Below are 55235 nucleotides of genomic sequence, written 5' to 3'. Positions count from 1 at the left end.
CGAGGCCCAGCGGATGGCTGGCGCAGCGCTGCTCCACCAGCGCGATGAACAGATCCGTCAGGGCCAGCGACTTGCGCCGGATGGCTTCCATGCTTGTTTGCGCAAAGATATCGAGGCCGCATTCGACGAGGGCCAGCGAGAGTATCGGCTGCGTGCCGCACAGGGCGCGGGCGATGCCGTCTGCCGGCGCGAAGCCCGGGTCCATGGCGAACGGCGTGGCGTGGCCCCACCAGCCGGACAAGGGCTGGCGGAAGCGCGCCTGGTGTTTTTCCGGCACCCAGATGAAGGCGGGCGCACCAGGACCGCCATTCAGGTATTTATAGGTGCAGCCGACGGCCAGGTCGGCGCCGGCGCCGTTCAGGTCCAGCGGCACGGCGCCGGCCGAATGAGCCAGGTCCCATAGCGCCAGCGCGCCCTGCGCATGGCAATGGCTGCTGATGGCGGCCATGTCGTGCTGGTAGCCGGTGCGGTAGTTCACGTGCGTGAGCATGGCGACGGCGCAATCGGCAGCGATGGCTTGCGCCAGTTCTTCGGGGCTGTCGACCAGACGCAGCTGGTAGCCGCGGTCGAGCCAGGCGGCCAGGCCTTGTGCCATGTACAGGTCGGTGGGGAAATTGCTGCGTTCGCTGACGATGATGCGCCGCGCCGCATGCGCGGGATCGCTGGCCTGCATCTGCAGGGCGGCGGCCAGGGCCTTGAACAGGTTGACGGAGGTGGTGTCGGTGATCGCCACTTCGCCCGTGCCGGCCCCCAGCAGCGGCGCCAGGCGGTCGCCCAGGCGCTTGGGCAGGTCGAACCAGCCGGCCGTATTCCAGCTGCGGATCAGGTCCGTGCCCCATTCAGCCGTGATGACGTGCTGGGCGCGGGCCAGGGCCGCTGTCGGCCGCGCGCCCAGGGAATTGCCGTCGAGGTAAATCACGCCTTGCGGCAAGTCGAATTGCTGGCGCAATGGCGCCAGGGGATCGTCGAGGTCGCGCGCGTTGCAGTCATGTCGAGAAATCATGGTGGCTTTCATGTTGATACTTATCTCAATGGCACGATATTGCTTGAAGCTTAAAGTATTGTGCGGAAGCAGGCAGTGTAGCAAATCCATGCCGAAAAGCGGAATTTCCGCGCTGGATGAAGCGCGGAAAGTGCCGTCCTGCGGGGCGTCAACGAAAAAAATCACGATTTTTAAAAATATTTTCAAATAACCCTAAAGTTTTCCCGAGGGCCGCCGTCAACGATTACATGAACGGTGTCAAACCGGCCGAAAAAGAATGCGGGTTTTTGAAATATTTTTCAAAAAAGCCCTAAAGTTCCTGCCAAGGCAGCCGTTATCTAGGTAGACAGGCTTGATTCCAATCAAGTTGTTGTAAAAAAGTGATATTTTTTACAGGCCAAAAGTTGGCTAAATCCGGCATGGAGCCACCCACCCACATCCGCGCCGTTACTGGCGTGCGACCATGATCGAGCAGTGTTTGTCAGACAAACACCTACGGTCCTATCCGCTATTCCCCGACCAAAAATACAGCGCTGCGCCTCTGTTGCGTTTAATGTTGCTCCTGCAGAATGTATCTCACTGGCAACAAACAATGCCAGCTGAATTCAACGGATTGAGGAGATGGAAATGACTGCTAACGACATGATGGCTGAGATTCGCGACGCTAACCTGAGCTACCTGATGCTGGCCCAGCAAATGATTCGTGCGGACAAGGTAACGGCCATCTTCCGTTTGGGCATTGCCGCCGACATCGCCGAACTGATCGAAGGCATGAGCAATGCGCAGATCCTCAAGCTCGCTGGCGGCAACATGATGCTGGCCCGCTTCCGCTTCGACGACAGCGCCATCCTGGGCATGTTGACGAACTACAATAAAGACCGTTCGCTGGCCCAGTCGCACGCTGCCATTCTCATGGCAGGCCAGGGCGTCGAAGAAATCGCTTGATTCGGCAAGCTTTCAGTCAGTAGCAGTTAGTTAGTATCAGTCAGTCGCGGAGTACACAGCATGGCCAAGAAAAGTGTCGTATCGGAAGCGCAGGAAATCCAGCTGGCCATCGAATTGATACAGCTGGGTGCGCGTTTGCAACTGCTGGAGACGGAAGTCTCGCTGTCGCGCGAACGCCTGCTGAATCTGTACAAGGAATTGAAGGGCGTCTCGCCGCCCAAGGGCATGCTGCCGTTTTCCACCGACTGGTTCCTCACCTGGCAACCGAATATCCATTCCTCGCTGTTCATCAATATCCACAAATTCCTCGTCGAGCACGCCGGCGCCACGGGCATCGAAGCCGTGATGAAGGCCTATAAACTGTATCTGGAACAGATGCCGCCCGAAGCGGGCGAAGAGCCGCTGCTGTCGCTGACGCGGGCCTGGACCTTGGTGCGCTTTTTCAGCAGCAAGATGCTGGATATGGCGCCCTGCGGCAAGTGCGGCGGCAAGTTCGTCGTCAACTGCCTCGACCTGAACGCCGATTATGTGTGCGGCCTGTGCCACATGCCTTCGCGGGCCGGCAAGACCAAGAAGGCGCGCGATGAAGCGGCCGCTGGTGCATCGCCGGGTGTCGCCGCCTGATACTGTCCCCTATAAATAGCCTCAGTAAAAACCGGAGCGGTCGCCAGACCGGACTCCGGTTTTTTCATGGTGCTTTCGCTTACACTGGCGTTTTCCTCCTTTAACTTGCCCATGCTGCAGCAAATCCTGCGCGCGCCCGCGCTCAAGGCCATCCTGATCCAGGTGTTGGCCTTTCCGTTGATGTTGCTATTGGTATATGGCCTGGCGCGCGCCGGCGTGGCCATGTCGCTGCCTGCCGTGGCGCTGGTGCAGGGCGTGCTGGCGGCGTTTATTACCTGGCGGGCGGGATTGGCGCGCTGGTGGTGCGCCATCGGCCTGCTGTTTGCGCCTGCCTTGCTGGCGGCCAGCCTGCTCGATTTGCCCCCGGCCGTATTCCTGGCGGCTTTTGTTTTCCTGCTGAGCCTGTATTGGTCCACGTTTCGCACGCAAGTGCCGTTTTATCCTTCGGGGCCGAAGGTGTGGCAGGCCGTGGCCGAGCTGATCGCGGACCGTCCCGGCGTGCGGCTGGTCGATATCGGCAGCGGCCTGGGCGGCCTGGTGCTGGACCTGGCGCGGCGCCGGCCCGACGGGCGGTTTTCCGGCATCGAACTGGCGCCGCTGCCGTGGCTGGCAAGCCGCCTGCGGGCGAAGCTGGCGGGCAGCCGCGCGCGCTTCCTGCGCGGCGACTACGAAGCGCTCGACTTCGGCCGCTACGATGCCGTGTTCGCTTACCTGTCTCCGGCGGCGATGGCGGCCCTGTGGAGCAAGGCGGAAAGGGAAATGTTGCCCGGTAGCATGCTTCTTAGTTACGAATTCCAGATCGCGGCACGCGAGCCCGATAAGACCATCGCCGCCACAGAGGGTGGTCCTTTGCTTTACATATGGTGCTTTTAAGCAATTGTCTGCGTTATTTGCTTGCCCGTGGGGCAATCTCACGTTATTGTAGTTCCACACGGCATTTTCTCGGAATTGCATTGAAAATCAACACATTTCAATTAACTTCCGGTTGCTTTTTTGCCGCAGTCTCCGCCGGCGGCGCAGCCGCCAGAAGACAGGAACAGGTTTGAACATGCCGGGCACACAGCCCCGGCCATTATTGGGAGTCAGGGCACTTGTTAGTCATAATTGGATACATCATCGTCTGCGCCTCGGTCTTTGGCGGCTTCGCAATGGCCGGCGGCCATCTGGCGGCGCTGTTCCAGCCGCTGGAGTTGCTGATGATCGGCGGCGCCGCCCTGGGCGCCTTCCTTGTTGGTAACAATAACAAGGCCATCAAGGCGACGATCGCCGCCTTGCCGAGCCTGTTCAAGGGTTCGCGCTATACCAAAGAGCTGTACATGGAACTGATGTCCTTGCTGTTCGAAGTGCTCAGCAAGGTGCGCAAGGAAGGCTTGATGTCGATCGAAGGCGATATCGACAAGCCCGAGGAAAGCCCCCTGTTTTCGAAATACCCGGCCGTGCTGGCCGATCACCACATCGTCGAATTCATGACCGACTACCTGCGCCTGATGGTGTCGGGCAATATGGATGCGTTCCAGATCGAAAATCTGATGGACAATGAAATCGAGACGCACCATCACGAAGGCGCCGTGCCGGCCCACGTGATCGCCAAGGTGGGCGATGGCTTGCCCGCGTTCGGTATCGTCGCCGCCGTGATGGGCGTGGTGCATACGATGGAGTCGGTGGGCATTCCGCCGGCCGAGCTGGGCATGCTGATCGCGCACGCGCTGGTCGGCACCTTCCTCGGCATCTTGCTGGCCTACGGTTTCGTCGGTCCGCTGGCCAGCCTGCTCGAGCAAAAGCTGGAAGAGTCGAGCAAGATGTTCCAGTGCGTGAAAGTGACCCTGCTGGCCAGCCTGAACGGCTATGCGCCGGCGCTGGCCGTGGAGTTCGGCCGCAAGGTGCTGTTCTCGACCGAGCGCCCGACGTTCAACGAGCTGGAAGACCACATCAAGAAATCGAAAACGAAGTAAGCAGTGAATACACGCTTGGACACCATGAGTCATTTGCAGCACACGGAAGGGGGACGCCATGGCCGATGAAGGCATGCGCCCGATTATCGTCAAGCGTATCAAGAAGACGGCTGGCGGGCACCATGGCGGGGCGTGGAAGATCGCCTACGCCGACTTTGTCACGGCCATGATGGCCTTCTTCCTGCTGATGTGGCTGCTGGGCTCCACCTCGAAGGGCGACTTGAACGGCATTTCCGAATTCTTCAAGACGCCCTTGAAAGTGGCGATGGCGGGCGGCTCCGGCAGCGGCGAGAGCAATTCCGTGATCCAGGGCGGCGGCCAGGATCTGTCGCGCCAGGATGGGCAGGTGCGCAAGGCGCAGGAAGAGCAGCAGCGCAAATCGTTCGACCTCAATTCCGCCAAGGCCGCGCTCGAACGCGAGGAAGGCAAGCGCCTGCAGGCGCTCAAGGCGCGCATCGAAGCGACCATCGATGCCAATCCCCTGCTGAAAAAATACAAGAACCAGTTGCTGCTCGATATCACCAGCGAAGGCTTGCGCATCCAGATCGTCGACGAGCAGAACCGTCCGATGTTTGCGCTCGCCAATGCGAATCTGCAACCGTACACCAAGGAAATCCTGCACGCCATCGGCTCCGTGCTCAATGAAGTGCCGAATCGCATCGGCCTGTCCGGCCATACGGATTCGACGCCCTACATGAGCGATGCCGGTTACAGCAACTGGGAATTGTCGGCCGACCGCGCGAATGCGTCGCGGCGCGAACTGGTGATCGGCGGCATGAAGGAAGAAAAAGTCTTGCGCGTGGTGGGGCTGGGTTCGGCCGCCCACCTGGACAAGCTCGACCCCTTCAATCCGATCAACCGGCGCATCAGCATCATCGTCATGAACAAGCGCACGGAAGAAAATGTCCTGCGCGATGGTTCGGCGATCGAGCTGCCGGTGACCGATGCCGCTTCCGCCGCTGTCGCTTCAGGGCTGGCGGCCGGTGCGCCGCCCGCGGCGGCGCCAGTCCCCGCCCCGGCAGCGGCGAAAAAATAACACGCAAGTCTGTCGACGCGTGGTGTATTGAAACAATGAGACCTTTATGACAAGAAAGAAAATACTTGGCTCGCATGTAAAGCGCCTGCTGTCTGGCGTGTCGGACCATGGCCGCAAGCACTTGACGGAGGTGGAAACCGACCTGGTGCAGACCGGCATCTTGCTGGAAGAGGCGATCGAGAAGCTGTCCTTCAATTTCATGGCGATACACGCAGCCGTCGCTGCGCAGCAAGACACCATCGCGCTGCTGCTCGACGGCGGTATTCCGGCCGAGCAGCAACGGGAAAAACTGCTGGCGTTGCAGGATGAGGTGGGGGGCTATGTGAATGCCGCCATCACCAGCCTGCAGTTCCAGGACATGACCAGCCAGCTGATCGAGCGCACCTTGAAGCGCGTGACGGGCTTGCGCGAGTTCCTCGGGACCCTGGGCGAGCATGGCGCTGAGATGTTGCCGGAGAGCGACAATGAAGAAATTGTCGCCTTGCTGGGTCGGGTCAGCATGGCGCTGGCGATTCAAAGCCTGGAGTTGCGCAGCGTGCTGCGCAAGGCTGTCAGTCAACAGCATTTGGAAAGTGGCGACATCGAGCTGTTCTAGCATGCCAATGCGGAGCGCTTGTGGTTGCATGGATTGATTAATCAAATACTCGGGCAGGGTGCCCGGAATAAGTGGGAGCAAAGATGGCCAAAACGATACTTGCAGTGGACGATTCCAGCTCATTGCGCCAGATGGTGGCGTTCAGCCTGAAAGCCGCCGGTTACCAGGTGGTGGAGGCCGTCGACGGCCAGGACGGACTGGAAAAAGCCAAGCTGCAAACCGTGGACCTGGTATTGACGGACCAGAACATGCCGCGCATGGATGGCCTGGAACTGATCAAGCTGCTGCGCGAGCTGCCGACCTACCAGAAGGTGCCCATCCTGATGCTGACGACGGAGTCGTCGGACGAGATGAAGTCGAAGGGACGTGCCGCCGGCGCCAATGGCTGGCTGGTCAAGCCGTTCGATCCGCAACGCCTGATCGAAGTGGTCAAGAAGGTGATCGGCTGATGCCAGCCGCGCAGTGCAATGATGCAATTGACGGAGTCACCCTATGACCATCGATATTAGCCAGTTTTTTCAGGTCTTTTTCGATGAGGCCGAAGAACTGCTGGCTGAAAAAGAACGGCTGCTGCTGGCCGTCGATATTGCGGCGCCCGACGCCGAAGACCTGAACGCCATTTTCCGTACCGCCCATTCGATCAAGGGCGGCGCATCGACGTTCGGTCTCTCCGACATGAGCGAGGTGACGCACATCCTCGAGTCGCTGCTCGACCGCATCCGCCAGGGCCAGATGGCCCTGACGGCGGAACACGTCGACGCCTTCTTGGCGGCCAAGGATATCCTCAAGATGCAGCTTGACGGCCATCGCCTCGGCAGCGCCGTCGACCAGGATGCCGTGGCCAATGTGCGCATGATGCTGCAGTCGTTCTCGCATGACGTGCCCGTGGCTGCGCTCACGCCCGTCGCACCAGCCTTCCATACGGCGGAAAAGGCGGCCGTCAGCCATGCCGGCGGCCATCGCATCCGCCTGGAACTGCCAGCCATGGAGTCGCGCGAAGTCGATGCGCTGGCGGCCGAACTGGGCTTGCTGGGCGACGTCGCCGTCTCCGCCTTGCCCGACGCGCGCAAGGTGCTGGAAGTGACGACGCATGAAAGCCTGGACGATATCCTGGCCATCTGCTCGTTCGTGCTCAATCCGGACGACATGGTGATCACGCAGGCGCCGCCGCTGGCGCCAGGCGAAGCCGAAGCGGCCCGCGCGGCGCAGGAAAAGGCGCAGGGCTACGGTTTCTTCGACCCGCTGCCAGGCGCGCCTGCCGCGCAGGGCGCGACGGACCCCGGCTATGGCTTCTTCCAGCCGCTCGAGGACATCCGCGCCGCCGCCGGCGTGCAGAGCGACGCCGAACAGGGCTACGGTTTCTTCCAGCCCATTGAGCAGATTCGCGCCGACGCGGCCAAGGCTGGCAACGCCAGCGCTGCCGCCGCGCCTGCCGTGGCCAGCGCCGTGGCCGAAGCGGAGCAGGAAAAGAAACCGGCCAAGAAAGAAGGCGACAAGGCCGGCGCCGAATCGTCGTCGATCCGCGTCTCGATCGAGAAAGTCGACCAGCTGATCAACCTGGTGGGCGAACTGGTGATCACGCAGGCGATGATCGAGCAGCGCGCCAGCGCGCTCGACCCGATGCTGCATGAAAAGCTGCTCGACAGCGTCAGCCATTTGACGCGCAATACGCGCGACTTGCAGGAAGCGGTGATGTCGATCCGCATGATGCCGATGGATTTCGTCTTTTCGCGCTTCCCGCGCATGGTGCGCGACCTGGCCACCAAGTTGGGCAAGAAGGTCGATTTCATCACCAATGGCGCCGCCACGGAACTGGACAAGGGCCTCATCGAGCGCATCGTCGATCCGCTCACGCACCTGGTGCGCAACAGCATCGACCATGGCGTGGAAATGCCGGCCGCCCGGGTGGCCGCCGGCAAGACCGAGGCCGGCCGGCTGTTCCTCTCGGCCAGCCACCAGGGCGGCAACATCATCATCGAGGTATCCGATGACGGCGCGGGCTTGAACCGCGAGCGCATCCTGGCCAAGGCCGCGCAGCAGGGCCTGGACGTATCCGAGACGATGAGCGACGCCGACGTGTGGCAGCTGATTTTCGCGCCCGGCTTTTCCACCGCCGAAGCCGTTACCGACGTGTCGGGCCGCGGCGTGGGCATGGATGTCGTCAAGCGCAATATCAGCGCCATGGGCGGCGTCGTCGACATCCGCTCGGCCAAGGGCTTCGGCACGACGATTTCCATCTCGCTGCCGCTGACCCTGGCCATCCTGGACGGCATGTCGATCAGGGTCGGCGACGAAGTGTATATTTTACCGCTGGGCTTTGTCATCGAATCCTTGCAGCCAGCCGTTGAAGACATCAAGGACATCAGTGGCAAGGGGCAGGTGGTGAAAGTGCGCGGCGAATACCTGCCATTGATTCCGCTGTACCAGATGTTCGACATCGCGCCGCGCTTTACCAGCCCGTCGGAAGGCATCTGCGTGATCCTCGAGACGGAAGGGCGCAAGGCGGCCCTGTTTGTCGACGACCTGGTGGGACAGCAGCAAGTCGTGGTGAAAAACCTCGAATCGAATTACCGCAAGGTGGTGGGCATTTCCGGCGCCACCATCCTGGGCGATGGCGGCGTGTCGCTGATTCTCGATGTCGCCGCCCTGATCCGTTCCTCGCGCCAGCTGGCCGACGAGTCCATTTTTTCGTAATACCGATAGATAAAGATAGGAAAACGCACCATGTCAGATACTCAACAAACATCCGGAAGCAATGCGGGCGACGGCAAGGACATCGCCGGCCGTGAATTCCTGGCCTTCACCCTGGGCTCCGAAGAGTACGGCATCGATATCCTGAAGGTCCAGGAAATCCGTGGTTATGAAGCGGTCACCCGCATCGCCAACGCGCCTGAATTCATCAAGGGCGTGATCAACCTGCGCGGCATCATTATTCCCGTGGTCGACATGCGCATCAAGTTCAACCTGGGCACGCCCGTGTACGACCAGTTCACGGTGGTGATCATCCTGAACATCGGCGGCCGTATCGTCGGCATGGTGGTCGACAGCGTTTCCGACGTCACCACCCTGACGCCGGAGCAGGTGAAACCGGCGCCGGAAATGGGCACCGCCTTCTCGACCGACTACATGATCGGCCTGGGCACCATCGACGAGCGCATGCTGATCCTGGTCGACATCGACAAGCTGATGTCGAGCAGCGAGATGGGCCTGATCGACAAGCTGGCGGCGTAAGCCTCCGCATGGCAGCAAGGCGGCGCCCGGTGCGCCGCCGTTTTAGCACGCAAAGAATCACTACAGATATGCATGTACCGGCGCGAGCAGTATTGAGAGGCGCCGGCAGGCTGCAAGGTCCGACAGAGACCAGGCCACAACACGGCGCCGTCCGGTTGAACGGGCGCCGTTCACATAAATATTGGAGACTGTAATGAGTTTGCGCGATTTCAAGATAGGCACCCGGCTGGGGATAGGTTTTGGCAGCATCCTCGCCATCCTGGTGGTGGTGATCGTTTCGGCGAATGCACTGAATTACCGTAACAAGGCCCAGCTGCTGACGGGCCTGGAGCTGGCAAGCGAAAAGAATACGCAGGCGTCGCTGATGAAAAGCGCGATGCTGGAAACCGGTATCGCCATGCGCAATATCGGCCTGCAGGGCGATGTGAGCCTGATGCAGGCGGAAGAGGGCAAGGTGCGCGCGCAGCGCAAGCTGTACGACGGCGCGCGCGGCAAGCTGGCCACCCTGGGCCTGTCCGATGGCGAGAAGGCGCTGCTGGCCAATATCGCCAAGGTCGACGGCGAAGTCGATGCCGCCTTCAAGGAAGCGATGGGGCAGGTGCTGGCGTTTAACAGCGAGGGCGCGGCGAAGGTGATCGCCACCCGCATCGATCCCTTGAACAAGACGACCCTGGCCGATATCAACAAGCTGCTCGACTTGCAGCACGTGGCGCAGCAAAGCTTCATGGACGACTCGCTGGCGGCCGATGCGCGCCTGATGACGGTACTGTTCATCCTGGGCGGCGCGGCAGTGGCGATCGGCGCCTGGTGCGCCATCTTCATCACTCGCTCGATCACGGTGCCATTGTCCGGCGCCCTGGCCGTGGCGCAGAAGGTGGCTGCCGGCGAACTGACGTCGCGCGTGGTGGTCCAAGGCAAGGATGAAACGAGCGCGCTGCAGCAGGCATTGAAGGACATGAACGAGAGCCTCGTGCAGACCGTCAGCGACGTGCGCAAGGGCACGGAAACGATCACCGTGGCATCGCGCGAGATCGCCAGCGGCAATGCGGACCTGTCGGCGCGCACGGAAACGCAGGCCAGTTCGCTCGAAGAGACGGCGTCGTCGATGGAAGAGCTGACGTCGACCGTGAAGCAGAACGCGGACAACGCGCGCCAGGCCAACCAGCTGGCCGTGTCGGCATCGTCGGTGGCGGAGCAGGGCGGCAAGGTGGTGGCGCAAGTGGTCGATACGATGGGTTCCATCAAGGACAGCTCGCGCAAGATCGTCGACATCATCGGCGTCATCGACGGCATTGCGTTCCAGACGAATATCCTGGCGTTGAATGCGGCCGTCGAAGCGGCGCGCGCAGGCGAGCAGGGACGCGGTTTTGCCGTGGTGGCGTCGGAAGTGCGCAATCTGGCGCAACGATCGGCTGGCGCAGCCAAGGAAATCAAGGGCCTGATCGGCGACTCGGTCAACAAGGTTGATGCGGGCAGCCGCCTGGTGGACGAGGCGGGGCAGACCATGGGCCTGATCGTCACGTCGATCCGGCAGGTGGCCGACATCATGGGCGAGATCACGGCGGCAACGCAGGAACAGAGCCACGGCATCGAGGAAGTGAACCAGGCCATCGCGCAGATGGACCAGATGACGCAGCAAAATGCGGCGCTGGTCGAGGAAGCGGCGGCGGCGGCCGAAAGCATGCAGGAGCAGGCACAGAATCTGGGCGCCGCCGTCAGCATCTTCAAGCTCGACGGCGAGAGCGCGGCGCAGGCGGCCATGCCCGCGCCCGCGCCGGTAGTCAAGGCGGCGGCACGGCCGGCGCCGAATGTGGCGGCAAATACACGGCGGTTGGCAAAGACGGCGCAAGCCGGCTCGCCACCGCCCGCGAAAAAGCTGGCGGCGGCCGGCGGCGACGATTGGGAAGAGTTCTGACGGCAACCCGGTCCCGCTAGTTATACTTGCAAAGGCATTGGTCAGAGTAGTCATAGAGAGGTAAAAAACAAATGCCGCAAACTAAAACGGATTCGGTCAAGGAATTTGATTTCACTGGCAAGGACTTCGAACGGGTCCGCGCCATGATTTACAAGCGGGCCGGCATCGCGCTGGCCGACAGCAAGCAGGAAATGGTCTACAGCCGCCTGGCCAGGCGATTGCGCGCGACCGGCATCTCCTCGTTCGTCCGCTACCTGGACGACCTGGAAGCGGGCCGCATGGGCGACGAGTGGGAGGCGTTCACGAATGCGCTGACGACCAACCTGACGTCGTTCTTCCGCGAGGCGCATCACTTCCCGCTGCTGGCCGAGCATGTGAAAAAGCTGAGCGGGCCGATCACCATCTGGTGTTCGGCCAGTTCCACCGGCGAAGAGCCGTACTCGATCGCCATGACGGTGTGCGAGGCGTTCAATACGCTCACGCCGCCCGTCACCATCATCGCCACGGACATCGACACGAACGTGCTGGCCACGGCCGCCAATGGCGTCTACAACCTGGACCGGCTCGACAAGATGCCGGCCGACCGTGCGCGGCGCTTTTTCTTGCGCGGCAAGGGCGACCGCGAAGGACAGGTGCGGGTGCGCCCGGAACTGCGCCAGATGATCACCTTCAAGCCGCTCAACCTGCTGGCCGACGGCTGGCCATTGACGGGGCAGTTCGACGTCATCTTTTGCCGCAACGTGATGATTTATTTTGACAAGGCGACGCAGCGCAAGATCCTGTCGCGCTTTGTGCCATTGATGAAGCCGGATGCCCTGCTGTTTGCGGGCCATTCGGAGAATTTTCTGTACGTGTCGGATTCATTGAAGCTGCGCGGTAAAACAGTCTATGAGCTCGACCAGCCCCGGGGCACCGCGCCCAAGGCACCGTCGCATCGTACATGAGAGTGAAATATGAGCCTGGAATCCAAAGAGCAATTCGCCACTAACGTCTATTACGACAGGACGTTCAACTGTGACGCCGCCAAGATCTTGCCTGGTGAGTATTACTTTACCAACAAGGACATGCTGATCGTCACCGTACTCGGCTCCTGCGTCTCGGCCTGCATCCGCGACCGCGTCACGGGCCTGGGCGGCATGAATCATTTCATGCTGCCCGATGGCGGCAGCGATCCGAACAGCCCGATTTCCGCGTCGATGCGCTATGGCACCTACGCCATGGAAATCCTGATCAACGATTTGCTGAAGGCGGGCGCGCGGCGCGAGAACATGGAAGCGAAAGTGTTCGGCGGCGGCGCCGTGCTGCGCGGCTTCACGGCGATCAACGTGGGCGAACGCAATGCGGCCTTCGTCATCAATTACCTGAAGGCGGAAAAGATGCGCGTGGTGGCCGAAGACCTGAACGACATCCACCCGCGCAAGGTGTACTTCTTCCCCCGCAGCGGCAAGGTGCTGGTGAAAAAACTGATGCAGACGCATAACGACACTTTGGTGCGCCGCGAACTCGATTACGCCAGCCGCCTCAAGGTCGCGCCGGTGGGCGGCGAAGTCGAACTGTTCTGACAAACACCAGACCAAACCTGCTGCGCGTCGAGCTGTGCGGCTTGCGGCGGTTTGTCCGGTGTACTAATTTAATAAGGAATACGGGCCGCAAGGCCTGGAAGGATAACTATGAAGATCAAGGTATTGATCGTGGATGACTCGGCGCTGATCCGCAGCGTCATGACGGAAATCGTAAACAGCCAGCCCGACATGGAAGTGGTGGGCGCGGCGCCCGATCCGCTGGTGGCGCGCGAGATGATCAAGCAGACCAACCCCGACGTGCTGACCCTCGACGTCGAGATGCCGAAGATGGATGGCCTGGATTTCCTGGAAAAGCTGATGCGCTTGCGCCCGATGCCGGTATTGATGGTGTCGTCCTTGACCGAGCGCGGTTCGGAAATCACCATGCGCGCGCTGGAACTGGGCGCCGTCGATTTCGTCACCAAGCCGAAGATTTCCATCCAGAGCGGCATGCGCGAGTACACGGACATGATCGCCGACAAGATCCGCGCCGCTTCGAAGGCGCGCATCCGTGCGCGCACCCTGCCGTCGGCCGGCGACAAGGTGGCCGCGCCGCTGCCTGCGCTGCGCAGCCCGCTGACGTCGAGCGAAAAGCTGATCATCGTGGGCGCCTCGACGGGCGGCACGGAAGCGATCCGCGAATTCCTCATGCAGATGCCGTCCGATTGCCCCGGCATCCTGATCACGCAGCACATGCCGGAAGGCTTTACGCGCTCGTTCGCGCGCCGCCTCGATTCCCTGTGCAAGATTTCGGTGCAGGAGGCGGCAGGCGGCGAACGGGTGCTGCCCGGCCACGCCTACATCGCGCCCGGCCATTCGCACCTGACCCTGACGCGCAGCGGCGCCAACTACATGACCAAGATCGACCAGGGCGAACCGGTGAACCGCCACCGCCCGTCCGTCGATGTGCTGTTCCGTTCGGCCGCGCAATCGGCCGGTAAAAATGCCGTCGGCGTGATCCTCACCGGCATGGGCAAGGATGGCGCACAAGGCATGTTGGAGATGAAGGCCGCAGGAGCGTATAATTTTGCGCAGGATGAAGCCAGTTGCGTGGTGTTCGGCATGCCGCGCGAGGCGATCGCCGTCGGTGCTACGCATGAGGTCGGCGCTCTGACGGCGCTGCCTGGCATGGTGTTGGGACACCTGGCCGCGCATGGCATGCGTGCTTTGCGCGTGTAAGCCACGTTTTATATGATCTGAGGCAAGTTTGTTCGCCTAAAAGCAACGAAAATGCTATCCTACAACTTGCTGCCGTAGTGTCGACCATAATGTCGGCATTCATGTCGATATTATTAACAAACCGCTACAGAAACAACGGAGTTATTCATGGCTGATCCAAAGATGAAATTTTTAGTCGTTGACGATTTTTCGACGATGCGCCGCATTGTCCGGAATCTGTTGAAGGAACTGGGTTATGCCAACGTCGATGAGGCGGAAGATGGCGTGATGGGCCTGGCCAAGCTGCGCGCGGAATCGTATGATTTCGTCGTCTCGGACTGGAACATGCCAAACATGGATGGCCTGACGATGCTGCAGCATATCCGCGCCGATCCCGCACTGGCCAAGCTGCCCGTGCTGATGGTCACCGCCGAAGCGAAAAAAGAAAACATCATCGCCGCCGCGCAAGCTGGCGCCAGCGGTTATGTCGTCAAGCCGTTCACGGCCGCGACCCTCGATGAAAAGCTGAACAAGATTTTCGAGAAGCTGGAAAAAGCCGGCGCCTGATCACGGCTTGATACCAATCAAGAAAAACGCTGCCCGTGCAAACCGGCAGCGTTTTTTTTCGTCGGCTTGCGTCTTGCTTACACCAGGCCGCCATTCGCGCGCAGGGTTTGCCCGTTGATCCAGCGGCCATCCGGCCCTGCCAAAAAGGCCACGGCGGCGGCGATGTCGCCCGGCGTGCCCAGGCGTTCCAAGGGCGCCATCTTGCCCATGCGCAGTATCGTTTCTTCCGTCTTGCCATTCAAGAACAGGGCCGTCGCCGTAGGGCCGGGGGCGACGGCGTTGACCGTGATGTTCTTGCCGCGCAGCTCCTTGGCGAAGATATTCGTCATCGTCTCGATGGCCGCCTTGGTGGCGCCGTAGATGGAGTAGCCGGGCAGGGCCAGGCCAATCACGCTGGTCGAGAAATTGATGACGCTGCCGCCGTGGCGCAAACGCGTCGCCGCCTGGCGCATGCTGTTGAAGCTGCCCTTGACGTTGATGGCGAACAGGCTGTCGAAGGTGGCGTCGTCCGTGTCGGCCAGGGCAGGCAGTGCGGGCGGCATGATGCCGGCGTTGTTGACCAGCACGTCGACGCCGCCGTAGGCTGCCTCGGCCGCATCGAACAGTGCTTGCACGTCGCTTGCCTCGACCACGTTGGCCTTGACGGCGATGGCGGCGCCCCCGTCGGCCACGATGGCCGCCACCAGTTGCTCCGCCTCCACGTTAGCGCTGGCGTAATTGACGACGACCTGCATGCCGTCGCGCGCCAGGCGGCGGGCGATGGCCGCGCCGATGCCGCGCGAAGCGCCCGTGACGATGGCGACCTTGGCGGGGCTGGATGTTGTGTTCATGGCTGTTCTCCTGTCGTGGTGGGAAGCCCGCATGCTGTCGCTGCGAGCCGGTGCAGCCATTGTGATCTTTATCGATCTGTGGATAAAGATGGCATTGATGGTTTCAGCGTGCAAATTACATCAACAATGGTTGCTGGCTTGTCCGGTATGGGCAGGCCAGATCACAGTGCCTGCAAGTAATTGCGCAAAGGAATGAAATATTTCCTAAAGTTAACTTTACACGTCAAATAATTTGGCCCATGATCGCTGCAGTATTCCACCTTTGTCCCCGACCCCGACAAGAAGGAGCGCACGATGCGCCGAGCACCCGTATTATTTTTCGCCCTGAGCACGGCCCTGTTGGCGGCCTGTGGCGTGAGCCTTGAACAAACCGCCGTGGCGCCTGTCGCGTCTGTCGAGATGCAGGAGCCGGCCGCGCAGCCGCCTGCCGAAGCGGATGGTCGACATGCCTATCTGCACCGCGTGGGTGGCCAGGATTATGTCAGCCTGAGCCAGAATGGTCCCGAGGGCGGCTTGCCTATCCTCACGGGCACGCAGCGCCATGCGCGCGCCATCCGCCTGCTGGCGGCCGATCCGGCCCAGGTACGGGCCATCCTGCGCAGCCTGAGGCTGCCCGCGAACCAGCGCAAGCTGTGGGCGGGGGAGGAAATCGTGCTTGATGCGGCCAGCTACGACATGCTGCAAGCGGCCCGCGGCAGCAACAAGCCGCTGTTTGCCGAACTCAAGTTGGTGGGGATGGAGAAGTAGAGAAAGAAACGGGGCCGAATGACCCCGCTGTGACTGCGCTTAGATTTCCAGATTGTCGATCAATCTGGTCTGTCCCAGCTTGGCGGCGGCCAGCACCACCAGCGGTTCGCCTGCGGCCAGTTCGGCGGCGCTAGGCGCTTGCAGGTTGGCGCGCTTGCGCACGGCGATGTAGTCCGATTTCCAGCCCCGGCTGTTCAACAGCCGCATGCTGGCCTGTTCCAGTTCGCCCACGGCCAGGTTGCCCTTGCGCACTTCCTCGGCGACGAAATTGAGACCCTTGTACAGTTCCGGCGCTTCCGCGCGTTCGCTTTCCGACAAATACATATTGCGCGACGATAAGGCCAGGCCATCGTCGGCGCGGTAGGTTTCCGCAGCGATGATTTCCGTCGGCAGCGCGAACTGGCGCGCCATGTTGCGGATGATCATCAGTTGCTGGTAATCCTTCTTGCCGAACACGGCCACGCGTGGGCCCACACACGAAAACAGCTTGGTGACGACGGTGCACACGCCTTCGAAGAAACCGGGGCGGAATTCGCCTTCCAGCGTATTGCCCAGGTCATCGGGCGGGCGCACGCGGTATTCCTGCGGTTCCGGATACAGTTCCTTTTCCGTCGGCGCGAACAGCACGTACACGCCCTCCTTTTCCAGCTTGGCGATATCGGCGGCCATGGTGCGCGGATATTTTTCGAAGTCTTCGTTCGGGCCGAATTGCAGGCGGTTGACGAAGATCGAGGCGACGACGGGGTCGCCATGCTTGCGGGCCAAACGCATCAGCGACAGATGGCCTTCGTGCAGGTTGCCCATGGTGGGGACGAACGCCGTGCGCAGCTGTCCGCTGAGCTGGTCGCGCAATTCTTCGATGTCGGAAATAATTTTCATGGATTGCTTTCGCTAAAACCCCGTTGTACGGTGGTCAGTGACAAAGGGAAGGGGTCAGGCGGGCGAATAGGCCAGCCGGACGTAGATGGGGGCAAACGGTTCTGCCTGCGTGATTTCGATCAGGGTTTCCTTGGCCAGTTCGAGCAGGGCCACGAAGTTGACCACCACCACGGGCACGCCGCCGGCAATGTCGAACAGTTCGCTGAACTCGACGAAACGCGACGATTGCAAATGGCGCAGGATGCTCGACATGTGCTCGCGCACGGACAGTTCCTGGCGGCTGATGCGGTGATGCTGGGTCAGCTTGGCGCGTTTCAGCACGTCGAGCCACGCCTGCTGCAAGTCCACCGGTTCCACGTCGGGCCAGGTGGGCGTCAGGCTTTGCTCGATGAAAATCTGCGTGCGCACGAAATCGCGCTCGAACTGGGGGATGGCGTTCAGGTCGTAGGCGGCCAGCTTGATCTGCTCGTACTCGAGCAGGCGGCGCACCAGTTCGGCACGGGGGTCGCCGCCATCTTCCTCGACGTCGCTTTTGCGTGAAGGCAAAAGCATGCGCGACTTGATCTCGATCAGCATGGCGGCCATCAACAGATACTCGGCGGCCAGTTCCAAGTTGCGCACGCGGATCTGGTCGACATACTTCAGATATTGCAGGGTCACCTGCGCCATCGGAATATCGAGAATGTTGAAGTTTTGCTTGCGGATCAGGTAGAGCAGCAAGTCGAGCGGGCCTTCGAAGGCTTCGAGGAAGATTTCCAGCGCATCCGGCGGAATGTACAAATCCGTCGGCATGCGCATCATCGGCTCGCCATACAGGCGGGCGATGCCCAGCGGGTCGGCGGCGGGCGCCGTGTCCGTTACTGCCGTGGCGGATGCTGCAGGGTCGCCGCTGCCGTCGCCGTCAGCGACAGGTTGGGGCGACTCGATGACTGCGCCGGCACCGGAAGCGTCGGCTTCCGGCGTGACTGCAGACTCTTCAGGCAACATCGTGCCGGTTCCAGATCTTAGTTCTTGTTCTGGTAGACGTAAGCCTGTTGCTTGACGGCCGACGCCAGTTGGCGTTCCTGCTCATCGATGCTGACGGCCGGCTTGTCCCACAGCAGGGCGCGGCCCGCTTGCTGGCCCGCTTCCATGTCAGGGTTCTTGGCCTTCAGTTCGGCGATGAACAAGGTGTGGTCGGATACGTAGTTGTTGTGTTTTGCAGGCAGTTTCATATTCTCTTCTGAGTGTCTTATGGGTAAGGTCAGCCGGCCGTATTTTACCGCGCCGTGCGGCTTGGCGGGTTGTTGTATCGGCAAGTACGGGGCGAAATTGCTAAAAATCAATAACGCAGCAAACGCCGCATCACCATCGGCGCCGGTTCGGCGGGGTTGGCATGCGAATATTCCAGTTCTTCGGCCAGGTCGAATTCGAAGGCCGCATAAAAATCGATCAGCTTGCGCTGGTCGCGCCGTACGGCCAGGCGCAATTCCTCTGCCTGGCACGACAGGCCGTGATGAATGATGGCTTCGAGCAAATGTTGCGAAACGTGGCTGCCCCGGTAGGCGGGCAGCACACCCATGCGTGAAATCTTCCAGATGGCGGGATCGCTGTCGAGCGGCATCCAGCGCAGCGAACCAGCTGGAATGTCGTCGATCAGCAACAGAAAACCGCCGCCGTGGCGCAATTGCTCTTCCACTTGCTGCGCCGTCTCGTGGTGCCCACTGGACGAGGCCGCGACCTTGCCGGCCCACGCGGCGCGGGTCAGCTCGGCCATCAGCTGTGCATCGGCATTTGTTGCTTCGCGCACCACGATATTCATCATCGGTCCTTGTGCGTGCTTAGCGGATGCGCATGCCAGGTTCGGCGCCCGGCCATGGGTTCAGGATGTAGATACCCGGATTGGCCTTCTCGTCGGCGGCCGAGGCGGCCATGACCATGCCTTCGGAAATGCCGAACTTCATCTTGCGCGGCGCCAGGTTGGCCACCAGCACCGTCAGCTTGCCGACCAGTTCTTCCGGCTGGTACGCCGAGCGGATGCCCGAGAATACATTGCGCAGGCGGCCTTCGCCGGCATCGAGGGTCAGGCGCAGCAGCTTGTCCGAGCCGTCGACCAGTTCGCAGTTGACGATTTTCGCGATGCGCAGGTCGACCTTGAGGAAGTCGTCGATCTTGATCTCGGGCGCCAGTTCTTCGATGGCGGCAGCGGTCGCCACTGGAGCTGCGGCGTCATTCGCGGCCTCGCCGGCTGGCGCGGCAATGGCGGCGGCCGCTTGCGGCGCGTCGAACAGCGCTTCGATCATCTTTGCATCCATGCGCGTCATCAAGTGGCTGTAGGCGCCGATGGTACGGCCCAGCATGCTGTTCGAGACGGCGTCGCCAAACACCTGCGTGTCGGCCCAAGTAAACTCGGCGTCGTTGAGGAACGATGCCACGTTCTTCGCTACGCCCGGCAGGACCGGCGACAGCAGGATCGTCAGCTGGCGGAACAGGATCAGGGCCGTAGTGCACACGTCGTGCAGTTCGGCCGTCTTTTCGACGTCCTTGGCCAGGATCCATGGCTTGTTTTCATCGACATACTGGTTGGTGATGTCGGCGATTTCCATGATCTCGCGCAAGGCCTTGCCGAATTCGCGGTTTTCAAAGTGCGCGGCGATGCTGGCCTGGCGCTCGACGATGACGCCGTTGACGTCCACCGTCAGCGCGCGGTTGATCCAGCTTTGCGCGCCTTCGGACAGCGTCGACGCCAGCTTGCCGTCGAAACGCTTGGCGATGAAGCCTGCGCAGCGGCTGGCGATGTTCACGTACTTGCCGATCAGGTCGCTGTTCACGCGGGCGACAAAATCTTCGCCGTTGAAGTCCAGGTCTTCCACTTTCGAGTTCAGCTTGAAGGCGATGTAGTAGCGCAGCCATTCCGGGTTCATGCCCAGGTCCAGGTAGCGCAGCGGCGAAATGCCCGTGCCGCGCGACTTAGACATTTTCTCGTTGTTGACCGTCAGGAAGCCGTGCACATTGACTTTCAGTTTGTCGATCACCGGGTGATTGGCGAACTTCAGCATGGCGGGCCAGAACAGCAAGTGGAAGGAAACGATGTCCTTGCCGATGAAGTGGATCTGTTCCGTCGACGGGTCATTCAGGAAGGCGTCGAAATCGATGCCTTTCTTGTCGCAATAGTTTTTCAGGCTGGCCAGGTAACCGACGGGCGCATCCATCCACACATAGAAGAATTTACCTGGCGCATCGGGAATCGGGATGCCGAAGTAGGGCGCATCGCGCGAGATATCCCAGTCGGCCAGCTTTTCACCCGCTTCGCCCAGCCATTCGCTGACCTTGTTGACCATTTCAGGCTGCAAGCGGCCTGGGGTGTTGAGCCAATCCTTGAGGAATTCGAAGCAGCGCGGGTCGGACAGCTTGAAGAAATACTGTTCCGACGGCTTCATCACGGGCGTCGCGTTGGTAAACACGGAGAACGGGTTGACCAGGTCGGTCGGCTGGTAGGCGGCGCCGCACACTTCGCAATTGTCGCCGTACTGGTTCTTGGCGCCGCATTTCGGGCATTCGCCCTTGATGTTGCGGTCGGCCAGGAACATGCCCTTGACCGGGTCGAAGAAGCGGTCGACGGTTTTCGTGACGATCAGGCCCGTATCGCGCAACTTGCGGTAGATCGATTGCGACAGGTCGACGTTTTCAGGCGAGTCGGTCGAATACCAGTTGTCGAAGGCGATATGGAAGCCATCGAGGTACTGGGCGCGGCCGGCGGCGATGTTGGCGACGAATTGCTGCGGCGTGATGCCTTCCTTTTCGGCGGCGATCATGATGGGCGTGCCATGCGTATCGTCGGCGCCCACAAAGTGCACTTCACGGCCGGCTGCGCCATCGCGTTGCATTCGCTGGAACCGGACCCAGATATCGGCCTGGATGTATTCCATGATGTGGCCAATGTGAAAAGCGGCGTTTGCGTAAGGCAGGGCAGTGGTGACGAACAGCTTGCGAGTCATGATTGATGCACTTTTGGGATGGATAATAGGACATTTTAACAGCGGAAACGCAATATGAGCAGATGCAGCGCCGGCAAGTGATGCTTTTGCCTCCATCGCGCATGGCGATTTTGCGCTAGACTGCGCGTATTGCATACGGAGATAGTCATGAGCATCACAGTAGAAGACGTCAAGGCCGCACTGGCCCAGGTTATTGATCCCAATACACATAAAGATTTCGTTTCCAGTAAAACCGTCAAGAATCTGAAGGTCGACGGTGATGATATTTCCCTCGACATCGAGCTGGGCTACCCCGCCAAGAGCCAGATCGACCTGATCCGCAAATCCGTGCTGGCCGCCTTGCGCGTGCTGCCGGGCGTGGGCAACGTCAGCGTGGGCGTGTCGTCGAAAATCATTTCGCACACGGTGCAGCGCGGCTTGAAGCCAATGAGCAACGTGAAAAACATCATTGCCGTCGCTTCCGGCAAGGGCGGTGTTGGCAAATCGACCACGGCCGTCAACCTGGCCCTGGCCCTGGCGGCCGAAGGCGCCACCGTCGGCATGCTCGACGCCGATATCTACGGCCCGTCGCAGCCGATGATGCTGGGCATCAGCGGCCAGCCGAAGACGCTGGACGGCAAGAGCATGGAGCCGATGGAAAACCACGGCCTGCAAGTGTCGTCGATCGGCTTCATGATCGATCCGGACGAGCCGATGGTGTGGCGCGGCCCGATGGTCACGCAAGCCTTGCAGCAATTGCTCGACCAGACCAACTGGCGCGACCTCGATTATTTGATCGTCGACATGCCGCCAGGCACGGGCGACATCCAGCTGACCCTGTCGCAAAAAGTCCCCGTCACGGGCGCCGTCATCGTCACGACGCCGCAGGACATCGCGCTGCTGGACGCGCGCAAGGGCTTGAAAATGTTCGAGAAAGTCGGCATTCCTATCCTGGGCGTGGTGGAAAACATGAGCACGCACATCTGCTCGAACTGCGGCCATGCGGAAGAAATCTTCGGCGCCGGCGGCGGTGCGAAAATGTGCGCCGACTTCGGCGTGGAATTCCTCGGCGCCTTGCCGCTCACCATGGCGATCCGCCAGCAGACGGATTCGGGCACGCCCACCGTCGTGGCCGAGCCGGAAGGCCCCGTCGCCGTGATCTACAAGCAGATCGCCCGCACCATCGCGATCAAGGTGGCGGAAAAGGCGAAGGACATGACGAGCAAGTTCCCGTCTATCGTCATCAAGAACGACTGATTGTTAGGCTTGGCGCTCCCATGCGCCATTGTCAGCAGGAATATGGTTTCATGCAGTCCGTGTTGTTATTAAACAAGAGGAGACATCATGCAATTGAACACCGTATTTCTGCGCCAGGCCGCAGCAGTGATTGCCGGCAGCCTGCTGGCCGCCAGCGCGTTTGCGCAATCCGTTTCCTTCGTCGAGCCCGTGGATGGCGCGACAGTGACCAGTCCTTTCAAGGTCAAGTTTGCCGTCAGCGGCATGGACGTCAAGCCGGCCGGCGACATGACGGCGAAGACGGGCCACCACCATCTGCTTATCAATACAGGGCCGATGAAGGCGGGCGAGATGATACCCATGGATGACAAGCATTTGCACTTCGGCAAAGGACAAACGGAAACGGACGTCACCTTGCCGCCGGGCCAGTACACCCTGACCATGCAGTTTGCCAATGGCGCGCACCAGTCGTATGGGCCGGAGTTGAGCAAGAGCATCAAGGTGATGGTCAAGTAAGCCAGGCATAGTCTTCTGTTTTGCATCAGGCCGGGTTCCAGCGATGGAGCCTGGCCTTTTTCTTGTGATTGCTTCTGTCATCAGTGCGTCATATAGTCGGCGTATGCTGCCCGGTGGCCTAACTTTTGATGAGCGGATATGACGAAACATTTCTCCCTTTCCCGGCAACTGGCGCAGGCGCTGCTGCTGGTCGCTGGCGTGGCGGCGTGCCAGGCGCATGCGGCCAAGGTGGTTCCTGCCGTTGCCTCTGCGGCGCAGCCGAAGCTGGTCGTCGTGCTGGTAGTGGACGGTTTGCCGCAAGAGCAGGTGACGCGCTACCGCGACCAGTTCGGCCAGGGTGGTTTCCGCCGCCTGCTGGAGCAGGGCGCGTGGTTCAGTGATGCGCACCAGGCGCATGGCATCACGGTTACCGCCATCGGTCACTCGGCCGTGCTGTCGGGCGCCTACCCTTACCAGCATGGCGTGATCGGCAATAACTGGATCGATCCCGTCACAAAGAAATCCGTGTACTGCACCGAGGATGGCAATTTCCACTACATCGGCGAAGACACGCAACCCGACGACGGCACGGCGCCGACCAGGCTGCGCGTGAGCACACTGGGCGATGAGTTGCGCTATTCGACGGGCGACAAGGCCAAGGTCGTCACCGTGTCGGGCAAGGACCGCGGCGCTATCCTGCTGGCCGGGAAAACGGGCACGGCGTATATGTACATGGAAAAGACGGGCAACTTCGCCAGCAGCACCTACTATATGCAGCAGCACCCGCAATGGGTGCGGCGCTACCAGGCGGCCAAGCCGCAGGACCGCTATTACGGCAAGAGCTGGACGCCGCTGCTGGCCGATTCGGCCTATGCGCGCGACGCCCGTGATGATCTTGTGGCGGCCAAGCCGGGCACGCGCAACACCTTCCCGTTCGCCTATTACAGCGACAGCGGCAAGCTCGATGGCGAGTACTACAGCCGTTTGAAGTCCGGTCCCTTCCTCGACGAGCTGACCCTGGAATTCGCCCGCGCCGCCATCGACGGCGAAAACCTGGGCCGCAATCCGGCCGGCGTGCCCGATATCCTCGGCGTGAGCCTGTCCGCGCACGACTATGTGAACCATGCCTACGGCCCGGAGAGCAAAATGTCGCACGACCACCTGCAGCGCCTGGACCGCATGCTGGCCGGCTTCTTTCTTGACCTCGATAAAAAAGTCGGCATGGACAACGTGCTGGTGGTGCTGACGGCCGACCATGGCTTTGCCAATGTGCCGGAATTTGCCGAAACGCGCGGTTTCTCCGCCAAACGCATCGATGGCGCCAAACTGGTCGATGCCTTGAACCAGCACCTGGCGACAAACCTGGGCATCGACAAGCTGGTGACGGCGTCTTCGCTGCCGAATATCTACCTTGATTACGCGCTGGCGGAAAAGAGCGGCGTTCATCGTGCCGCCCTGGAAGACGCGGCGGCCCGCTTTCTGATGCAGCAGGACGGCCTGGCGCAAGTCTACACGCGCACGCAGATGGAAACGGGAGCCGTCGCCACGCGCATGGACACCCTGATGCGCCGCGCCTGGAACCGCCAACTGTCGGGCGACCTGATGGTCGTTACAAAACCGGCCTGGTACTTCGGCAAGGGCAGCGGCGGCACGTCGCACGGCACGCCGTACACCTATGACACCAACGTGCCGCTGATGGTCTTCGGCCCCCGCTGGATCAAGCCGGGCGCCTATGGCCAGTACGCGGAAGTGGTCGACATCGCCCCGACGCTCGCCCACCTGCTGCGCATACGCCAGCCGTCGGCGTCGGAAGGGCGGATTTTGACGGAAGCGGTGCGCTAACGATTTTGGCCTGTGGTGTTGTCGGCTTGCGCGCTGTGCGCTAAGCCGATCTACGATGACTAACCCGACCTACGCGGTTTGCGTGTCGGCGTCGCCACCAACACGACCGGCGTTGGCCTTGCGACGAGCGTAGGTCGGATTAGCGGGGCAAGCCCCGTAATCCGACAACAACGTTGGCAAAACCGCTTACAACAACCAGTCGATAGGCAGGACCGACAGAATCGCCACCCCCATGCGCTTCCACACGCTGGTGCCCGGTTCCGTGTCGTAGCGCGTGGTGGCGCCGCTTGCGTCGCGGGCGAGCCAGTACAGCGCGCCGTCGTCGCCAAGCAGTACCTGGTAGGCGCGCTGCGGGATGGTGGTGAGCATGGCTAGGCCCAGCTGGCTGGCCAGCGCGGGGCTGTCGATGACGAGGCCCATTTCCGTATTCAACTCGATCGAGCGCGGGTCGAAGTTGAACGAGCCGACAAAGATGCGCTGGTCGTCGACGGCAAAGGTCTTCGCATGCAGGCTCGATGCGGAGCTGCCGAAGCGGCCAGTCTGTTCGCGCGCGTCGCCTGCTCCCCACGAGCGTCGCGATTCATACAGCAGCACGCCCGCTTCCAGCAAGGGCTTGCGCCACTTCGCATAACCGGCATGCACGGCCGCCACGTCGGTCGCTTCCAGCGCATTCGTCAGGATGCGCACGCCCACGCCCTTTTTCGCCAGGTCGGCAAACGCTTGCGTGCCCGATTTGCCGGGCACGAAATACGGCGACACCAGGTCCACTTCCTTTTCCGGCACGCCGAGCAGGTTTTGCAGGTTTTCCGCCACGCCCGTGCCCGGCCTGGCCTTGTCCAGCACCTTGGCCGGGTCGTCGCTGACCATGCGCGTCCTGGCCCATTCGAAGGGCAGGGTGCGTTCCATCATCTGCTTGACGAAGGGCGAGGTGCGCAGCGCCTGCACGTATGCCTCGGCCGCCTTGCTGTCGTCGATGCGGTCCGCTTCGGCGGAGATGGTGGCCGCGTCGCCTTCGACAGGGCTGGTCAGCAGCAGCCTGGCCGGGTAGGCCGAGGCGCTGTTCCAGTAGCGGTCGAAATCGTGCGAGACATCGCCGACGACGGGGCCGATGGCCAGCACGTCCAGGTCGGCGAACAGCACGTCGCCGGCCGCGCCAAAATATTCGTCCCCCACATTGCGCCCGCCAACGATGGTGGCCTGGTTATCGGCCGTGAACGATTTGTTGTGCATGCGCCGGTTGAGACGGGAAAAATCCGTGGCAAAGGCCAGCGCGCGCGGCGCGCGGGGAATAAAGGGATTGAACAGGCGGATTTCCAGATTCTGCTGATTGCCCAGCATGGCCAGGGTCTGGTCCAGGCCCGCCGTGTTGTTATCGTCGAGCAGCAGGCGCACGCGCACGCCCCGTTCTGCCGCCTGGCGCAAGGCGTCGAACAGCAGGGTGCCCGTGATGTCCTTGTGCCAGATGTAGTACTGCACGTCCAGGCTGCGCTGGGCAGCGGCGGCCAGCAGGGCGCGCGCGGCAAACGCGTCGCGCCCGTCGACCAGCGGATAGATGCCGGACACGCCCGGATGCTGCGCCACCATGGGCGCAATGGCCGTGGCCAGTTGGGTATGTGCCGTATCGGCGATGACATTTGAGGGGATGCGGCTTTCCAGCGAGGGCAGTGAAGCGCAGCCGGCGAGGACGGCGGACAGCAGCAGCGGCAGCAGCCGGCTGGCGCTGCGTGAGGGTAGTGCGGGAACGGGCATGGCGGGCTTTCATCGAGTTGCCCCGATGTTAGCAGATGCGCATGCCCGCACGCGGGGCGGTTTTAGAGTTGTTCCAGTGCGATCAGCTCGGCCACCGTCTGGCGGCGGCGGATCAAGCGGGACTGGTCTCCATCGACCAGGTATTCGGCCGCATGGGGGCGGCTGTTGTAGTTCGACGACATCGACGCGCCATACGCGCCCGCGCCTTCGAAGACCACGTAGTCGCCCACCTGCGCTGCTGGCAGTGAACGGGTTTCCACCACGCCGCCATCGCGCTGGGTGAAGACGTCGCCCGATTCGCACAGGGGGCCGCCAACCACGGTGGCGCGTGCGGGGCTGGCGTCCAGGGCACGGCCATCATGCGCGATCACCGACATTTCATGGTAGCTGCCGTACATGGCGGGGCGCATCAGTTCATTGAAGCCCGTGTCGAGCAGGGTGAAATGGTTGCCGCCCATTTGCTTGGTGGCGCGCACTTCGGCCACCAGCAGGCCCGCGTCGGCCACGAGGAAGCGGCCCGGTTCGATTTCCAGGTGCACGGGATGGCCCAGGTGCGCCTCGATCTGCTTGCGCGCCGCATCCCACAGCTGGAAGTAGTGGTTCGTGTCGACCGGCTGCTCGCCTTCGCGGTAAGGCACGGACAAGCCGCCGCCCGTGGAAATGGCTTCGATGTCGTGTCCCATGTTCTTGACCAGGTCGACCATGGTGCCGCAGACGGTTTCCAGGTGGCTGTAGTCGACGCCCGAGCCGATATGCATGTGCAGGCCCACCAGGTGCAGGCCATGGGCGCGGATGACGGCCAGCGCCTCCGGCAGTTCTTCGTGCCAGATACCGTGCTTGCTGTTTTCGCCGCCCGTGTTGGTCTTGTTGCTGTGGCCATGGCCATAGCCGGGATTGATGCGCAGCCAGACGCGGTGGCCGGGTGACACGGGGCCCAGCTGGCGCAGCATGTCGACGGAGCCGCAATTGACTTCGATTTTTTCTGCCGCCACGCGCGCGAGGGTGGCGCGGTCGAACAGGTCGCAGGTGAACACCACGCCGGCGGCGCCATGCGTTTGCGCCGGCGTAAAGCCCGCCTGCAGCGCGCGCTCGATTTCGCCCAGCGACACGGCGTCCACGTGCACGCCTTCCTCGCGCATCAAGGTGAGCAGATGGATGTTGGAATTTGCCTTTTGCGCAAAGCGCACGGTGTCGAACTGCGCCAGCTGCTGGACGCGCGCGCGGATGGTGGCCGCGTCATACACCCACAATGGCGTGCCGTGTTCCTGGGCGAGTTGGGCGAGGGTCTGGTCGGTGACGGGCTTCATCGTGTGCTTTCGGTGGAATGAGGAGTAACTGCATGATGGCTGATTGATCTTCGAATATAAAATATCCATTTAGCTCTACCTTATTCATTTATGATATGGGCATGACTATCTCCCTGCGCCATATCGAGGTCTTTCGCGCCATCATGACGACGGGCAGCGTGACGGCGGCCGCCGCCATGCTGCATACCTCGCAGCCCACCGTCAGCCGCGAGCTGGCGCGCCTCGAGCATTTGACGGGCCTGACCCTGTTCGAGCGCGAGCGGGGGCGGCTGCGCCCGACCGCCCAGGCGCTGCAGCTGTTCGAGGAAGTGCAGCGCGCATACTTTGGCCTGGAGCGCATCGTCAGCACGGCGGCGGCCTTGCGCCAGTTCGACCAGGGGCAGTTGTCGATCGCCTGCCTGCCAGTGTTTTCCCAGTCGCTGTTGCCGCAGGCGTGCAAACGCTTCGTCGCCGACTTTCCCAAGGTGAGCATCAGCATCACGCCGCAGGAGTCGCCGCTGCTGGAGGAGTGGCTGTCCGCGCAGCGCCACGATATCGGCCTGACGGAAGTGGGCAATGCGCCGCCGGGCACCGCGCTCGCCACCCTGATGTCCGTCGATGAAGTGTGCGTGCTGCCCGATGGCCATCCATTGGCAGGCAAGATGACCTTGGCGCCGGCGGACTTCGCGGGCCAGCCTTTCATCAGCCTGGCCGCCGTCGACCCGTATCGCCAGCAGATCGACGCCATCTTCGCGCAGGCCGGCGTGGAGCGGCGCATGGCGCTCGATACGCACAGCGCCGCTTCCGTCTGCGCCATGGTGCGCGAAGGCGTGGGCCTGGCCATCGTCAATCCGCTCACGGCCCTCGATTATGCGGGGCAGGGCTTGCAGATCCGCCGCTTTGCCGTGTCCTTGCCGTTCACCGTGAATCTGGTCAAGCCTTTGCACCGGCCCTTGTCGCAACTGGTGGCCCTGTTCGAGCAGGCGCTGCATGCCCAGGCGGAGGAAGTGAAAAGGCGCTTGCTGCAGCTGTGACGGCGCTTGTGGAGCGGCGGCGGTCAACAGAGTAAAATGGCGTTTTACTTATTCAAGCCAGATTACTTCGATGACCACAACCGCTACTCCCGTCCGTACCCGTTTTGCTCCCAGCCCGACCGGCTATCTGCACCTGGGCGGCGCCCGCACCGCTTTATACAGCTGGGCGTATGCCCGTCACTTCGGCGGCACCTTCGTGCTGCGTATCGAAGACACGGACGTGGAGCGCTCCACGCCGGAAGCCGTGCAAGCCATCATCGAAGGCATGAAGTGGCTGGGCCTGGACCACGACGAGGGCCCGTTCTACCAGATGGCCCGCATGGACCGCTACCGCGAAGTGGTGGCGCAGATGCTGGCCGAAGGCACGGCATACCACTGCTATTCGTCGCCGGAAGAAGTCGAAGCGATGCGCGAACGCATGCGCGCCGCTGGCGAAAAGCCGCGCTACGACGGCACCTGGCGCCCGGAACCAGGCAAGACCCTGCCTGCCGTACCAGCGGATCGCAAGCCCGTCGTGCGTTTCAAGAATCCGCTCGATGGCGACGTGAGCTGGGACGACGTGGTCAAGGGCACGATCACGATCTCGAATCGCGAACTGGACGACCTGGTGATCGCGCGTCCGGACGGCACGCCGACGTATAACTTTTGCGTGGCCGTCGATGACTGGGACATGCAGATCACCCACGTAATCCGCGGCGACGATCACGTCAACAACACCCCGCGCCAGATCAACATCCTGCGCGCCATCGGCGCACCGCTGCCGCTGTACGGCCACCTGCCGATGATTTTGGGTGCGGACGGCGAAAAGCTGTCGAAGCGCCACGGCGCCGTCAGCGTGATGGATTACCCGGCGCAGGGCTTCCTGCCGGAAGCGATGCTGAACTACCTGGCGCGCCTGGGCTGGAGCCATGGCGACGATGAAGTGTTCTCGACCGAGCAGTTCTGCGAGTGGTTCAATCTGAACCACCTGTCCAAGTCCGCCGCCCAGTTCAACAATGAAAAACTGGCCTGGCTGAATAACCACTATATCAAGCAGGCCGACAATACCCGCCTGGCCGACCTGGCGCGTCCGCAAATGGTCGCCGCCGGCGCCGTTTTCGAAGGCGCGCCGGACCTAGCGCAAGTGCTGGGCATGATGAAAGAGCGGGCCAACACGGTCAATGAACTGGCTGCCGCCTCGATGCTGTTCTTCCGCGAGCCGCAGCCGGAAGCGGCGCTGGTCGAGCAGCACATTACGGACGCCATCAAGCCCGTGCTGGCGCAGTTCGCCGAGCGCATCGCCACGGTGGAGTGGAGCAAGGAAGCCGTCGCCGCCATGATCAAGGAAGTGCTGGCCGCCAACACCATCAAGATGCCGCTGCTGGCCATGCCTTTGCGCCTGATTTTGACGGGCCAGCTGCAGACGCCTGCCATCGACCAGGTGGTGGTGATCTTCGGCCGCGACACCGTGCTGGCGCGCCTGGCAAAGTGGCTGTAACCGCCGCTCTTAAATACGCGTAAAAATACGGCGCGGAAACCGCCCCTATGAAAAGTTGCTCATAGACGAAAAAGGGTATTTGCAGAGTGAAACTTCTTTGCTATACTCTTGTTTCTGCACCAACGGGGGTATAGCTCAGCTGGGAGAGCGCTTGCATGGCATGCAAGAGGTCAGCGGTTCGATCCCGCTTACCTCCACCAGCAGCAATGATGTTGCTTGTTGTAGTGGTGCAGATGTTGTTTGGAAGTTCCGCGGTCCCCATCGTCTAGAGGCCTAGGACATCACCCTTTCACGGTGAGTACAGGGGTTCGAATCCCCTTGGGGACGCCAGGTAGTTGTGGTATAGTAGTGGCAGTTGTTTGTACTGATTGTTGTAAGTTCAGGGCCGTAAAAAGCGGAATCTGGATGGAAAGCAAGTAGTGGAACAAAGTCGCCAAGTGCGGCTTTTATTATTTCTGCGCCCGGGGGGTATAGCTCAGCTGGGAGAGCGCTTGCATGGCATGCAAGAGGTCAGCGGTTCGATCCCGCTTACCTCCACCAACAGCGCAGAGGTAGAGCAGCAAACTGTAGAAGTAAAAATGTAGTACCGAGGTCCCCATCGTCTAGAGGCCTAGGACATCACCCTTTCACGGTGAGTACAGGGGTTCGAATCCCCTTGGGGACGCCAGTTTAGTCTGGTGTTGTAGTAAGGAAGTAGTAGTGTTTCTGCGCCCGGGGGGTATAGCTCAGCTGGGAGAGCGCTTGCATGGCATGCAAGAGGTCAGCGGTTCGATCCCGCTTACCTCCACCAACAGCGCAGAAGCAGGTAGTAAATAAATCAAAGTCGCCTCGAGCGGCTTTTTTTATTCTGGCGAAGTATTTCCGCCATAGCCTCGGGGGAATATGGCTAAGCTGTTAGCGCGCTTGCATGGCATGCAATGGGTCAGCGGTTGGCTCCCGCAAACCTCCACCAACAGCGTAGAAATCACACAGTAATCAAAGTCGCCTTGAGCGGCTTTTTTTACGTCCGTTTATTAATCGTCATATCCCTCGGATGAGGAGGGCGTAGGTCGGATTAGCGCAGCGTAATCCGACAATGCCACCGTCTAAATCAATATCCGATCCCCATAGGGAGATCCCTGCAAATAAGATGGAAAATAAAACCCCCGGCAGTTGATTTCGTGAATCACCCCGTGCTATACTTCGCGCACGCTTTTTTGAGGGGCTAAGCAAAGCCTTCAACGAAGAGTCCGCTGAGAGTAAAGCCAGCACAGGTCCCCATCGTCTAGAGGCCTAGGACATCACCCTTTCACGGTGAGTACAGGGGTTCGAATCCCCTTGGGGACGCCAGGATTTAGTTGTAAAGTAAGAGTGGCAGTGCTGAACGGGCCTGACAAGTCAGGCTTTTTTTGTTTCTGCCATATTGCTGCAGTACCGGGTCAGGATGCAAAGTAGTGCATTCAGGACAGATTTCTGTCCCCATCGTCTAGAGGCCTAGGACATCACCCTTTCACGGTGAGTACAGGGGTTCGAATCCCCTTGGGGACGCCAGATTCGCCAGTAGTAATGCAAGTAACAGGTCGGGATGCAAAGCAGCGCATCCAGGACAGATTTTCTGTCCCCATCGTCTAGAGGCCTAGGACATCACCCTTTCACGGTGAGTACAGGGGTTCGAATCCCCTTGGGGACGCCAGACCGGCTGAATCAGCCAACAAAAAAGCCGCCTGGTAACAGCGCGGCTTTTTTGTTATGGGCCGCCATGTCACGTTTTTCTCTTCCCTATTAAATATGCCATTAGCTACCGATCGCGCACCCTCCCTGGCCATCTTCTGCAAAGTCGTCGACAACTACGGCGATATCGGCATTTGCTGGCGCCTCGCGCGGCAGTTGAGCGGCGAGCACGGCGTGGCCGTCACCCTGTGGGTCGATGATTTGGCCAGTTTCCAGCGCATCTGCCCTGAAATCGATGTGGCGGCCGAAGCGCAACAAGTATGCGGCGTCACGATACGCCACTGGCGCGGCCAGGATGGCGTGTTTGCGCCGGCCGATATCGCCGACATCGTCATCGAATTCTTTGCCTGCGACATTCCGCCTGGCTATATCGCCGCCATGGCGCAGTGCGCGCCGCAGCCCGTGTGGCTGAACCTGGAAGGCTTGACGGCGGAAGAGTGGGTCGAGGGTTGCCATGCGTTGACGTCGCCGCGCCACGGCATGATCAAGCATTTCTTCTTCCCGGGCTTTACGAACAAGACGGGCGGCTTGCTGCGCGAAGCGGCGCTCGACGAGCGGCGCCTGGCGTTCCAGTCCGATGCGCCCGCCATGGCGGCATTCCTCGGGCAATTCGGCGTGACGGCGGCGGACATGCGCGCCTTGAAAATATCGCTGTTCTGCTATCCATCCGCGCCCGTCGCCGAGCTGTTTGCGGCCTGGGAGTCAGGGAGCGAACCCGTGACGTGCATGGTGCCGGAAGGCGTCGCGTTCGACGCCGTTCAGGCGTTTATCGGCGGCGATGCGGCGGTGCCCGGTGCGGCGCGCACGCGCGGCGCGCTTACCGTGCGCGTGCTGCCGTTCGTGCCGCAGGACGATTACGACCGCCTGCTGTGGGCCTGCGACGTGAACCTGGTGCGCGGCGAGGACTCGTTTGTGCGCGCGCAATGGGCCGGCCGGCCGTTTCTCTGGCATATCTACCTGCAGGATGAAAACTTGCATCACGTGAAATTGCGCGCCTTCCTGCAGCGCTATGCGGCGGATGCGGACGGCGTCATCGACAGCCTGGTGCAGGCGGCGCTGGCCTGGAATGGTGCCGGCGCGGACGCCTTGCCGTGGGCGCAGCTGTGGCCCGCATTGCAGGCCGATTTGCCGCGCATCCGGGCGCGCGCGCAGGATTGGCAGCGGCAGATGCAGGCTAATGGCGATCTGGCAAGTAACTTGCTGGCGTTCGCTGGCGCGACGAGATAGGCGCTTGCCCAAAATTAAGGTAAAATGCCCGGTTATTTCTAACGTATTTTTAACCGATCAAACGCAAGCTTGCGGCGCTGATGGCGCACAGGCGGCAGATGGTCTTCATGCAACCCACTTTTTACGTACATTCCTATGAAACCCGCAAAAGAAATTCGTGTTGGCAATATCATCATGGTCGACAGCAAGCCTATGATCGTGTTGCGTTCTGATGTCAACGGTTCGAGCCGCACGGGCTTCACCTACAAATGGAAGATGAAAAATCTTCTGACGAACACCCCGATGGAAAACGTGTTCCGCGGCGACGACAAGTTCGACGTCGTTGTTCTGGATAAAAAGCCAGTAACGTATTCGTACTTCGCCGATCCGCTGTTCGTTTTCATGGACACCGAGTACAACCAGTACGAAATCGAAGAAGAAAACCTGGGCGAAGCGCTGAACTACCTGAAAGATGGCATGGAATGCGAAGCCATTTTCTACGACGGCAAAGCGATCTCCGTTGAACTGCCGACGACCATCGCCCGTCAAGTGGTGTACTCGGAGCCAGCGGTCAAGGGCAACACGTCGGGCAACGTCCTGAAAGAAGCCAAGATCGAAAACGCCATCGACGCGCACCGCCACACCGTGCAAGTGCCGCTGTTCGTGGCACAGGACGACGTCATTGAAATCGACACCCGTACCAACGAATACAAGCGTGTCGTACGCAACTGATAGAGCCTTGCACTGCGCCGCTCTCCTGGACTGGCAAACGCCGGCCTGGCTTGCTCCAGTGCTGGACCATCAAGAAACGCTGCCTTCGGGCGGCGTTTTTTTTTGCTTAAAAAATAATTCCCTTCAACAACAATTGAGTTGCAAGGACTGCTATGCTATGGCTAGCACATTATTGCGTTAGAAACACTGAGGTTTCCTGGAGATACGATGCAGCGCAGTCAGATGTTACGCAGTGGCGCGTCCCGGAGCGTGTCGCGCCCCGTACTGGCCCGTGCCACGGCGCCGGCCAGTCCCATGGCCAATCTGCTCGACGCGGGCGTCTTGCCGCAACAGCAGATGATGCAGGCAGGCAAACTCAGTTCCCATGCGCTGACGTCGCAGTACCTGGCCCGAATCCGCTCCTTGTGCAGCATAGGCGCGCGCGCCTATCCCGGCATTGAAATCAATCCCGATGCGCTGAAAATCGCCCTGGAAATGGACCGCGAGCGGCAAGTGCACAAGGTGCGCGGCCCCTTGCACGGTATTCCCGTCGTCTTGCGCGACAATATCGCCACGGGCGACCGCATGAAGACGCGCACGCAAGCGCCCCTGGCCACGCATGCCAGCTGCGATTCCTTCGTGGCGGCGCGCTTGCGCGCGGCCGGCGCCGTGATCATCGGCAAAAGCAATTTGCGCCAGTGGGCCGCCGTCAGCGTGCCGCATGCCAGTGCCAGCTGGGCGGGGCTCACCATCCTGGCCGTCGACAGCGCGGCGGACGGCGCCATCGTCGCGCCGGCTTCAAACTGCGGCCTGGTCGCCATCAAGCCTTCGGGCAGGGCTGTAGGCGGGCAGGGCGGCGAGCCAGCCATGGCTGGACCGATGGCCCCCAGCGTGCGCGAGGCAGCGTGGCTGCTGGCCGCCTTGAGCGGCGAGCGCCTGGCCGATGGCACGGTGTTCGATGCCGCCGGCTTGCGCGGGCGCCGCATCGGCGTGGCGCGCAAGCTGTTCGGCCTGTGTGCCGGGACCGATGCCGTGATCGAACAGGCGCTGCACGTGCTGCGAGAGCAGGGCGCGGAACTGATCGAGCCGCCGCCCGCGTCCGGGGCTGGCGACATCGAAGCGCTGCTGCGTTCGCATGCGCTCGATGCGTTGGTGGGTCCCACCTGCCATGGCGTGGCACCGCCGCATTCCGACTTGCCGCATATTACGGTGCCTGCCGGCGTGGTCGAGGGCTTGCCGGTCGGCTTGTCCTTCATCGGCCCTGCTCACGGCGACATGCCGCTCATTGCGATGGCGTATGCCTACGAGCAGGCGACTTTGCACCGGTGCACGCCCGCACTGCCATCGAGCATCACTTTGGCGCTGCGTCGACCATGACGATTCTTTTGTTTTCTTTCGATAAATTATGCTTGCAACCTTGCTGCTGATCGCGGCCGCGGCCGCCACCTCCACTCCTTTTGATGCCGAGCAACTGTCCGGCAGCTGGTCCGACAGCGTGAATACGAATAGTGTGTGCGAAGAAGCGCGCCACTTCACGCGCATGCAGCTATCCGACGATCACCGGCGGCTGGCGATCTTCAACGACCGCACGTGGAAAAGCAAGCTGGGCGAAACCAACCGCTTTGCCGCGACGGTCGTGGCGGAAACGGAGCATAGCCTGACGTTACGCTATGACAATGAAACCCGCCTCAATGCCGCCGGCAAGCTGGTGGAATGGCAGTTGATCATCGTCGCGCCCGGCGTGTACCGCTGGCGCGAGACGGGCTGGCCGGAAGGCAAGGTCAACGGTGTTGTCGGTATTCGCTGTTCTCCCTGATGCCCGTGTGCAAGATGCCATTCTGCTATGCTGCGCCTGTTATCGATGTTTTTAGGAGATTACATGTCCACACGTTTGCTCTTGCCCCTGTTCATGGGCGCTGCCGTGGCGCTGGCCGTTATGCCGGCGCAAGCGCGTACGTCCAAATTGTCGCTGATCGAGCAGGCGCAAAGTTGTGACGGCGGCCATACCTGTCCGTATTTCCCCGACGTCTACAAGGCGGACTACGCCTTTCGCACGGCCTTCAATGTCGGCTTGAAAAAGGCTGGCCTGAAACGGCAGCGCTGGGTGCCCGATGGCGTGGCCAGCCCGCTCAAGCCGGTCGAGATCGACGGCAAGGCGCGCCTGTTGAGCAGCGTCTGCGAACCGCACAATTGCGGCCACCGCTATTCCATTTTGTACGATCCGGTCGCGCGCAGCATGACGGGCGTGTACATGGGCAGCGATGCCAAGGGAGAACTGCGCACCGTGTACTTCGGCGAGCCCAGCATCGCTGAAGCCGACTTGCTGTACAAGAACTGATGCACGCGCCATTACGCATTTCCAGCGAGCGCGACGAACTGGACGTGCCCATGATCCACCGCTACCTGAGCGAACAGTCGTACTGGAAGCGTGGCGTGGCGATCGAAACGGTGCGCAAGGGGATCGCCAACGCGCTGTGTTTCGGCGGCTATGTAGATGGACAGCAAGTGGCGTTCGCCAGGGTCATCACCGACTACACGGATTTTGCCTACCTGCGCGACGTGTTTGTGCTGCCGCAATACCAGGGACGCGGCTATGGCAAGCAGATGGTGGCCGCCGTACTCGGCGATGCGCGTCTGTGCGATGTCGTCTGGATGCTGGGCACCGACGATGCGCATGGCCTGTATGCAGGCTTTGGTTTTGCGCCGCTGGAGGCGCCGCAAAAGTACATGCGCCGCCCCGCGTCAGTAAAATTATCAAAAAAATAGTTGATTCCATAAAAACTATTGATATTGTCGTATCAGATTAATATTGCCTTGATAATGACAATATGTCATTATGCGCGCTCTGCTGCGCTTGCGCAGCCGTACTTTGTTGGTGTTTTGCCTTGCCATCGCCATGCGGTGAGGGCGAGCTGAATGAGCGGTCTGACCGGTCGTCCCCTGGGTACGTTTTTTCGACAATGTAAAGGAATACATCATGAAACAATATGGCGCCGAATTTCTCGGCACGTTCTGGCTGGTACTGGGCGGTTGCGGCAGCGCCGTGCTGGCCGCCGCTTTCCCCGGCCTTGGCATCGGCTTTGTCGGCGTGGCGCTGGCGTTTGGCTTGACGGTGCTGACCATGGCTTACGCCATCGGCCACATCTCGGGCTGCCATCTGAATCCCGCCGTCTCGATCGGCCTGTGGGCCGGCGGCCGTTTCCCTGCCAATCAACTGTTGCCATACATCATCGCGCAAGTGCTGGGCGCCATCGTGGCTGGCGGCGTGCTGTACGTGATCGCCAGCGGCCAGGCCGGTTTCGACGTCAGCAAGGGCTTTGCCTCGAACGGTTTCGGCGCCCACTCGCCGGGCGGCTATTCGATGCTGTCGGCGCTGGTCATTGAAATCGTGCTGACGATGTTCTTCCTGATCGTCATCCTGGGCGCCACCGACAAGCGCGCGCCGGCCGGCTTCGCCCCGCTGCCGATTGGCCTGGCGCTGACCCTGATCCACCTGATCAGCATCCCCGTCACCAACACCTCCGTCAACCCGGCCCGCAGCACGGGCGTGGCCCTGTACGTGGGCGACTGGGCGACAAGCCAGCTGTGGCTGTTCTGGCTGGCACCGATCATCGGCGCCTTGCTGGGCGCGCTGGCCTACCGCCTGATCGCCGGCGAAAAAGAGTAGGTCGGCTTGGCCCGCAGGGCGTCAGCCGACAATTGCCGGCTTACAACTTGACGAAAGCAGCCTTCGGGCTGCTTTTTTCGTTTACTCGGCGGCGCGCCACTCGCTCAGGTAGTGCTGCGGCGTGCGGCCCAGGATGCGGCGGAACATGGCGCTGAAGGCGCTGGGGCTGGCGTAGCCCAGCGCATAGGCGATGGCGGCCACGCCTTCGCCCCGGTCCAGGCGGCAGAATGCCTCGGCCAGGTGGACTTGCTGCAGCCATTGGCGGTAGTGCAGACCCGTTTCCTTGGGAAATAAGCGGATCAGGGTGCGCGCGCTGGCGCCCGCGTCCTGCGCCCAGTCCTCGATGCTGCGCCGGCTGCCGGGCGCGTCCATGATGGCCGAGCAGACGGCCACCAGGCGCCGGTCGCGCGGCCAGGGGATGGCGAGGGGCACGGTATCGGCGGCCGCCAGTTCCGACAGGATCAGGTGCGCCAGCCAGTCGCCGCGCCCCTCTAGCGTATATTCGACCGGTTCGGCCAGCAAGGCCAGGATCAGCTCGCGCAACAGCCGGCTCACTTCCAGCACCTTGCAATCGGCGCCATATCGGGCCGCCACCTGCGCGTCGATGTACACGGTGCGCATGCTCAGTTCGCTCAAGATGTGGACTTCATGCACGATGCCCACGGGGATCAGCAGGGCGCGCCGCGGCGGCAACATCCACACGCCGTGCTCGGTGGACACGCGCATCACGCCTTCCGTTGCATACAGCAGTTGCGCCCGTACATGGCTGTGCGGCGCCGTGTACTCGCCCGCCACGTATTGCCGCGACATGGCCGTCACGGGGCGCGGCACATGCTGGTAGTCGTGCGAGCTGGTGCTGCGGCTGAACGGCACGCCATCGGGGTGGGTCTGGACGAGTGGTTGGGTGTACATGCTGGTCGTTGGAGGGGCACCTAGTTGTCACTTGGGCGACGATTATTGGAAGTTATCAGTTCAATGACCATACTATACTGGCTTCTTTGCCGGGCCGCCCGCCGTGCCCGATTATTGCGGATGACACATGCACACAACCACAACTGCTCCAGCATTGGCCAAGGCCGTGCCGGCGGCGCCCTCGCTTCATAGCTCCCAACAACAATCCGGTCTGGCCATGCACATCCTGGGCGCCGTCGCCTTCGTGCATTTGCTCAATGACTTGATCCAGGCATTATTGCCGTCGATTTATCCGATGCTGAAAGCCGAGTTTTCACTCAGTTTTACCCAGGTCGGCCTTATAACCCTGACGTTCCAGTGCACGGCATCGTTGCTGCAGCCCTGGATCGGCTTGTACACGGACCGCCGTCCGCTGCCGTTCCTGCTGCCCGTCGGCATGTGCTTTACCCTGGCCGGCGTGCTGATGCTGTCCGTCGTCTCGACCTTTCCCACCCTGCTGATCGCCGCCGGCCTGATCGGCGTCGGTTCGTCGACCTTCCACCCGGAAGCGTCGCGCGTGGCGCGCATGGCCTCGGGCGGGCGCTACGGTTTTGCCCAGTCGCTGTTCCAGGTGGGCGGCAACGTCGGTTCCGCCCTGGGCCCGCTGCTGGCGGCCGCCGTCATCGTGAACCGTGGCCACGGCAATATCGCCTGGTTCAGCCTGCTGGCCGTGCTGGCCATCGGCGTGCTGTACAAGGTCAGCCACTGGTACAGCGGCCACCTGGCCAGCTTCAAGCCGAAGACGGGCGGACACGGGCCTAACCTGTCGCGCAACAAGGTGATGGGCGCGCTGGGCGTGCTGGCCTTGCTGGTATTCTCGAAGTACATCTACATGGCCAGCCTGTCGAGCTATTACACGTTCTACCTGATCGACAAATTCCACCTGTCGCTCGGCGATGCCCAGTTGTACCTGTTCCTCTTCCTCGCCGCCGTGGCGGCCGGCACCTTCATGGGCGGCCCCATCGGCGACCGCATCGGCCGCAAGCGCGTGATCTGGATTTCCATCCTGGGCGCCGCGCCATTTACCCTGCTGCTGCCCTACGTCGACCTGTTCTGGACGGCCGTGCTGACTGTGATCATCGGCTTCGTGATTTCATCCGCGTTTTCCGCCATCGTCGTCTTCGCGCAGGAACTGGTGCCGGGCAAGGTGGGCATGATCGCGGGCATTTTCTTTGGCCTGATGTTCGGCGTGTCCGGCATCGCCGCCGCCGCCATGGGACACCTGGCCGATATCGCCGGCATCGCCTATGTGTACAAACTCTGTTCCTACCTGCCGCTGCTGGGCATCCTGACGGTGCTGCTGCCGCATATCGAGCAGGCGAAAAAATAAGCTGGCGTCGCGGGAGGGCTTGACGGCCCGCCCGCGCGCATGCGATATTGTCTCCATGATCTCTTCCATCCTCCATCCAGTCCTTGCATACCGCGCCGCCGCTGCGCTGTGTCCGTGTACCTGGCTTCGCGAGGATGCGGCCCGGCGCCGTTAAACTTTTTACTCCTCATTCCGATGGCCACAGCGTTGAAAAACCTGTGGCCATTTTCTTTTTCCGCAACGCGCATGAAAGTCCCGCATGACACTTCATTTGTACGACACGTATAGCCGCAGCCTGCGGCCCTTCGAAACCATCACCCCGGGCCAGGCGGGTCTGTACGCTTGCGGTCCCACCGTCTACGACTACGCGCACATCGGCAACCTGCGCACCTATCTGTTCGTCGACGGCTTGCGCCGCGCGCTCGAGTTCAACGGCTTGCAGGTGCGCCACGTGATGAACATCACGGACGTGGGCCATTTGACGTCGGATGCGGACAGCGGCGATGACAAGATCGAGGCGCGCAGCGCCCGCAGCGGCAAGTCGGCCTGGGACATCGCGTCTGAATTTACGCGCGCGTTCGAGGATGATTTGCGCGCGCTGAATATCCTGCCGCCCACCGTCTGGTGCCGCGCCACGGACCACATCGCCGAGCAGATCGCCTTCATCCTCGACCTGGAAGCGAAGGGCTATACCTACCGTACGGATGACGGCATCTATTTCGACACGACGCGGCAAAGCAGCTATGGCAAACTGGCGCGCCTGAACCGCGATGGCCTGCAGGCGGGGAAAAGGGTGGACCTCGGAGAAAAACGCGATATCTGCGACTTCGCGCTGTGGAAGTTCAGCGGCGTGCCGGGACAGCGGCAAATGGAGTGGGACAGCCCGTGGGGCCTGGGTTTTCCGGGCTGGCATATCGAGTGCTCGGCCATGGCGGAAAAGCACCTGGGGACGTACTTCGACGTCCATTGCGGCGGCGAAGACCACGTGGCCGTCCACCACAGCAACGAGATCGCGCAAACGGAAGCGCGCCACGGCACGCGCCTGGCCAACTTCTGGCTGCACGGCGCTTTCCTGAAAACACAGGATGCGAAGATGTCGAAATCTTCGGGCGACTTTTTACGCTTGCACAGCCTGGTGGAGCAGGGCGTCGATCCGCTGGCTTACCGCTACCTGTGCCTGGGCGCCCACTACCGTAGCAGCCTCAATTTCACGGACGAAGCGTTGCGCGCCGCCGCCAGCGGTTTGGCGCGCCTGCGCGTCAGCGTGCATGGCCTTGGCGAAGCGCAAGGTGAGGCCGCACCTGATCCCGCATGGCTGGCGCGTTTCGCGGCGCAGGTCAACGATGACCTGAACTTTCCACGTGCATTGGCCGTGGCCTGGGAGCTGCTGAAAAGCGGGCTGCCGGACGCCGTGAAAAAGGCCACGATGGCCCGCTTCGATGCGGCCCTGGGTCTCGACCTGCTGGCCTGGCGGCCGGCGCAGGTGGCCGTGCCGCAGCCGGTGCAGGCGTGGATGGCGGAACGGGCCGTCGCCCGCGCGCAGCGCCAGTGGGCCGAGGCGGACCGCTTGCGCGAATTGGCGCGCGCGGCTGGCTATGACATCGATGATACGCCGCAGGGGCAACAGGCGCGGCCTTTGTGAAGATGTCCGGCATAATGGCCGCATGATGACACTGGAGATGCCGTGAAGCGCCGTTTGCTGCTACTGAGTTGTTGCCTTGCCTTTTCTGCCGCCCGGGCGGCCAGCGAATGCCCGGGCTTTCCCGCGCTGGCCACATCGGGCGAGGCGTTGCTGGCGCAAGTGCGCGCGCTGCCGCCCGTCGGCATCGACCGTGAACGGCAGGCGTGCGCGCCGGCGACCGTCATCGATTTCGCCTACAGCGGCGGGGTGCTGTGCAGTTTTGGCGCGGGCAAGGAAGCCGTGGATGCGGCGACGGCCGCCGTCACGCGGCTGGCCGACGGCGGGGAACTGGTCGAATACCTGTATCTGTTCCCGTATGCGCCGTCCTCGCACGCGCGTTTGCTGGCGCTGCTGGCCGCGCGTTTCAATCAAGTCGACAAGGCGGCCTGGCCGGCCTTCCTGCAGCGCGTCACGCCGGGCAAGGAAACCACGGCCCTGTTCACCCATGGCGGCTACCATATTTCGCTGGGCAAGCCGACCGCAGGCGATCCTGCCGACTGGTATTCGAACGTGATCTTTGAAAAGGTGGATAAACCTGCCTTGGGCGTGCGCAAGGTGTGCCGGGAAGGGCGCGATGGCTGAAGCGGATGCCTTTCCGGCCGCATTGGCCGGCACCGTGGCGCAGCTGCTGCCCGTGTTGGCAGATGGCCAGTTGCATGCGCCCGTGTGGCCGTTTTCGGTGTGCCAGGATGGCGAGGCCTTGCGGATCCCCTCGCGCACCTATTACGACAGCGAGCGGCTGCTGGCCTGTACGCGGCTGCCCGGCGACGCGGGCGTGATCGCCCTGTGCCTGGGCGCGCGCCACCATGACGGCCATGTGCGCGAAGCGTGTTTGAGGCAGTTGCTGCTGCAGGAGCGGGCGTGGACGGTGCCGTTTGTCGTGCACCTGTGCGGCGAATACGTGCTGGAGATTATCGAGGTGATTGGCGCGGCGCTGCCGGCCTGGAATGCCGATGCACTGGCGCGCTACCTGCGGGAGAACCCCGCCTATGTGGACACGCTGGAGCGGCGCAGCATCAGTTACTGGAGCTGCTACTACCGCGGGCGCTATCCCTTGTGGGAAGACTATCCGGGACGCAGGACCATGGCGGCCCTGCGTGCCTTGCAGGCGCTTACGCTTCGATAAAGCGCATCTTGAAGCTGCGGCCCTTGATGTTGCCGAAGTCGCGGCCCAGGGTATTGCCCGCGTTCAGGCGCTTGAAGGCCGCTTCGGCCACCTTGCGGTCCAGCGCCACGTAGGTCATGAATTCGAATACGTTGATCTTGCCCACTTGTTCCTTGGTGAGGCCAGCGTCGCCCGTCAGCGCGCCCAGCAAGTCGCCCGGACGCAGCTTGTCCTTCTTGCCGCCCATGATGCACAGGGTGACCATCGGCGCCGGCAGCGCCTCCATGCCGTCATCTTCCGCCAGTCCCTTCAGGTCGTGCCATTCGGCGGCGCTGTTCTGGTATTGCTCGATCAGTTTGACCCATTTTTTCTCGTTCGGCGCGCACAGCGACAGGGCCAGGCCCTTCTTGCTGCCGCGGCCCGTGCGGCCGATGCGGTGGATGTGCACTTCCGTGTCCTTCGACACATCGACGTTGATCACGGCGCCCAGGTCGGAAATATCGAGGCCGCGCGCGGCCACGTCGGTGGCCACCAGCACGGAGCAGCTGCGGTTGGCGAACAGCACAAGGATTTCATCGCGCTCGCGCTGTTCCAGTTCGCCGTACAGGGCCAGCGCGGAAAAGCCTTGCTGGCGCAGTTCGTCGGCCAGCTCGCGGCAATGCACCTTGGTGTTGCAGAAGGCCAGGGTCGATTCCGGCTTGAAGTGCTTGAGCAGTTTGCCGACGGCGCTGTTGCGCTCGTCGAAGCCGATTTCATAGAAGCGCTGCTCGATCTTGTCGTTGTCGTGCTGCGCCTCGACCGTCACTTCCAGCGGATTGACGAGGAACGACGCGGTGGCGCGGCGGATGTCTTCCGGATACGTGGCCGAGAACAGCAAGGTCTGGCGGCGCGCCGGGCAGGCGCTGACGATGCCGGCGATTTCTTCATAAAAGCCCATGTCCGTCATGCGGTCCGCTTCATCGAGCACCAGGGTTTGCACGTGATTCAGGTTGATGGTGCCGCGGCCCAGGTGGTCGCGCAAACGGCCCGGCGTGCCGACGACGATGTGGGCGCCGTGCTCCAGCGAGGCGATTTGCGGGCGCATCGGCGCGCCGCCCGTGAGGGTCAGGATCTTGATGTTGCCGGCCGCGCGGGCCAGGCGGCGCAGCTCATTTGCCACCTGGTCTGCCAGTTCGCGCGTGGGGCACAGCACCAGGCCCTGCACGGCGAACCAGGCCGGATTGAGCTTGTGCAGAATGCCGATGCCGAAGGCGGCCGTCTTGCCGCTGCCCGTTTTCGCCTGGGCGATCAGGTCGCGGCCATCGAGCACCGCCGGCAGGCTTTGCGCCTGGATGGTGGTCATCTCGTGGTAGCCGAGCGAATCCAGGTTGGCCAAAAAGGCGGGCGTCAGGGGCAGGCTGGAAAAAGAAGTGGTGGCGGAGGTGGTGTTCATAGGGGCGTAGCCGGTAAAAAGCGGGTGGATGGGCACAGTCTACAGGCGATTTACGCCCTTGTGCGGATGATGATAAAGCCGGCGGCAAACGGCCGCCCGCGTTGGAAAATCAGGTATCGGGGGCCCAGATGGGCAAGCCGGTGAGATCGAGTCCGGCGTCGCGCGTCCACACGGGCAAGCCCGTGGCGTCGGTCGGCTCCAGCAACTCGAGCTGCACCTGCTTCAAAGCCACCTTGCGCGCGCGCGGGCGGCGCTGCGGTTCAGGCGCCGGCGCTGGCGCCTCGGGCGCTGGCGGCGGGCCGAAACCGGGCAAGTCGATGGTGGCGTTGTCTTTTTTATCTCTCATTTGCTAACCTCTGTCCCTGGCCTGCGAAAGCCAGGGGGCGGGCAAGATGCTGCCTGCCTATGTCTATACGCTTTAACTTCATCCACAAAACAAAAGCCCGGCTACTGGAGTCGGGCTCATTGTTGGGACAAGCTGCAGGAAAACTTCTCCTGCGGATTTAAGTGCGGCACGCAGTGTATCACAGGCGTGCCGCATTGTGGGTGGCTTAGCGGAAGCTCAGAGTGCCAGTAAGGTCGCCCGGCGGCAGCGCGCCGCGCGATGCAAACGCATCGTTGCGCACTTTCAGCCCTTCGAGCAGGGGCAGGTCATGCAGGCGCGTGATCAGGCGCAGGATCGACGTCGTGTCATAAAAACTGTGGTCGACGGCGCCTTTCTTCGCGTACGGCGAGACGACGATGGCGGGAATGCGCGTGCCCGGACCCCAGCGGTCGCCTTTCGGCGGCGCCACGTGATCCCACCAGCCGCCGTTTTCGTCAAACGTGATCACCACGATCATGTCCTTCCACTGCGGCGATTCCTTCAAGTGCTGGATGACGTTGGCCACGTGCTGGTCGCCCGATTCGATATCGGAATAGCCGGCGTGCAGGTTCAGATTACCCTGCGGCTTGTAGAAGGTCACGGCCGGCAGCTTGCCCGCCACGGCGGCGGCGAGGAATTTGTTCGAAATCGGGCTGTCGCCCGTGCCGCCATCGCGCAGATGCTCGGCGCGCGCGGCGGTGCCAGGGGCGAACTGCTTGAAGTAGTTCAGCGGCTGGTGGTGGAACTGGAAGTTCGGTTTGCTGCCGCCGCCTTTTTGGTCGAGGGCCGCTTGCCAGCCGCCGCCATACCACGCCCAGCTGACGCCCTTGCGTGACAGCAGGTCGCCGATGGTGTCATAGGTTTGCGGCGGCAGGGTGTTCGCGTCGGCCGGGTCGGCATGCAGCGGGTCGCCGTCGAAGGCGGGGCGGATGTAGCTCGGTTGATATGGCGGGGCCATGGTGTTGACGGCATAGCCGTCCGGCGTGAGGGCGCCGTCATTGACGTATTTCGGCTTGCCATCGAGCGCCGAGGCGGGGCAGTCGGGCGAGATCGCCAGGCGCACGCCTTGCGGGCCGTCGGACAGCACGGCGATCTTTTTCTTTGCCGCCGTCTCGGCAGCGTTGAAGTATTCGTTGGCGCGGCCGGTCACCAGGAACTGGTGGTTCATGTAGGAGCCGCCGAAGGCCGCCATGAAGAAGTTGTCGCACAGGGTGTACTGCTCGGCGATCTGCCACAGGTTCAGGTTTTTCGACGTTTCGCCGTAGTGACCCATCACCAGGCCGCCGCTGTCGGCCCACGCGGCAAAGCCGTCGTTCTTGCCGCCGTTGATCTGCATCTGGTTGTTATAGAAGCGGTGCACGAGGTCGCGCGTGATGATGCTCTCGGGCAGGGGTTTGCCGGCCGCGTCGCTCAATTTGTAGGGAGCGTTGGGCAGGCCGGAAATCTGGTCTTCCTTGATCAGGTAATCGGTGCCGCCGATATTTTGCTGGTTCGGCACGAGGCCGCCCCAGATTTTCGGCAGGGTGGCCAGCGGCTTGCCGTCGCGGTCCAGCTGCTGCGCCTGCTCAGCCGTGACGGCGGACAGGGGCGAGCTGGTGCCGGGGAAGTTGGCGAACAGGTTGTTGAAGCTGCGGTTTTCCAGGTAGATCACGACCACGTTCTTGACGTGCGCCTTGAGTTTCGCGTCGAGCGAACCCTTGGCGATGGTTTTTTTGGCGGGCGCGGCATCGGCCAGCGCGGGCAGGCTGGCGGCCAGGCCGACTGCGGATGCGGCCTGGAAAATGCGCCGGCGCGAGGGATTGGCGGGTTGGTCGGCCGGATCGGCTGGCAGGGCGGGGGCGAGGTCCTTCACACATTCTCCTTGGGTGTCTCTATGGGCACGGGCGTTGGCGGCAATGGCCGGCAACGCCCGTGAAGCGGGAAAATTGTATCACCGGCCCTGCGCCCCTGTGAAATATTCAGCCCAGCTCTGGCCCTAGAACTGGTAGCGCACCTTCAGCGCCACCTTGCGCGCCGGGCCATACATGCCCGAGTACCACCAGTCCGACACGGAAGCCGTGTACTGCTTGTCGAACAGGTTGGCCACGTTGACGGTGGCCGACAGCTTGTCGTTGACGTCGTAGCGCGCCATCAGGCTGGTCACCGAGTACGCCTTCTGTTCCCAGTGCAGGGTACTGTTGATCTGCCACGCGTCGATGTCCGAATACACGCGGCTTTGCCAGTTCACGCCGCCGCCCACCGTCAGGCGATGCAGTTCGCCGGGCAGGCGGTAGGTGGTCCACAGCTTCACCAGGTGGCGCGGGAAGGTGGTCTGGATCGCCTTGCCGGTATTGTTTTCCGTCTGGCTGTACGACCACGAGGCAGACACGTTCCAGTCCTGTGTGATGGCGCCCGTCGCTTCCAGGTCGATGCCCTTGGTATCGGCGCCCTTGATGGTGCGGAACGCCGGATCGTTGGAGCCGGGCAGGGTATAGCCCGGATCCGATTCGGCCAGGTTTTTCTGGCGGATCAGATATAGCGCGGCGGACGTGTTCAGGCGGCCGTCGAACCAGCCGCTCTTGATGCCCGCTTCAAAGGTCTTGCCCTCGCGCGGCGCCAGCAGCTTGCCGTAGCGGTCTTGCGAGGCTTGCGGCTGGTAGATGGTGGAGTAGCTGGCATAGGCGCTGTGCGTGCCATCGATGTCGAACACCAGGCCGCCATACGGCGTGAAGACGTTGCTGTCCGATGCCGGGGACGCGCTATAAAATGGCACAGTGGGCGCGTCCGAGATGTAGTTTTCGCTATAGCGCAGCACTTTTGCGCCGGCGATCAGTTTCAGTCGTTCGGACAGCGTAAAGCGGCTGGCCGCGTAGGCGCTGGCCTGGCGGCGCGTACTGTCGTAGGTGACGAAGGTATCGCCAAACACGGGCGTTGCCGTGCGATTCCAGCGGTACAGGTTGACGGGCTGGCCCTGGATGTTCTTGTCGAAGCGGCCATCCGTCGTACTTTGAAATTCGTTGTAGTCCATGCCCAGCACCAGTTCGTGCTGGCGGCCGAATGCGCTGAACGGGCCGCGCACGTTGACGTCCACGCTGTTGATCTGGAGCTGGTAATCGCGGTAGTCGGCGCTCATGCGCAGGCCATCTCCCGTGGCCTGGTCGGGAAAGGCGCTACTCACGTTCATGAACACGGAGCGCTCTTCCTGCGAGGACTGCACGCGGTTGGCCGAGATTTTCAGTTTCCAGTCGTTCGTCAGCGCGTGTTCCAGGGTGACGAAGAGGTCGGTCGAATTGCTGCCGAAGCGGTTCGACTTGGCGGCCGGGCTGAAAGAGCGCGGCAGGTCCGTCATCGTGCCATTGCTGTAGAACAGGGGAAAGCCCAGGTAGGACAAGGATCCGTTCGAGCGCTTGCGCTGGTGCGTGACGCCGGCCGTCAGCTTCGTGTCGCGTGAAAGATCCGCCTCGAGCACGCCATACACGACTTTTTTATCGTGGCTGTAGTTGTCGATGATGCTGTCGCCTTCCTCGTACAGCGCCACCAGGCGGCCGCGCACGGTGCCTGCCTCGTTGAGCGGGCCGGCAATGTCGGCCATGCCGCGCCGTTCGTTGCGGGAAGCCAGCTCGCCCTCGACGGACGCCTGGAACTGCGCCGTCGGCTTCTTGCGCACCATGTTGATGGCGCCCGAAGCGTCGCCCGCGCCCGTCATCAGGCCCGAGGCGCCGCGCAGCACTTCGATGCGGTCGTACAGCGCCATGTCGGCCAGGCTTTGCGACGGTATCGCATTGAGGCCCAGGTTTTCCGAATGCGTGCTGACGCCATCGAGCTGGTAATTGGTGATCGCATAGCCGCGCGACGTAAAGCCGGAGCGTTCGCTGCCCAGCGAGAACAGGGTGATGCCCGGCGCTTGCGCCATCACTTGCGCGATGGTGTTCAAGCCCTGGTCCTGCATGCGCTGCTGCGTGATGACGCTGACCGATTGTGGCGTTTCCCGGATCGACAGGCCCAGCGGCGTTGCCGTGGTGATCGGCAGGGGGGAGACATACGCGCCCGAGCCTTCCGTCGCATCCTGCTGCGCCTTGACCGACACTTCCGGCATCATCGCCATCGCTTCGCCACCCGCCACCGCATCGGCCGGGCGCAGCACATAGCTGCCGTTGGCGCTGCGTTCGGCCTTCAGGCCTGTGCCGCGCAGCACGCCGTTCAGGGCGGCCAGCACCTCGTGGCGGCCGCTCAAGCCCGCCGACGTCTTGCCGCGCGTCTGTTCCGGCGTGAAGCTGAGGATGACACGCGCCTGGCTGGCGACCTGGCGCAACGCGGCCGACAAGTCGCCTGCCGGTATCTGGAAGTCGAGAGCGGCCGCTGCGGCCGCCGCGCTTTCCTGCGCCTGGGCTGGCGCTGGCATATTCAGCAGCAGGGCCGAACCGATAAAGACGAGTTGAATGGCATACGCCATGGGTTTGATGCGCGGCTTGGAATGAATGGCAGGAGACATGGTTACCTTGTGTTGTAGTCGTCAAAAGAACTTTTCATACACAGGTCACGCGAGAATCTAAAACGGGTACTTTTTTTTCGCTGGCGTCACAATATATTTTCAGCGTGGCTGGCGCGCCTCGACCTGCACCCAGTAGCGCGTGCGCAGGCGCACGTCCACGGGCAGCGAGTCGGGCAGCGACAGCAGCACGGCGTCCAGGTCGGCCAGCGGGAAGACGCCGGAGATGCGCAGGCCGGCGACGGCGTCGTCGCAGCCCAGCAAGCCGTGGCGGTAGCGGCTCAGTTCATGCAGGAAGTCGCGCAGCGGCATGGCGTCGGCCAGCAGCAGGCCCTGGCGCCAGGCCCAGACGTCGGGCGAGACGGCGTGCGCGGGCAGGGTGCCTTGCGCCGTCATGCCGCCGCCCTGGCCCGCGCGGATCACCGGGTTGGCATCGCCATGGCGCGGCATCAGCCGGACGGCGCCTTCCTCGACGGCGACCAGCGTGCTGCCATCGGCCTGGCGCACCGAGTAGCGCGTGCCCAGCGCCTGCGCGTGGCCTTGCGCCGTTTCGACGAGGAAGGGGCGGTAGGGCATGCCCGTTTCGCGGGCGGTGGCGATGAACACTTCGCCCCGCACCAGTTGCAGCAGGCGCTGCGTGCCCGTGTAGCGGATGTTGACGGCGCTGTCGCTGTTCAGGTGCAAACGGCTGCCGTCGGGCAGGCTCAGCTCGCGGCGTTCGCCCACGCCGGTGGACAGGTCGGCCAGCGCGGCGCGGGCAAATCCGGGTGCGTATTCCGAGCGCGCGCCGAACCAGCCCGTGACGCCGATGGTGGCTGCCCATGCCAGCAATTGCAGGCTGCGGCGGCGCGAGATAGGCGAGGCAGGGCGGGAGCGCTGTGTCAACGCCTTGCGGCTGGCCTGCGCATCGAGTTCGCGCAAGCCGCCGCTGGCGCTTTCGATGTGTTTCCACGCCCGCTCATGATCGGGATGCGCCTGGCGCCACTGCTGCCAGGCCGTTTTTTCCGCCGGCGTCGTTTCGCCGCTCATCAGGGTGGCCAGCCATTCGGCCGCCTGCATGGCGATGGCCAGGTCGATGGGCTGGCCCTGGGCGTAGACGGTGGCGGCGCGCATGTCAGGAGGCGGCAAAATCGGGCACGGCAAAAAAACACAGCAGGTTGGCCTTGCTCAGGTATTTTTTGACGGAATGCGTGGTGGTGCCCAGTTCGGCGGCGATCTCGGCGTAGGTCATGCCGTCCAGGTGGGCCAGCAGGAAAGCGGCCCTGGCCTTGGCGGACAGCTGGTCCAGCGCACGGTCGACCAGCTGCAGCGATTCGAGCAGGATGGACATCGCTTCCGGCGACGGCGTGCACGCTTGCGGCTGGTGCAGCAGGGCGTCGAGGTAGGCCCGTTCGAGCTCTTCGCGCCGGCAGTGGTTGGCCAGCAGGCGCTTGGCGATGGTGGCCAGGAAAGGGCGCGGCTGCGCGATCCCGGCGCTGCTGCGCGCAACGAAAATCTTGATGAAGGTATCTTGCGCCAGATCGCCCGCCAGCCCCGCATCGTGCAGGCGGCGCTTCAGCCAGTGCAGCAGCCACGAGTGGTGCTCGGCATACAGGGCCTGGAAATCGGACGGCGGGGAAGGGGCGGACAGCATGCGGACGGGATCGGATATCTTAATCTAAATGAGAATTGTTCTCATGATAGCGCAGCGGCGCACGCCAGGCAATCAGGAAAGCGCGGCGTTGCTGAAATGCGACTGCGCGTCCGGGTCACGCGCGGCGCCGGATTTGCGCTGCCGCACGACAGATGTAAAAGTTTCCTTGGTGCAAGCTTTCATGTGAGAAAATGCGGGCTGTCGATGTGGTGCGGAGCGGAGCGAAAAATGATGTGGATGGTTGGCGGTGCCCTGGTTCTATTGGTCGCCAGATTTGTATGGCTGGCCTATTTTCATCGGGTCAACGCGATGTCGCGCCAGGCGGAATTGATGAACTGGCTCGACATCGGCCGGGTGTCGAATGCCGATGGCGGCAAGGATATTTTGTTGGCCAGAAACGAGCGCGGTGCCCGGATAGACTGGCGCACGGGCGAAGTCTGGCTGATGAATCCCAAGGTGGCCGAGCCGTTTGCCGACTTTCTCGCCGTCGAGCGCTGGCTGACATTGCGCGACATGGCGCCTGTCGCCAAGCCGGCCGCAACCGAGCCCGCACCCGCAGAGCCGGAAGCGGAAGCCGCGCCGGATGCCGGGCCCGTGCGCGACACCTTGCCGGCCTTCCAGCAAAAGGTCGATGCCTGCCTGGCCAAGGCGGAAGGCGGTCAGGAATTGCTGGAAACCAAGCAAGCGTTCGAGGCAGGCAGCGAGCCCTATCTTGAGGCGTCGACGGAACTGAGCAAGACGGCGCTCGAGCTCGAAGTGTCGCCAGCCATGGTGGCCACGTTTCATATCAGCGCGTTTGCCGCCCTGGCCGAAACGGCGGGTGCCGACAAGCTGGAGCGCGTGGCGGCCAGCCTGCACGCGGCGGCCAGACAGATCAGGGCCAGCGTCGCCGTGTAAAAAGTGGGCCAGACCCGGAATGAAAAAACCGCTGATGCCCTTGCAGGTATCAGCGGTTTTTATGTATTGGTTGCGGGGACAGGATTTGAACCTGTGACCTTCGGGTTATGAGCCCGACGAGCTGCCAGACTGCTCCACCCCGCAGGCGAATTATAACCGAGTTTGTTGCATTGCGAAAGAGCGGATTGACACGAAAGGCATTTGGTTTGCAGGAGGGTGTTGGACATGCTGCGCCGCAATGGAAAAAGCCGCCGATCCCTTTGCAAGAATCAGCGGCTTTTATATATTGGTTGCGGGGACAGGATTTGAACCTGTGACCTTCGGGTTATGAGCCCGACGAGCTGCCAGACTGCTCCACCCCGCAGGCGAATTATAGCGGGGTTTGCTGCAATGCGCAATGGCCGGGGTTTCAGACCCTGGATTATGCCGCCGCCAGGCGCCACAGCGAGGTGATTTCCTTCGAGCGGGCCGCGTGCAGGCTGTCGGTGGCGTCCTGCGCGCGCGGGTGGGTGGGCTTCACGTCCAGGCGGTCGATGACTTTCAAGCCCCCCTGTTCTATCCATTCCAGCAATTGTGCGCGCGGGCGCAGGCCCAGGTGTTCGGCCAGGTCGGACAGAATCAGCCAGCCTTCGCCGGCTGGCTCCAGATGCTCGGCCAGGCCGGCGAGGAAACCGCGCAGCATGCGGCTGTCCGGATCGTAGACGGCGTATTCGATCGGCGAACTGGGGCGGGCCGGCAGCCAGGGCGGATTGCACACGACGAGCGGCGCGCGGCCGGCGGGGAACAGGTCGGCCTGCACCACCTCGACCTTGTCGGCCACATCGAGGCGGGCCAGGTTTTCGCGCGCGCAGGACAGGGCGCGCGGATCCTGGTCGGTGGCGACGATGCGGGCGACGCCGCGCTGCGCCAGCACGGCGGCCAGCACGCCCGTGCCGGTGCCGATGTCGAAGGCCAGGCTGGCGCGCGCGGGTAGCGGCGCTTCCGCCACCAGGCCCACGTATTCGCCGCGGATCGGCGCGAACACGCCGTAATGCGGGTGGATGCGCTGGCCGAGGGCCGGCAGTTCCACGCCCGTGCGGCGCCATTCGTGCGCGCCGATCAGGCCCAGCAGCTCGCGCAGCGAGGCGACGAACGGCTCTTCGCCGCGGCCATACGCTTCATTGCACGCCAGTTTTACGTCCGGCGCGCGGCGCAGCGGGATCGTGTAGTCGGCGTCGAAGGGCAGCAGCACCATGGCCAGGGTGCGGGCGCGTTGCGACTGCGCCTGGCGGTGCAAATGGAAGGCTTCCGTGGCGGACGGTTCCGGCTTGGCCAATTTGGCGGCCTTGGCCTTCTTGCTCGGCTTGTCGTTCTTGTGGTCGGCGCGCCGCGCCAGTGCCTGCAGCAGCTGGCGCGCGTTCTGGAAGTCGCCGCGCCACAGCATGGCCGTGCCTTCGCAGGCCAGGCGGTAAGCCTGGTCGGCCGTCGTGCGGTCATCGGCGATGACGACGCGCTTGGGCGGCGGCATGCCGCTTTCCGAGCGCCAGCGGGCCGCGTGTTCGGCGCCGTTTTCGCTCCAGTGGATCTGCGGATGAACGGTAGGTGAAGATGTGTCGGACATGGGATTCAATCGATAGAAGGGGGCGCGCGGCATGGTCGCCTGCGCAGGCCGTCTTCCATTATACGTTGCTGGCCGTGCCGTCTGTGCTGCCGGCGCTGTCCGTGCCATAGGCAAGCGCCAGCGCGCGGGTGCGCGCCTGCTCTTCCGGCGTGGCTTCCACTGCTTTCTTGCCGGCGTCGGCGACAGCGTCCGGCTGCACCAGTTTGAGCAAGCGCAAGCTCAGGCTGCCCGCCAGGTCGCCATCGTTGCCGCTGGCGCTGGCGCCGTCGGACAGGCCCTGATAGAGATTGCTTTGCAATTGCTGGCCCAGCAGCTTGAACAGGTCGTGCAGGTTGCCGGCGAAATGTGTGTCGGGCAATTCTTTGGCGGGCAGGCTCGCGTCTTCGGCAGAGCTTGCCTCTTCAGATGCCTCTTGCGTTTGCTCAAGGACGCCCGCGCTGATGTTCGATTGATATTGCACTTCCACTTCGAAGTCGAAGGTCTGGCCGTCGGCCGTCGTGATCTTGCCCTTGCCGATGAAGTGCGCGTTCTCATCGAGGCTGAAGGCGGCCGCGCGGCTGCTGCCGCTGGCGCCCGAGACGCTGGCGCTGGAACTGCTGAAACTGGCTCCCGCCTGCAGGTCGACGGAATCGAAGGCAACGGTGGCGCCGTCGCCGAACAGCTGGCGCGTCATGTTGCTCAAAAAATCCTGCGCCACGTCAACGGTGGCGTTGCCCAGCGCATCGGTCCGTTGCGAGAGCCCCTTGGCCGACAGGTCCAGGCCATTTTTCGACAGCGCCACCACGTCTTGCGCCGTGCGCTGCATCAGGGGCGAAGCCGCCAGCCCCGTGGTGGCGCCGCCCGTGCGGGACGGTTGCTGGCCCGCCAGCGTATTCGAGGCGGGTTGACGGCTGGCGAGGGCGGGAAGCTGGGACATGGCGGTTTCTCAATGAGCGAAGTACCGTTATTAACGGCGTTCTACGCCCATTCTTTAACCATTAGTGGTGGTGCGACCAGCTACCGTCCGCCGACTCCAGATAGGACTTGACGGCATCGGCCTGACCCGTGGCGTGGCGCTTGAGTTCGCCGCATGCGCAAATGCCCTGGTATGGCTGGATATGCGAGCAGGCGGAGACTTTTTGCAGGTAGACCTGCATGGATTTGTGACATTTTACGCACTTGAAGGTGAGGCTGCGGGCGGCTTTCATGGGTTTCCTTGAACTGTTGCGGGGCGTAGGCGGTGCCTGCGCGAAGGCGGCGATTTTAACGCACTCCGGCCATCGTTACACGTTGTTGCAACTGCGCCACGCTGAAGTCAACTGAATCGTGTCTATCACGTTGAGACACTACGGAGGCCATCTGGCACCCATTGAAGAGGTAGCACCATGGACAAGCATGACAAGGAAAAGCCTGCACAGCCCGCCAAGGAGCTGGTCAGGAAGTGGCTGAAAGCGGAGCTGGAACAGCGCCGGCCGCCGCCCGACCCCGAGCAGATCCGCCGCGAACTGGGTTGGGACATGCTCAGATTGTGCCGGGAGCCGGCCAGCCGCTAGGTAGTCGCTATTAAATCAGCGCACCGTCACCACGCTCTTGCCGCCGGATCCCGGCTGCACGAGGATGCGGGTGGCGATGCGCTCCGTCATTTCCTGTACGTGCGAGATGACGCCCACCTTGCGGCCCATCGCTTGCAAGCCGTCGAGCGCATCCATGGCCACGCGCAGGGTTTCAGTGTCCAGGCTACCGAAGCCCTCGTCGATGAACAGCGATTCCACGCGCACCCGGTTCGAGGACAGCGAGGCCAGGCCCAGCGCCAGGGCCAGCGACACGAGGAACGATTCGCCGCCCGACAGCGAGTGCACGGAGCGCAGCTCGCCGCCCATGTCCTGGTCGCGCACCATCAGGCCCAGCGACGGATTGTTCGGGTTGTCGATGCGTTCGAGCTGGTAGCGGCGCGCCAGGTGGTTCAGGTGCGCGTTGGCATAGCCCAGCAGCACTTCCAGGGTGAATTGCTGCGCGTAGTTGCGAAATTTCTTGCCGTCGGACGAGCCGATCAATTCATTCAGGCCGGCCCAGCGCCGTTCGATGACGGCTTGCGCCTCGATCTGCGCCAGCATCGCTTGCGCGCTGTGGCGCCGGGCGTCATCCTGCGCGATGGCCAGGCGCAAGCGCGTCGCTTCCTCGTTGGCAGCCTGGCGTTCCTGCAGCAGGGCGTCGAGCGCGGCCTGCAGCGCCGCCACGTCCATTTCCAGCGCTTCCGGCGGCTGCTGCACGTGCGCTGCCAGCTGCTGCCGGCGTTCGGCCAGCACGGAAACAGCCGCCGTGTGGCGGTCGGCGAGCACTTGCAGGGCGTCGCGTTCGGCGCGCATGGTGTCCGGCGCGATGGCCAGGCGCGCGTGCAGCTCGTCAAGCGTGGCGGGTGCGTGA

54 protein-coding genes and 10 tRNA genes (2 of these 64 cut by a window edge) are annotated in these 55235 nt (G+C 62.4%); 42 read left to right on the top strand and 22 right to left on the bottom strand.

Translation table 11 applies throughout. The features are described from left to right. On the bottom strand, window positions 1-1003 hold the 5' portion of the coding sequence (gene kynU / locus GYK42_RS22430) for a kynureninase (protein WP_166449264.1). It extends 248 nt beyond the left edge of the window; the window shows 1003 of its 1251 coding nt (coding positions 1-1003); it begins with the start codon at window positions 1001-1003; the stop codon falls past the left edge of the window. Window positions 1004-1609: 606 nt separating this feature from the next. Here kynU and flhD point away from each other — a divergent pair. From flhD to cheY, 14 genes are all read left to right on the top strand, one after another. Further along, window positions 1610-1927, top strand: a complete 318-nt coding sequence (gene flhD / locus GYK42_RS22425; RefSeq protein ID WP_010396649.1) for a flagellar transcriptional regulator FlhD — start codon at window positions 1610-1612, stop codon at window positions 1925-1927. A gap of 60 nt (window positions 1928-1987) precedes the next feature. Then, complete coding sequence (gene flhC, locus GYK42_RS22420) at window positions 1988-2551, top strand: flagellar transcriptional regulator FlhC (RefSeq protein ID WP_058048488.1); 564 nt, start codon at window positions 1988-1990, stop codon at window positions 2549-2551. Window positions 2552-2662: 111 nt separating this feature from the next. After that, window positions 2663-3424 (top strand): class I SAM-dependent methyltransferase, encoded by a 762-nt coding sequence (locus tag GYK42_RS22415; protein ID WP_166449263.1) that lies wholly within the window; start codon window positions 2663-2665, stop codon window positions 3422-3424. 218 nt (window positions 3425-3642) lie between these two features. After that, entirely contained in the window at window positions 3643-4503 is an 861-nt protein-coding gene (gene motA, locus GYK42_RS22410) for a flagellar motor stator protein MotA (protein WP_034758373.1), read from the top strand. A gap of 58 nt (window positions 4504-4561) precedes the next feature. Next, window positions 4562-5539, top strand: coding sequence for a flagellar motor protein MotB (motB, locus tag GYK42_RS22405; RefSeq protein ID WP_046684787.1), 978 nt, complete (start codon window positions 4562-4564; stop codon window positions 5537-5539). A 46-nt stretch (window positions 5540-5585) separates the two neighbouring features. Then, the gene (locus tag GYK42_RS22400; protein WP_034758366.1) at window positions 5586-6134 is read left to right on the top strand and encodes a hypothetical protein; all 549 of its coding nucleotides are present in this window, start codon (window positions 5586-5588) and stop codon (window positions 6132-6134) included. A gap of 83 nt (window positions 6135-6217) precedes the next feature. Further along, window positions 6218-6583: a response regulator gene (locus tag GYK42_RS22395; RefSeq protein WP_034758362.1), complete on the top strand. Its 366-nt coding sequence runs from the start codon at window positions 6218-6220 to the stop codon at window positions 6581-6583. Between the two features lie 43 nt (window positions 6584-6626). Next, window positions 6627-8828: a chemotaxis protein CheA gene (gene cheA / locus GYK42_RS22390; RefSeq protein WP_166449262.1), complete on the top strand. Its 2202-nt coding sequence runs from the start codon at window positions 6627-6629 to the stop codon at window positions 8826-8828. A 30-nt stretch (window positions 8829-8858) separates the two neighbouring features. Beyond that, window positions 8859-9365, top strand: coding sequence for a chemotaxis protein CheW (locus GYK42_RS22385; RefSeq protein ID WP_034758356.1), 507 nt, complete (start codon window positions 8859-8861; stop codon window positions 9363-9365). A 193-nt stretch (window positions 9366-9558) separates the two neighbouring features. Continuing rightward, a complete protein-coding gene (locus GYK42_RS22380) occupies window positions 9559-11280 on the top strand; it encodes a methyl-accepting chemotaxis protein (RefSeq protein WP_166449261.1) in 1722 nt (573 codons plus the stop codon). 71 nt (window positions 11281-11351) lie between these two features. Continuing rightward, the gene (locus tag GYK42_RS22375; RefSeq protein WP_058048492.1) at window positions 11352-12224 is read left to right on the top strand and encodes a CheR family methyltransferase; all 873 of its coding nucleotides are present in this window, start codon (window positions 11352-11354) and stop codon (window positions 12222-12224) included. Window positions 12225-12233: 9 nt separating this feature from the next. Then, window positions 12234-12842 carry a chemoreceptor glutamine deamidase CheD gene (gene cheD / locus GYK42_RS22370; RefSeq protein ID WP_034758343.1) on the top strand — a complete coding sequence of 203 codons (609 nt, stop codon included), beginning with the start codon at window positions 12234-12236 and terminating at the stop codon, window positions 12840-12842. A gap of 108 nt (window positions 12843-12950) precedes the next feature. Continuing rightward, window positions 12951-14021 (top strand): protein-glutamate methylesterase/protein-glutamine glutaminase, encoded by a 1071-nt coding sequence (locus GYK42_RS22365; protein WP_035826603.1) that lies wholly within the window; start codon window positions 12951-12953, stop codon window positions 14019-14021. A 147-nt stretch (window positions 14022-14168) separates the two neighbouring features. Continuing rightward, the gene (gene cheY, locus GYK42_RS22360) at window positions 14169-14567 is read left to right on the top strand and encodes a chemotaxis response regulator CheY (RefSeq protein ID WP_010396677.1); all 399 of its coding nucleotides are present in this window, start codon (window positions 14169-14171) and stop codon (window positions 14565-14567) included. Window positions 14568-14644: 77 nt separating this feature from the next. On the opposite strand, the gene GYK42_RS22355 is transcribed toward cheY, so the two are convergent. Further along, window positions 14645-15397 carry an SDR family oxidoreductase gene (locus GYK42_RS22355; RefSeq protein ID WP_240943708.1) on the bottom strand — a complete coding sequence of 251 codons (753 nt, stop codon included), beginning with the start codon at window positions 15395-15397 and terminating at the stop codon, window positions 14645-14647. Here GYK42_RS22355 and GYK42_RS22350 point away from each other — a divergent pair. Continuing rightward, window positions 15396-15593 (top strand): hypothetical protein, encoded by a 198-nt coding sequence (locus GYK42_RS22350; protein ID WP_166449200.1) that lies wholly within the window; start codon window positions 15396-15398, stop codon window positions 15591-15593. The genes GYK42_RS22355 and GYK42_RS22350 overlap by 2 nt on opposite strands. 98 nt (window positions 15594-15691) lie before the next feature. Next, on the top strand, window positions 15692-16144 hold the full coding sequence (locus tag GYK42_RS22345; protein WP_166449259.1) for a hypothetical protein: 453 nt from the start codon (window positions 15692-15694) through the stop codon (window positions 16142-16144). A 39-nt stretch (window positions 16145-16183) separates the two neighbouring features. Here GYK42_RS22345 and panC read toward each other — a convergent pair whose 3' ends face one another. The 5 genes from panC to metG all read right to left on the bottom strand — a co-directional run bounded on the left by panC (window position 16184) and on the right by metG (window position 21000). Next, window positions 16184-17023: a pantoate--beta-alanine ligase gene (panC, locus tag GYK42_RS22340; protein WP_166449258.1), complete on the bottom strand. Its 840-nt coding sequence runs from the start codon at window positions 17021-17023 to the stop codon at window positions 16184-16186. A 54-nt stretch (window positions 17024-17077) separates the two neighbouring features. Then, on the bottom strand, window positions 17078-18010 hold the full coding sequence (locus GYK42_RS22335) for a segregation and condensation protein A (RefSeq protein WP_166449257.1): 933 nt from the start codon (window positions 18008-18010) through the stop codon (window positions 17078-17080). Window positions 18011-18027: 17 nt separating this feature from the next. Further along, window positions 18028-18237, bottom strand: coding sequence for a DUF3460 family protein (locus tag GYK42_RS22330; RefSeq protein ID WP_166449256.1), 210 nt, complete (start codon window positions 18235-18237; stop codon window positions 18028-18030). Between the two features lie 107 nt (window positions 18238-18344). After that, window positions 18345-18824 (bottom strand): GNAT family N-acetyltransferase, encoded by a 480-nt coding sequence (locus tag GYK42_RS22325; protein ID WP_034778216.1) that lies wholly within the window; start codon window positions 18822-18824, stop codon window positions 18345-18347. A gap of 19 nt (window positions 18825-18843) precedes the next feature. Beyond that, window positions 18844-21000, bottom strand: coding sequence for a methionine--tRNA ligase (metG, locus tag GYK42_RS22320; RefSeq protein ID WP_166449255.1), 2157 nt, complete (start codon window positions 20998-21000; stop codon window positions 18844-18846). A 147-nt stretch (window positions 21001-21147) separates the two neighbouring features. Here metG and apbC point away from each other — a divergent pair, with 147 nt between their 5' ends. The 3 genes from apbC (at window position 21148) to GYK42_RS22305 (ending at window position 24552) form a co-directional block, all read left to right on the top strand. Beyond that, the gene (gene apbC / locus GYK42_RS22315; RefSeq protein ID WP_034758315.1) at window positions 21148-22236 is read left to right on the top strand and encodes an iron-sulfur cluster carrier protein ApbC; all 1089 of its coding nucleotides are present in this window, start codon (window positions 21148-21150) and stop codon (window positions 22234-22236) included. A gap of 87 nt (window positions 22237-22323) precedes the next feature. Further along, complete coding sequence (locus GYK42_RS22310) at window positions 22324-22731, top strand: DUF4399 domain-containing protein (RefSeq protein WP_166449254.1); 408 nt, start codon at window positions 22324-22326, stop codon at window positions 22729-22731. Window positions 22732-22869: 138 nt separating this feature from the next. Next, window positions 22870-24552: an alkaline phosphatase family protein gene (locus GYK42_RS22305; RefSeq protein ID WP_240943707.1), complete on the top strand. Its 1683-nt coding sequence runs from the start codon at window positions 22870-22872 to the stop codon at window positions 24550-24552. Between the two features lie 186 nt (window positions 24553-24738). Here GYK42_RS22305 and GYK42_RS22300 read toward each other — a convergent pair whose 3' ends face one another. Further along, window positions 24739-26301, bottom strand: coding sequence for a phospholipase D family protein (locus GYK42_RS22300; protein WP_166449253.1), 1563 nt, complete (start codon window positions 26299-26301; stop codon window positions 24739-24741). 62 nt (window positions 26302-26363) lie between these two features. Beyond that, entirely contained in the window at window positions 26364-27608 is a 1245-nt protein-coding gene (lysA, locus tag GYK42_RS22295; RefSeq protein ID WP_166449252.1) for a diaminopimelate decarboxylase, read from the bottom strand. 101 nt (window positions 27609-27709) lie between these two features. Here lysA and GYK42_RS22290 point away from each other — a divergent pair, with 101 nt between their 5' ends. The 17 genes from GYK42_RS22290 (at window position 27710) to aqpZ (ending at window position 37392) form a co-directional block, all read left to right on the top strand. After that, complete coding sequence (locus tag GYK42_RS22290; RefSeq protein ID WP_046684828.1) at window positions 27710-28621, top strand: LysR family transcriptional regulator; 912 nt, start codon at window positions 27710-27712, stop codon at window positions 28619-28621. Window positions 28622-28691: 70 nt separating this feature from the next. Next, window positions 28692-30098 carry a glutamate--tRNA ligase gene (gene gltX / locus GYK42_RS22285; protein ID WP_166449251.1) on the top strand — a complete coding sequence of 469 codons (1407 nt, stop codon included), beginning with the start codon at window positions 28692-28694 and terminating at the stop codon, window positions 30096-30098. Window positions 30099-30222: 124 nt separating this feature from the next. Then, window positions 30223-30298, top strand: a tRNA-Ala gene (locus GYK42_RS22280). A gap of 54 nt (window positions 30299-30352) precedes the next feature. Continuing rightward, window positions 30353-30428, top strand: a tRNA-Glu gene (locus GYK42_RS22275). 134 nt (window positions 30429-30562) lie between these two features. Then, window positions 30563-30638 (top strand) — tRNA-Ala (locus GYK42_RS22270). Between the two features lie 51 nt (window positions 30639-30689). Further along, window positions 30690-30765 (top strand) — tRNA-Glu (locus GYK42_RS22265). A gap of 47 nt (window positions 30766-30812) precedes the next feature. Next, window positions 30813-30888: transfer RNA gene (locus GYK42_RS22260), tRNA-Ala, on the top strand. A gap of 463 nt (window positions 30889-31351) precedes the next feature. Further along, window positions 31352-31427 (top strand) — tRNA-Glu (locus GYK42_RS22255). A 125-nt stretch (window positions 31428-31552) separates the two neighbouring features. Beyond that, window positions 31553-31628, top strand: a tRNA-Glu gene (locus GYK42_RS22250). Window positions 31629-31694: 66 nt separating this feature from the next. Further along, window positions 31695-31770 (top strand) — tRNA-Glu (locus GYK42_RS22245). 95 nt (window positions 31771-31865) lie between these two features. Then, complete coding sequence (gene earP, locus GYK42_RS22240) at window positions 31866-33035, top strand: elongation factor P maturation arginine rhamnosyltransferase EarP (protein WP_166449250.1); 1170 nt, start codon at window positions 31866-31868, stop codon at window positions 33033-33035. 135 nt (window positions 33036-33170) lie between these two features. Beyond that, window positions 33171-33746 carry an elongation factor P gene (locus GYK42_RS22235; RefSeq protein ID WP_034758247.1) on the top strand — a complete coding sequence of 192 codons (576 nt, stop codon included), beginning with the start codon at window positions 33171-33173 and terminating at the stop codon, window positions 33744-33746. A gap of 249 nt (window positions 33747-33995) precedes the next feature. Further along, window positions 33996-35102: an amidase family protein gene (locus GYK42_RS22230; protein ID WP_346768150.1), complete on the top strand. Its 1107-nt coding sequence runs from the start codon at window positions 33996-33998 to the stop codon at window positions 35100-35102. Window positions 35103-35130: 28 nt separating this feature from the next. Next, window positions 35131-35541 carry a hypothetical protein gene (locus GYK42_RS22225; RefSeq protein WP_166449248.1) on the top strand — a complete coding sequence of 137 codons (411 nt, stop codon included), beginning with the start codon at window positions 35131-35133 and terminating at the stop codon, window positions 35539-35541. 63 nt (window positions 35542-35604) lie between these two features. Continuing rightward, on the top strand, window positions 35605-36063 hold the full coding sequence (locus GYK42_RS22220) for an Ivy family c-type lysozyme inhibitor (RefSeq protein ID WP_166449247.1): 459 nt from the start codon (window positions 35605-35607) through the stop codon (window positions 36061-36063). Continuing rightward, window positions 36063-36491 carry a GNAT family N-acetyltransferase gene (locus GYK42_RS22215; protein ID WP_166449246.1) on the top strand — a complete coding sequence of 143 codons (429 nt, stop codon included), beginning with the start codon at window positions 36063-36065 and terminating at the stop codon, window positions 36489-36491. Before GYK42_RS22220 ends, GYK42_RS22215 begins: the two co-directional genes overlap by 1 nt. Window positions 36492-36702: 211 nt before the next feature. Beyond that, window positions 36703-37392 carry an aquaporin Z gene (gene aqpZ, locus GYK42_RS22210; protein ID WP_058048505.1) on the top strand — a complete coding sequence of 230 codons (690 nt, stop codon included), beginning with the start codon at window positions 36703-36705 and terminating at the stop codon, window positions 37390-37392. An 81-nt stretch (window positions 37393-37473) separates the two neighbouring features. Here the strand turns inward: aqpZ and GYK42_RS22205 are convergent, their stop codons facing one another. Next, on the bottom strand, window positions 37474-38304 hold the full coding sequence (locus tag GYK42_RS22205) for an AraC family transcriptional regulator (RefSeq protein WP_166449245.1): 831 nt from the start codon (window positions 38302-38304) through the stop codon (window positions 37474-37476). Window positions 38305-38431: 127 nt separating this feature from the next. Here GYK42_RS22205 and GYK42_RS22200 point away from each other — a divergent pair, with 127 nt between their 5' ends. The 4 genes from GYK42_RS22200 to GYK42_RS22185 all read left to right on the top strand — a co-directional run bounded on the left by GYK42_RS22200 (window position 38432) and on the right by GYK42_RS22185 (window position 42459). Next, window positions 38432-39673, top strand: a complete 1242-nt coding sequence (locus GYK42_RS22200; RefSeq protein ID WP_166449244.1) for an MFS transporter — start codon at window positions 38432-38434, stop codon at window positions 39671-39673. A gap of 238 nt (window positions 39674-39911) precedes the next feature. Next, window positions 39912-41294 carry a cysteine--tRNA ligase gene (gene cysS, locus GYK42_RS22195; RefSeq protein WP_166449243.1) on the top strand — a complete coding sequence of 461 codons (1383 nt, stop codon included), beginning with the start codon at window positions 39912-39914 and terminating at the stop codon, window positions 41292-41294. Between the two features lie 42 nt (window positions 41295-41336). Beyond that, on the top strand, window positions 41337-41915 hold the full coding sequence (locus tag GYK42_RS22190; protein ID WP_166449242.1) for a hypothetical protein: 579 nt from the start codon (window positions 41337-41339) through the stop codon (window positions 41913-41915). Beyond that, window positions 41908-42459: a hypothetical protein gene (locus GYK42_RS22185; protein WP_166449241.1), complete on the top strand. Its 552-nt coding sequence runs from the start codon at window positions 41908-41910 to the stop codon at window positions 42457-42459. Before GYK42_RS22190 ends, GYK42_RS22185 begins: the two co-directional genes overlap by 8 nt. Here the strand turns inward: GYK42_RS22185 and dbpA are convergent. The 6 genes from dbpA to GYK42_RS22155 all read right to left on the bottom strand — a co-directional run bounded on the left by dbpA (window position 42446) and on the right by GYK42_RS22155 (window position 50335). Beyond that, window positions 42446-43870 (bottom strand): ATP-dependent RNA helicase DbpA, encoded by a 1425-nt coding sequence (dbpA, locus tag GYK42_RS22180; RefSeq protein ID WP_166449240.1) that lies wholly within the window; start codon window positions 43868-43870, stop codon window positions 42446-42448. The genes GYK42_RS22185 and dbpA overlap by 14 nt on opposite strands. A gap of 109 nt (window positions 43871-43979) precedes the next feature. Then, on the bottom strand, window positions 43980-44216 hold the full coding sequence (locus GYK42_RS22175) for a hypothetical protein (protein WP_166449239.1): 237 nt from the start codon (window positions 44214-44216) through the stop codon (window positions 43980-43982). Window positions 44217-44421: 205 nt separating this feature from the next. After that, the gene (locus tag GYK42_RS22170) at window positions 44422-46086 is read right to left on the bottom strand and encodes an acid phosphatase (RefSeq protein WP_166449238.1); all 1665 of its coding nucleotides are present in this window, start codon (window positions 46084-46086) and stop codon (window positions 44422-44424) included. 123 nt (window positions 46087-46209) lie between these two features. Then, window positions 46210-48705, bottom strand: coding sequence for a TonB-dependent siderophore receptor (locus GYK42_RS22165; protein WP_166449237.1), 2496 nt, complete (start codon window positions 48703-48705; stop codon window positions 46210-46212). Between the two features lie 99 nt (window positions 48706-48804). Further along, window positions 48805-49815 (bottom strand): FecR domain-containing protein, encoded by a 1011-nt coding sequence (locus tag GYK42_RS22160; protein ID WP_166449236.1) that lies wholly within the window; start codon window positions 49813-49815, stop codon window positions 48805-48807. Between the two features lies 1 nt (window position 49816). After that, entirely contained in the window at window positions 49817-50335 is a 519-nt protein-coding gene (locus tag GYK42_RS22155) for a sigma-70 family RNA polymerase sigma factor (protein WP_128139868.1), read from the bottom strand. Window positions 50336-50563: 228 nt separating this feature from the next. Between GYK42_RS22155 and GYK42_RS22150 the strand changes: the two genes are divergently transcribed. Next, complete coding sequence (locus GYK42_RS22150) at window positions 50564-51232, top strand: hypothetical protein (RefSeq protein ID WP_166449235.1); 669 nt, start codon at window positions 50564-50566, stop codon at window positions 51230-51232. Between the two features lie 67 nt (window positions 51233-51299). On the opposite strand, the gene GYK42_RS22145 is transcribed toward GYK42_RS22150, so the two are convergent. The 5 genes from GYK42_RS22145 to GYK42_RS22125 form a co-directional block, all read right to left on the bottom strand. Then, window positions 51300-51376, bottom strand: a tRNA-Met gene (locus GYK42_RS22145). A 143-nt stretch (window positions 51377-51519) separates the two neighbouring features. Continuing rightward, window positions 51520-51596 (bottom strand) — tRNA-Met (locus GYK42_RS22140). Window positions 51597-51653: 57 nt separating this feature from the next. Further along, window positions 51654-52832 (bottom strand): methyltransferase, encoded by a 1179-nt coding sequence (locus tag GYK42_RS22135; RefSeq protein ID WP_166449234.1) that lies wholly within the window; start codon window positions 52830-52832, stop codon window positions 51654-51656. Window positions 52833-52890: 58 nt separating this feature from the next. After that, on the bottom strand, window positions 52891-53748 hold the full coding sequence (locus GYK42_RS22130; protein WP_166449233.1) for a hypothetical protein: 858 nt from the start codon (window positions 53746-53748) through the stop codon (window positions 52891-52893). 61 nt (window positions 53749-53809) lie between these two features. Further along, window positions 53810-54019 carry a hypothetical protein gene (locus GYK42_RS22125; RefSeq protein WP_034755039.1) on the bottom strand — a complete coding sequence of 70 codons (210 nt, stop codon included), beginning with the start codon at window positions 54017-54019 and terminating at the stop codon, window positions 53810-53812. A 177-nt stretch (window positions 54020-54196) separates the two neighbouring features. On the opposite strand from GYK42_RS22125, the gene GYK42_RS22120 reads away from it, so the two are divergent. Further along, window positions 54197-54364 carry a hypothetical protein gene (locus GYK42_RS22120; RefSeq protein ID WP_166449232.1) on the top strand — a complete coding sequence of 56 codons (168 nt, stop codon included), beginning with the start codon at window positions 54197-54199 and terminating at the stop codon, window positions 54362-54364. A gap of 15 nt (window positions 54365-54379) precedes the next feature. Here GYK42_RS22120 and GYK42_RS22115 read toward each other — a convergent pair whose 3' ends face one another. Then, a protein-coding gene (locus tag GYK42_RS22115) for an AAA family ATPase (protein ID WP_166449231.1) crosses the window boundary here: on the bottom strand, window positions 54380-55235 show its final stretch. The gene runs 2903 nt beyond the window's last position; the window shows 856 of its 3759 coding nt (coding positions 2904-3759); its start codon lies off the right edge, out of view; it ends in the stop codon at window positions 54380-54382.

The organism is Janthinobacterium lividum (genome assembly GCF_011601275.1).
In the GTDB taxonomy this organism is placed as follows: Bacteria; Pseudomonadota; Gammaproteobacteria; order Burkholderiales; family Burkholderiaceae_D; genus Janthinobacterium; species Janthinobacterium lividum_E.
The sequence above is the reverse complement of the archived record's forward strand: the minus strand, read 5'-3'. Positions and strand labels throughout refer to the sequence as shown.

What these genes read in the sequence shown, in the direction of transcription:
- GYK42_RS22345 (WP_166449259.1), top strand. Translation starts at nt 15,692, where the DNA reads ATGCGCCGAGCACCCGTATTATTTTTCGCCCTGAGCACGGCCCTGTTG.
- GYK42_RS22215 (WP_166449246.1), top strand. Translation starts at nt 36,063, where the DNA reads ATGCACGCGCCATTACGCATTTCCAGCGAGCGCGACGAACTGGACGTG.
- GYK42_RS22165 (WP_166449237.1), bottom strand. Translation starts at nt 48,705, where the DNA reads ATGTCTCCTGCCATTCATTCCAAGCCGCGCATCAAACCCATGGCGTAT.
- gltX (WP_166449251.1), top strand. Translation starts at nt 28,692, where the DNA reads ATGACCACAACCGCTACTCCCGTCCGTACCCGTTTTGCTCCCAGCCCG.
- GYK42_RS22365 (WP_035826603.1), top strand. Translation starts at nt 12,951, where the DNA reads ATGAAGATCAAGGTATTGATCGTGGATGACTCGGCGCTGATCCGCAGC.
- GYK42_RS22200 (WP_166449244.1), top strand. Translation starts at nt 38,432, where the DNA reads ATGCACACAACCACAACTGCTCCAGCATTGGCCAAGGCCGTGCCGGCG.
- motB (WP_046684787.1), top strand. Translation starts at nt 4,562, where the DNA reads ATGGCCGATGAAGGCATGCGCCCGATTATCGTCAAGCGTATCAAGAAG.
- dbpA (WP_166449240.1), bottom strand. Translation starts at nt 43,870, where the DNA reads ATGAACACCACCTCCGCCACCACTTCTTTTTCCAGCCTGCCCCTGACG.
- GYK42_RS22125 (WP_034755039.1), bottom strand. Translation starts at nt 54,019, where the DNA reads ATGAAAGCCGCCCGCAGCCTCACCTTCAAGTGCGTAAAATGTCACAAA.
- panC (WP_166449258.1), bottom strand. Translation starts at nt 17,023, where the DNA reads ATGAAAATTATTTCCGACATCGAAGAATTGCGCGACCAGCTCAGCGGA.
- flhD (WP_010396649.1), top strand. Translation starts at nt 1,610, where the DNA reads ATGACTGCTAACGACATGATGGCTGAGATTCGCGACGCTAACCTGAGC.
- GYK42_RS22395 (WP_034758362.1), top strand. Translation starts at nt 6,218, where the DNA reads ATGGCCAAAACGATACTTGCAGTGGACGATTCCAGCTCATTGCGCCAG.
- GYK42_RS22120 (WP_166449232.1), top strand. Translation starts at nt 54,197, where the DNA reads ATGGACAAGCATGACAAGGAAAAGCCTGCACAGCCCGCCAAGGAGCTG.
- GYK42_RS22380 (WP_166449261.1), top strand. Translation starts at nt 9,559, where the DNA reads ATGAGTTTGCGCGATTTCAAGATAGGCACCCGGCTGGGGATAGGTTTT.
- cysS (WP_166449243.1), top strand. Translation starts at nt 39,912, where the DNA reads ATGACACTTCATTTGTACGACACGTATAGCCGCAGCCTGCGGCCCTTC.
- GYK42_RS22155 (WP_128139868.1), bottom strand. Translation starts at nt 50,335, where the DNA reads ATGCTGTCCGCCCCTTCCCCGCCGTCCGATTTCCAGGCCCTGTATGCC.
- GYK42_RS22355 (WP_240943708.1), bottom strand. Translation starts at nt 15,397, where the DNA reads ATGAACACAACATCCAGCCCCGCCAAGGTCGCCATCGTCACGGGCGCT.
- GYK42_RS22135 (WP_166449234.1), bottom strand. Translation starts at nt 52,832, where the DNA reads ATGTCCGACACATCTTCACCTACCGTTCATCCGCAGATCCACTGGAGC.
- GYK42_RS22185 (WP_166449241.1), top strand. Translation starts at nt 41,908, where the DNA reads ATGGCTGAAGCGGATGCCTTTCCGGCCGCATTGGCCGGCACCGTGGCG.
- GYK42_RS22330 (WP_166449256.1), bottom strand. Translation starts at nt 18,237, where the DNA reads ATGAAACTGCCTGCAAAACACAACAACTACGTATCCGACCACACCTTG.
- GYK42_RS22290 (WP_046684828.1), top strand. Translation starts at nt 27,710, where the DNA reads ATGACTATCTCCCTGCGCCATATCGAGGTCTTTCGCGCCATCATGACG.
- GYK42_RS22305 (WP_240943707.1), top strand. Translation starts at nt 22,870, where the DNA reads ATGACGAAACATTTCTCCCTTTCCCGGCAACTGGCGCAGGCGCTGCTG.
- GYK42_RS22150 (WP_166449235.1), top strand. Translation starts at nt 50,564, where the DNA reads ATGATGTGGATGGTTGGCGGTGCCCTGGTTCTATTGGTCGCCAGATTT.
- GYK42_RS22335 (WP_166449257.1), bottom strand. Translation starts at nt 18,010, where the DNA reads ATGTTGCCTGAAGAGTCTGCAGTCACGCCGGAAGCCGACGCTTCCGGT.
- aqpZ (WP_058048505.1), top strand. Translation starts at nt 36,703, where the DNA reads ATGAAACAATATGGCGCCGAATTTCTCGGCACGTTCTGGCTGGTACTG.
- GYK42_RS22160 (WP_166449236.1), bottom strand. Translation starts at nt 49,815, where the DNA reads ATGCGCGCCGCCACCGTCTACGCCCAGGGCCAGCCCATCGACCTGGCC.
- GYK42_RS22310 (WP_166449254.1), top strand. Translation starts at nt 22,324, where the DNA reads ATGCAATTGAACACCGTATTTCTGCGCCAGGCCGCAGCAGTGATTGCC.
- lysA (WP_166449252.1), bottom strand. Translation starts at nt 27,608, where the DNA reads ATGAAGCCCGTCACCGACCAGACCCTCGCCCAACTCGCCCAGGAACAC.
- GYK42_RS22325 (WP_034778216.1), bottom strand. Translation starts at nt 18,824, where the DNA reads ATGAATATCGTGGTGCGCGAAGCAACAAATGCCGATGCACAGCTGATG.
- GYK42_RS22385 (WP_034758356.1), top strand. Translation starts at nt 8,859, where the DNA reads ATGTCAGATACTCAACAAACATCCGGAAGCAATGCGGGCGACGGCAAG.
- GYK42_RS22375 (WP_058048492.1), top strand. Translation starts at nt 11,352, where the DNA reads ATGCCGCAAACTAAAACGGATTCGGTCAAGGAATTTGATTTCACTGGC.
- GYK42_RS22400 (WP_034758366.1), top strand. Translation starts at nt 5,586, where the DNA reads ATGACAAGAAAGAAAATACTTGGCTCGCATGTAAAGCGCCTGCTGTCT.
- earP (WP_166449250.1), top strand. Translation starts at nt 31,866, where the DNA reads ATGCCATTAGCTACCGATCGCGCACCCTCCCTGGCCATCTTCTGCAAA.
- GYK42_RS22225 (WP_166449248.1), top strand. Translation starts at nt 35,131, where the DNA reads ATGCTTGCAACCTTGCTGCTGATCGCGGCCGCGGCCGCCACCTCCACT.
- metG (WP_166449255.1), bottom strand. Translation starts at nt 21,000, where the DNA reads ATGACTCGCAAGCTGTTCGTCACCACTGCCCTGCCTTACGCAAACGCC.
- GYK42_RS22235 (WP_034758247.1), top strand. Translation starts at nt 33,171, where the DNA reads ATGAAACCCGCAAAAGAAATTCGTGTTGGCAATATCATCATGGTCGAC.
- cheA (WP_166449262.1), top strand. Translation starts at nt 6,627, where the DNA reads ATGACCATCGATATTAGCCAGTTTTTTCAGGTCTTTTTCGATGAGGCC.
- GYK42_RS22300 (WP_166449253.1), bottom strand. Translation starts at nt 26,301, where the DNA reads ATGCCCGTTCCCGCACTACCCTCACGCAGCGCCAGCCGGCTGCTGCCG.
- flhC (WP_058048488.1), top strand. Translation starts at nt 1,988, where the DNA reads ATGGCCAAGAAAAGTGTCGTATCGGAAGCGCAGGAAATCCAGCTGGCC.
- cheD (WP_034758343.1), top strand. Translation starts at nt 12,234, where the DNA reads ATGAGCCTGGAATCCAAAGAGCAATTCGCCACTAACGTCTATTACGAC.
- GYK42_RS22350 (WP_166449200.1), top strand. Translation starts at nt 15,396, where the DNA reads ATGGCTGTTCTCCTGTCGTGGTGGGAAGCCCGCATGCTGTCGCTGCGA.
- cheY (WP_010396677.1), top strand. Translation starts at nt 14,169, where the DNA reads ATGGCTGATCCAAAGATGAAATTTTTAGTCGTTGACGATTTTTCGACG.
- GYK42_RS22175 (WP_166449239.1), bottom strand. Translation starts at nt 44,216, where the DNA reads ATGAGAGATAAAAAAGACAACGCCACCATCGACTTGCCCGGTTTCGGC.
- GYK42_RS22205 (WP_166449245.1), bottom strand. Translation starts at nt 38,304, where the DNA reads ATGTACACCCAACCACTCGTCCAGACCCACCCCGATGGCGTGCCGTTC.
- apbC (WP_034758315.1), top strand. Translation starts at nt 21,148, where the DNA reads ATGAGCATCACAGTAGAAGACGTCAAGGCCGCACTGGCCCAGGTTATT.
- GYK42_RS22130 (WP_166449233.1), bottom strand. Translation starts at nt 53,748, where the DNA reads ATGTCCCAGCTTCCCGCCCTCGCCAGCCGTCAACCCGCCTCGAATACG.
- GYK42_RS22220 (WP_166449247.1), top strand. Translation starts at nt 35,605, where the DNA reads ATGTCCACACGTTTGCTCTTGCCCCTGTTCATGGGCGCTGCCGTGGCG.
- GYK42_RS22415 (WP_166449263.1), top strand. Translation starts at nt 2,663, where the DNA reads ATGCTGCAGCAAATCCTGCGCGCGCCCGCGCTCAAGGCCATCCTGATC.